The organism is Stenotrophomonas maltophilia (assembly GCF_013464485.1).
Classification (GTDB): Bacteria; Pseudomonadota; Gammaproteobacteria; order Xanthomonadales; family Xanthomonadaceae; genus Stenotrophomonas; species Stenotrophomonas maltophilia_AW.
Map to the genome: position 1 here is coordinate 111,612 of NZ_RAUX01000016.1, position 43,547 is coordinate 155,158.

At 65.8% G+C, this 43,547-nt stretch carries 40 protein-coding genes and 1 tRNA gene (1 of these 41 only partly in view); 25 read left to right on the forward strand and 16 right to left on the reverse strand.

The features are described from left to right. On the reverse strand, positions 1 to 464 hold the beginning of the coding sequence (locus D7Y61_RS08070) for a glycosyltransferase family 4 protein (protein ID WP_180865839.1). Its footprint begins 658 nt before the window's first position; the window shows 464 of its 1,122 coding nt (coding positions 1-464); the start codon lies at positions 462 to 464; its stop codon lies beyond the left edge, outside the window. Positions 465 to 507: 43 nt separating this feature from the next. After that, positions 508 to 1,326 (reverse strand): glycosyltransferase family 2 protein, encoded by an 819-nt coding sequence (locus tag D7Y61_RS08075; RefSeq protein WP_180865840.1) that lies wholly within the window; start codon positions 1,324 to 1,326, stop codon positions 508 to 510. On the opposite strand from D7Y61_RS08075, the gene D7Y61_RS08080 reads away from it, so the two are divergent. Next, positions 1,325 to 2,383, forward strand: coding sequence for a CDP-glycerol glycerophosphotransferase family protein (locus tag D7Y61_RS08080; RefSeq protein WP_180865879.1), 1,059 nt, complete (start codon positions 1,325 to 1,327; stop codon positions 2,381 to 2,383). The two genes, D7Y61_RS08075 and D7Y61_RS08080, sit on opposite strands and share 2 nt — an antisense overlap. Before the next feature lie 95 nt (positions 2,384 to 2,478). On the opposite strand, the gene D7Y61_RS08085 is transcribed toward D7Y61_RS08080, so the two are convergent. From D7Y61_RS08085 to D7Y61_RS08100, 4 genes are all read right to left on the reverse strand, one after another. Beyond that, positions 2,479 to 4,017: a PH domain-containing protein gene (locus tag D7Y61_RS08085; RefSeq protein ID WP_180865841.1), complete on the reverse strand. Its 1,539-nt coding sequence runs from the start codon at positions 4,015 to 4,017 to the stop codon at positions 2,479 to 2,481. Continuing rightward, positions 4,014 to 4,514 carry a PH domain-containing protein gene (locus tag D7Y61_RS08090; protein WP_180865842.1) on the reverse strand — a complete coding sequence of 167 codons (501 nt, stop codon included), beginning with the start codon at positions 4,512 to 4,514 and terminating at the stop codon, positions 4,014 to 4,016. The genes D7Y61_RS08085 and D7Y61_RS08090 overlap by 4 nt, the downstream gene beginning before the upstream one ends. Positions 4,515 to 4,589: 75 nt before the next feature. Continuing rightward, a complete protein-coding gene (gene ribA, locus D7Y61_RS08095; RefSeq protein WP_180865843.1) occupies positions 4,590 to 5,723 on the reverse strand; it encodes a GTP cyclohydrolase II RibA in 1,134 nt (377 codons plus the stop codon). Positions 5,724 to 5,808: 85 nt separating this feature from the next. Further along, complete coding sequence (locus D7Y61_RS08100) at positions 5,809 to 6,729, reverse strand: lauroyl acyltransferase (protein ID WP_180865844.1); 921 nt, start codon at positions 6,727 to 6,729, stop codon at positions 5,809 to 5,811. Positions 6,730 to 6,789: 60 nt separating this feature from the next. On the opposite strand from D7Y61_RS08100, the gene dtd reads away from it, so the two are divergent. From dtd to D7Y61_RS08130, 6 genes are all read left to right on the forward strand, one after another. Then, complete coding sequence (gene dtd / locus D7Y61_RS08105; RefSeq protein WP_180865845.1) at positions 6,790 to 7,230, forward strand: D-aminoacyl-tRNA deacylase; 441 nt, start codon at positions 6,790 to 6,792, stop codon at positions 7,228 to 7,230. A 90-nt stretch (positions 7,231 to 7,320) separates the two neighbouring features. Continuing rightward, a complete protein-coding gene (rpoD, locus tag D7Y61_RS08110) occupies positions 7,321 to 9,174 on the forward strand; it encodes an RNA polymerase sigma factor RpoD (protein WP_180865846.1) in 1,854 nt (617 codons plus the stop codon). Between the two features lie 265 nt (positions 9,175 to 9,439). Then, on the forward strand, positions 9,440 to 9,751 hold the full coding sequence (locus D7Y61_RS08115) for a hypothetical protein (RefSeq protein WP_180865847.1): 312 nt from the start codon (positions 9,440 to 9,442) through the stop codon (positions 9,749 to 9,751). 40 nt (positions 9,752 to 9,791) lie between these two features. Next, a tRNA-Ile gene (locus tag D7Y61_RS08120) sits at positions 9,792 to 9,867 on the forward strand. 85 nt (positions 9,868 to 9,952) lie between these two features. Then, complete coding sequence (locus D7Y61_RS08125) at positions 9,953 to 10,597, forward strand: hypothetical protein (RefSeq protein ID WP_180865848.1); 645 nt, start codon at positions 9,953 to 9,955, stop codon at positions 10,595 to 10,597. Positions 10,598 to 10,661: 64 nt separating this feature from the next. Then, entirely contained in the window at positions 10,662 to 11,348 is a 687-nt protein-coding gene (locus D7Y61_RS08130; protein ID WP_180865849.1) for a hypothetical protein, read from the forward strand. Between the two features lie 24 nt (positions 11,349 to 11,372). Here D7Y61_RS08130 and D7Y61_RS08135 read toward each other — a convergent pair whose 3' ends face one another. Continuing rightward, a complete protein-coding gene (locus tag D7Y61_RS08135; protein ID WP_180865850.1) occupies positions 11,373 to 11,765 on the reverse strand; it encodes a DoxX family membrane protein in 393 nt (130 codons plus the stop codon). Positions 11,766 to 11,883: 118 nt separating this feature from the next. Between D7Y61_RS08135 and D7Y61_RS08140 the strand changes: the two genes are divergently transcribed. The 3 genes from D7Y61_RS08140 to D7Y61_RS08150 all read left to right on the forward strand — a co-directional run bounded on the left by D7Y61_RS08140 (position 11,884) and on the right by D7Y61_RS08150 (position 13,435). Then, on the forward strand, positions 11,884 to 12,303 hold the full coding sequence (locus tag D7Y61_RS08140; RefSeq protein WP_180865851.1) for an H-NS family nucleoid-associated regulatory protein: 420 nt from the start codon (positions 11,884 to 11,886) through the stop codon (positions 12,301 to 12,303). 49 nt (positions 12,304 to 12,352) lie between these two features. Continuing rightward, complete coding sequence (locus tag D7Y61_RS08145) at positions 12,353 to 12,760, forward strand: hypothetical protein (RefSeq protein ID WP_180865852.1); 408 nt, start codon at positions 12,353 to 12,355, stop codon at positions 12,758 to 12,760. A gap of 102 nt (positions 12,761 to 12,862) precedes the next feature. Next, positions 12,863 to 13,435, forward strand: coding sequence for a hypothetical protein (locus D7Y61_RS08150; RefSeq protein ID WP_180865853.1), 573 nt, complete (start codon positions 12,863 to 12,865; stop codon positions 13,433 to 13,435). 287 nt (positions 13,436 to 13,722) lie between these two features. Here D7Y61_RS08150 and D7Y61_RS08155 read toward each other — a convergent pair whose 3' ends face one another. Beyond that, positions 13,723 to 14,364 carry a glutathione S-transferase family protein gene (locus D7Y61_RS08155; RefSeq protein ID WP_180865854.1) on the reverse strand — a complete coding sequence of 214 codons (642 nt, stop codon included), beginning with the start codon at positions 14,362 to 14,364 and terminating at the stop codon, positions 13,723 to 13,725. Between the two features lie 127 nt (positions 14,365 to 14,491). Here D7Y61_RS08155 and D7Y61_RS08160 point away from each other — a divergent pair, with 127 nt between their 5' ends. Then, entirely contained in the window at positions 14,492 to 14,908 is a 417-nt protein-coding gene (locus D7Y61_RS08160; protein ID WP_180865855.1) for a hypothetical protein, read from the forward strand. A gap of 7 nt (positions 14,909 to 14,915) precedes the next feature. Here the strand turns inward: D7Y61_RS08160 and D7Y61_RS08165 are convergent, their stop codons facing one another. Beyond that, positions 14,916 to 15,719 carry an AraC family transcriptional regulator gene (locus tag D7Y61_RS08165; protein WP_180865856.1) on the reverse strand — a complete coding sequence of 268 codons (804 nt, stop codon included), beginning with the start codon at positions 15,717 to 15,719 and terminating at the stop codon, positions 14,916 to 14,918. A gap of 7 nt (positions 15,720 to 15,726) precedes the next feature. Between D7Y61_RS08165 and D7Y61_RS08170 the strand changes: the two genes are divergently transcribed. Then, on the forward strand, positions 15,727 to 16,677 hold the full coding sequence (locus D7Y61_RS08170) for a DMT family transporter (protein ID WP_180865857.1): 951 nt from the start codon (positions 15,727 to 15,729) through the stop codon (positions 16,675 to 16,677). Between the two features lie 8 nt (positions 16,678 to 16,685). On the opposite strand, the gene D7Y61_RS08175 is transcribed toward D7Y61_RS08170, so the two are convergent. Then, on the reverse strand, positions 16,686 to 17,714 hold the full coding sequence (locus D7Y61_RS08175) for a hypothetical protein (RefSeq protein ID WP_180865858.1): 1,029 nt from the start codon (positions 17,712 to 17,714) through the stop codon (positions 16,686 to 16,688). 257 nt (positions 17,715 to 17,971) lie between these two features. Continuing rightward, positions 17,972 to 20,806, reverse strand: coding sequence for a TonB-dependent receptor plug domain-containing protein (locus D7Y61_RS08180; RefSeq protein ID WP_180865859.1), 2,835 nt, complete (start codon positions 20,804 to 20,806; stop codon positions 17,972 to 17,974). Between the two features lie 557 nt (positions 20,807 to 21,363). Between D7Y61_RS08180 and D7Y61_RS08185 the strand changes: the two genes are divergently transcribed. Then, positions 21,364 to 21,816, forward strand: a complete 453-nt coding sequence (locus D7Y61_RS08185) for a PA2169 family four-helix-bundle protein (RefSeq protein ID WP_180865860.1) — start codon at positions 21,364 to 21,366, stop codon at positions 21,814 to 21,816. Between the two features lie 284 nt (positions 21,817 to 22,100). Further along, positions 22,101 to 23,288, forward strand: a complete 1,188-nt coding sequence (cml, locus tag D7Y61_RS08190; protein WP_180865861.1) for a CmlA/FloR family chloramphenicol efflux MFS transporter — start codon at positions 22,101 to 22,103, stop codon at positions 23,286 to 23,288. A 73-nt stretch (positions 23,289 to 23,361) separates the two neighbouring features. Here cml and D7Y61_RS08195 read toward each other — a convergent pair whose 3' ends face one another. Beyond that, on the reverse strand, positions 23,362 to 26,718 hold the full coding sequence (locus tag D7Y61_RS08195; protein ID WP_180865862.1) for an autotransporter domain-containing protein: 3,357 nt from the start codon (positions 26,716 to 26,718) through the stop codon (positions 23,362 to 23,364). 189 nt (positions 26,719 to 26,907) lie between these two features. Here D7Y61_RS08195 and D7Y61_RS08200 point away from each other — a divergent pair, with 189 nt between their 5' ends. Beyond that, positions 26,908 to 27,108: a hypothetical protein gene (locus D7Y61_RS08200; RefSeq protein WP_180865880.1), complete on the forward strand. Its 201-nt coding sequence runs from the start codon at positions 26,908 to 26,910 to the stop codon at positions 27,106 to 27,108. Positions 27,109 to 27,225: 117 nt separating this feature from the next. After that, positions 27,226 to 27,576, forward strand: coding sequence for a VOC family protein (locus tag D7Y61_RS08205; RefSeq protein WP_180865863.1), 351 nt, complete (start codon positions 27,226 to 27,228; stop codon positions 27,574 to 27,576). A 15-nt stretch (positions 27,577 to 27,591) separates the two neighbouring features. Here D7Y61_RS08205 and D7Y61_RS08210 read toward each other — a convergent pair whose 3' ends face one another. Further along, positions 27,592 to 28,221, reverse strand: a complete 630-nt coding sequence (locus D7Y61_RS08210; RefSeq protein ID WP_180865864.1) for a TetR/AcrR family transcriptional regulator — start codon at positions 28,219 to 28,221, stop codon at positions 27,592 to 27,594. Positions 28,222 to 28,346: 125 nt separating this feature from the next. Between D7Y61_RS08210 and D7Y61_RS08215 the strand changes: the two genes are divergently transcribed. Next, positions 28,347 to 29,819 (forward strand): MFS transporter, encoded by a 1,473-nt coding sequence (locus D7Y61_RS08215; RefSeq protein ID WP_180865865.1) that lies wholly within the window; start codon positions 28,347 to 28,349, stop codon positions 29,817 to 29,819. A gap of 11 nt (positions 29,820 to 29,830) precedes the next feature. On the opposite strand, the gene D7Y61_RS08220 is transcribed toward D7Y61_RS08215, so the two are convergent. Beyond that, positions 29,831 to 30,127: a KGG domain-containing protein gene (locus D7Y61_RS08220; protein ID WP_180865866.1), complete on the reverse strand. Its 297-nt coding sequence runs from the start codon at positions 30,125 to 30,127 to the stop codon at positions 29,831 to 29,833. A gap of 316 nt (positions 30,128 to 30,443) precedes the next feature. Between D7Y61_RS08220 and D7Y61_RS08225 the strand changes: the two genes are divergently transcribed. Further along, positions 30,444 to 31,337: an NAD-dependent epimerase/dehydratase family protein gene (locus D7Y61_RS08225; RefSeq protein WP_180865867.1), complete on the forward strand. Its 894-nt coding sequence runs from the start codon at positions 30,444 to 30,446 to the stop codon at positions 31,335 to 31,337. A 211-nt stretch (positions 31,338 to 31,548) separates the two neighbouring features. Next, positions 31,549 to 34,080, forward strand: coding sequence for a methyl-accepting chemotaxis protein (locus D7Y61_RS22695; protein WP_180865868.1), 2,532 nt, complete (start codon positions 31,549 to 31,551; stop codon positions 34,078 to 34,080). A gap of 79 nt (positions 34,081 to 34,159) precedes the next feature. Here the strand turns inward: D7Y61_RS22695 and D7Y61_RS08235 are convergent, their stop codons facing one another. After that, positions 34,160 to 34,546: a DUF2628 domain-containing protein gene (locus D7Y61_RS08235; protein WP_180865869.1), complete on the reverse strand. Its 387-nt coding sequence runs from the start codon at positions 34,544 to 34,546 to the stop codon at positions 34,160 to 34,162. Between the two features lie 213 nt (positions 34,547 to 34,759). Here D7Y61_RS08235 and D7Y61_RS08240 point away from each other — a divergent pair, with 213 nt between their 5' ends. Continuing rightward, entirely contained in the window at positions 34,760 to 34,930 is a 171-nt protein-coding gene (locus tag D7Y61_RS08240) for a hypothetical protein (protein ID WP_180865870.1), read from the forward strand. A gap of 79 nt (positions 34,931 to 35,009) precedes the next feature. Here D7Y61_RS08240 and D7Y61_RS08245 read toward each other — a convergent pair whose 3' ends face one another. After that, positions 35,010 to 37,055 (reverse strand): TonB-dependent receptor domain-containing protein, encoded by a 2,046-nt coding sequence (locus D7Y61_RS08245; RefSeq protein WP_180865871.1) that lies wholly within the window; start codon positions 37,053 to 37,055, stop codon positions 35,010 to 35,012. 493 nt (positions 37,056 to 37,548) lie between these two features. Here D7Y61_RS08245 and mdoH point away from each other — a divergent pair, with 493 nt between their 5' ends. From mdoH to hemC, 5 genes are all read left to right on the forward strand, one after another. Next, complete coding sequence (gene mdoH, locus D7Y61_RS08250) at positions 37,549 to 39,474, forward strand: glucans biosynthesis glucosyltransferase MdoH (RefSeq protein WP_180865872.1); 1,926 nt, start codon at positions 37,549 to 37,551, stop codon at positions 39,472 to 39,474. Positions 39,475 to 39,524: 50 nt separating this feature from the next. Continuing rightward, positions 39,525 to 40,184, forward strand: a complete 660-nt coding sequence (locus D7Y61_RS08255) for an alpha/beta hydrolase (protein ID WP_180865873.1) — start codon at positions 39,525 to 39,527, stop codon at positions 40,182 to 40,184. A gap of 3 nt (positions 40,185 to 40,187) precedes the next feature. Beyond that, positions 40,188 to 41,231 carry a sensor histidine kinase gene (locus D7Y61_RS08260; protein ID WP_180865874.1) on the forward strand — a complete coding sequence of 348 codons (1,044 nt, stop codon included), beginning with the start codon at positions 40,188 to 40,190 and terminating at the stop codon, positions 41,229 to 41,231. Between the two features lie 10 nt (positions 41,232 to 41,241). Continuing rightward, a complete protein-coding gene (locus D7Y61_RS08265; RefSeq protein ID WP_180865875.1) occupies positions 41,242 to 41,973 on the forward strand; it encodes a response regulator in 732 nt (243 codons plus the stop codon). 638 nt (positions 41,974 to 42,611) lie between these two features. After that, positions 42,612 to 43,523, forward strand: coding sequence for a hydroxymethylbilane synthase (gene hemC / locus D7Y61_RS08270; protein ID WP_180865876.1), 912 nt, complete (start codon positions 42,612 to 42,614; stop codon positions 43,521 to 43,523). Positions 43,524 to 43,547: the final 24 nt, after the last annotated feature.

Here is a 43,547-nt window from a genome sequence, read left to right on the forward strand (position 1 = left end):
CGGTACGGGCCCTGCTCCAGCAGCCGCTTGGTGTCCGCCGAGACCGCGATCAGGCGGTCGGTGGCCCAGCGCGCACGGATCACATTGCCGAGCGTGCTGGTGGGCTTGCTGTTGTGCTTGGTCAGCACGATCGGGGGACGACGTCCGCCGAGCAGACCCTGCATGACGAAGCGATGGTCACGTGCGCCATTGACGTGGATCAGGTCGATGCCCTCGTCGCGGACGAATCTGCGCAGCGCACGCTGTTCAGCCAGTTGTTGAGGAAGGGACGGCAGACCGCTGCCGAAATCCATCGGCAGCGGGCGAGCGATGCCCTCGTCGGCCACGGTTCGCAGCAGCCGGCTGTCGGCCGGCGCAGCGACGTGGAGCACGTGCTGGTCATGCAGAGCGCGGGCCAGGGACACGATGTACGTGGTGTGGCCGCCACCGTCGCCGTAGTGGAAGTTGGTGTACAGGATTTTCATGGGGGATCTTCAGGCAACGCGCAGCCAGTGTGACACAGGCGGCTCAGAGCCGTTCCGCAGATGGCGTGGGATCGGCCACCGCCTGTCCGTTGCCCAGCATCCACAGCATGATGGTTTTCTGCCGCACGTAGTTCGCGCGCACATAGGCATAGACCAGGCCGTGCCAGCCATCGCGGAAGCCGCCGCGGAACAGAAAGCCGCGCCAGAACCGCCAGGCCGGGGCCAGTACCAGCTTGCCCAGCGTGGCCCGCTTGCCGCGCGCGAACTCGTGCTCGGCCATCATCCGCGCGTACTTCTCGGTCTTGGCCAGCTGCTGCTGCAGGGACCGGTACGGGTAGTGGATCAGATCGCCACGCAGCGTGCCGACGCTGCCGTCCACGCTGGCAGCTTCATGGATCTCGCGCTTGCCACGCCAGCCCCCCAGCCGGCGGTCGAACAGGCGCATCACCCGGTCCGGATATGCATTGCCATGCCGCAGGAACCTGCCAAAGTACTCCGACAGGCGGGCGAAACGGTAGCCGGCATGGCCGTTGAAGCCGCCGTCGCGAGCTTGCTCGATGGCCGCGCGCAGCTCCGGGCTGATGCGTTCATCGGCGTCCAGGCACAGCACCCAGTCATGGCGGGCCTGTTCGACGCAGAATGCCTTCTGGCTGCGGAAACCCTCGAACGGCCGCTGCAGCACGCGGGCGCCGGCGGCCTCGGCGATGGCCACGGTGGCATCGGTGGAATACGAGTCCACCACCACGATCTCGTCGCAGAAGGCCAGCGAGGCCAGGCAGTCGCCGATGCGCCCGGCCTCGTTGAACGCGATAATGCACGCCGAGATGCGAGGCCGTTCGATGGGAGCGGTCGTGGAGGACATGATGGCCGGGTACCTGTTGTTTGCGACGGAGCGCTATGCGCTGCCTATTCTCGCCCCGTTGGTGCAGGCCTTGCACGCATCCGGGCAGGAGGTGGCCGCCTGGTTCGAAGACGGCGCGACTGGCAGCAGCCTGCCGGGGGTGCCCAATGTCGACCTGAAACAGGCCCTGGCAATGCGTCCGCGGGCGGTGTTCAGCGCGGCCAATTGGGTACCGACCTTCCTTTCGGGAGCCAAGGTGCAGCTGTTCCATGGCTTCAACGTGGAGAAGCGCGACAGTGCGCGCGGCCACTTCCGGGTACGCGGCATGTTCGACCTGTACTGCACGCAGGGGCCGGCCACCACCGCGCCGTTCCGTCAGATCGCCGAGCAACAGGGGCATTTCGCGGTGGCCGAAACCGGTTGGCCGAAGCTGGACCCGCTGTTCCGCGATGACGGTGGCGAGAGCGCCGCACTGCGCGCGCCCGCCGGCGACCGCCCGGTGATCCTGTTCGGCTCGACCTTCACCGAGCGGTTGAGCGCGGCCCCGCACCTGCTGGAGCCGATCGCTGCCGACATCGCGGCCGGTGAGCGTTACTGGCTGCTGACCCTTCACCCCAAGTGCCCGCCGGAACTGTTCGAACGCTACCGCGCGCTGGCCGGTGCCAATGCGCGCTTCATCGAGCCGGAACAGGTAATGGCCGCGCAGCGTGCCGCCGACGTGCTGGTCTCGGATACCTCATCGATCGTTTCGGAGTTCATCGTCCAGCACAAGTCGGTGGTGACCTTCCGCAACCGCGTGCCGAAGCCACACATGATCGATTTCGACGAAGCGACGCAGCTGCCAGCGATGCTGCAGCGTGCGCTGCACCCTGATGCCGCGCTGCAGGCGGAAATCGTGCGTTATGCCGATACCATCCACCCGTACCGCGATGGCCTGTCCAGCGAGCGCGTGATCGCCGCCACCGAGGATTTCCTGTCCGGCGAGATGGGCACGCTGCGCCGGAAGCCATTCGGCAGCTGGGTGCGCGACCTGCAGATCCGGAAGGATCTCGGCTATTGGGGCCCGTCGCAGCGTTGATCGGGGGGATGTAGAGCCGAGCCCACGCTCGGCTGTGGCAAGCCGAGCATGGGCTCGGCTCTACAGTAGATCCACGCCATGCGTGGATGCCCGCATCACCAGCGCAGTTTGCGCCGCGCCAGCCCTGCGGCCAGCTGCTCCATCACTTGCTGCGCCTGCGCCTCTGGCAGGTAGTTCAGCGCCAGTGCCACATCGCCATGCGCGCCGGCGGTGTCCAGCTGCAGGCTGGCGGTCCCCAGCAGCCTGTCCAGCGGCGAGCGCTGCAGGCGCAGGCCCTGCACCTTGTCCAGTTCCGCCCAGCGCCACCAGCGCTTCCACCAGCCACCGCGCACGGCCACGAACTGGCCATCCAGGTGCCAGCCCATGCGTGCCATCTGCCGGTGCGCGACCAGCAGTGCCACGGGCAGCCAGGCCAGCACCAGCAGCCCCCACGAACCCCAGCGCCAGTACGCGCCGGCGGCCAGCAGCGGCACCATCAGCAGGCTGCCCAGGCACAGCCGCCACCAGCCACGCTGCGGCAGCATCTGCCATTGTGCGGGCGGCCAGCGCAGCTGCGGCAGCAGGTGCCGCACCAGTCCATCGCAGGTGCTGGCCGCAGCCAGCGGCGCCAGTTCCCGCAGGGCGCGATCCTCATCGCGCGAGGGGCCACCGGCGGCGCTGTCGATGCGCAGCTGGCGCAGCCCGAACCAGCGCTGCAGGGTCCCTTCGCGCAGCGTCCAGGCCTGGATGCGGCGGCGCGCCACGCTGCTGCGGGTGCGGCTGAGCAGGCCGGCCGACACGGTCAATCGGCGTTCCTGTTCGCTGAGGGTGAAGCCGTGGTAGCGCAGCAGGGTCAGCACCACCGACAGCACGCGCAGCCCCACCCAGCCCAGCAGCAGCGCGCCGGCCAGCAGCGCGAAGGCGCCGGCGATCCCAGGGTGCAGGTGGCTGGCATAGCCGAACGCCTCGCGACTGCCGCGCTGCAGGGCATCGTCCATCAGCGAACGCGGCACGAACTGGAACAGCACGCCGATGGCGGCCACGACCAGGGTCCAGCCGCGGTTGGAAAGCAGGCCCATGCGCACCACATCCCGGCTCGACAAGCGCAGCAGTACCTGCTCGTTGCCCGCGTCGGCGATGTGGCCTGCGGTGGGGGTGTTGGTGGTGTGTGGCGCCTGCCCGCGCTGCCGGACCAATCGTTCCAGTGCCAGCGCTTGGTCTAGCTTCAGGACCCGCATTTCCGCTTCCGGACGCACGCCGCCGGCCGACTCCAGGCGTAGTTCGGCTACGCCGAACACGCGGTGCAGCGGGTTCTGCCGTACTTCCACGTTGTGGATGCGGGCGAACGGGATTTCGCGCCGGTTGCGAGCCAGCAAACCGCTGCGCACGGTGATTGCATCGCTACCGATGCGGTAGCGGTAGCTCAGGTATTGCAGCACCGATACCAGGACCAGCACGGCAATGGCCGAGAGTGGAATCAGCTGTGCCCACATCGGGTCGCGGTCGCCGCGCTGGCCGAACACCAGCAGCGCCACCAGCGGCAGGAAGTAATGGCGCAGCTGCATCAGCAGCACGAACAGCCACGACCATGGGTGCAGGCGATGTTCCTCGCCACCGGCGGGCAGCGATGCGGGCAGGGGCGGTGGCAGGCTCACAGAGCGTCGGCGTCCTGGTCGAGCTGGTGTGCCAGGGTGTCGCGCAGGCGCTCGGCATCGGCTTCATCCAGACCGCTTATGGTCACCGCGCTCATGCGGGTGCCAGCGGTGTGCACGATCAGGGTGGCGAGGCCGGCACGGCGTTCCAATGGGCCCCGGCGCAGGTCCAGGTGCTGCACGCGGGAAACGGGAATGCGCGTTTCCAGCTGCCACATGAGGTCGCGGCGCAGGCCCAGTCCGTGGGCGTCCAGCCGCCAGCGGGTGCGGGTCTGGCGGCGATGGCCCAGCCATGCGCCAGATGCAGCACCCACCAGCAGCCCCAGCGGCGCGGCCCACAGGCCGCCGGGTAGATCGAAGAACCACCACGCCGCCGCCAGGGGCAAACCAGGAACGAACAGGCCACCGAAGGCGCCTCCCAGTGCGGCCAGGCGAGCGGCGCGTCGTGGCAGCGGCTGCCAGGCTTCGGTGGGTGGGGCGGTAAGCAGGTCTTCGGTCACGCGGGCTCCGTCAGGCGGCAGGGCGGGCGGTGGCGGCCGTGGCCGCACCGCGCAGACGGTAGCAGGTCGGCTGCGCTACTGGGCAGCCTGGATCAGCGCGTCCACATCCAGCAGGTGGCCGGCACGATCGGCCTTGGTACGCAGGTAGTGCTCGTTCTCGGCAGTGATCTCGCCGGTGACCGGAATGCAGTCCAGCACTTCGATGCCGGCATTGCGCAGGCGCTGCGCCTTGGTCGGGTTGTTGCTGAGCAGGGCCACGCGCGAGATGCCCAGGCCCTGCAGCATCGCCACCGCGCTGCCATAGCGGCGCTCGTCGGCGCCAAAGCCGAGCTGTGCATCGGCGTCGATGGTGTCCAGGCCGTCGTGCTGGTAGCCGTAGGCGCGCATCTTGGCGGCGATGCCGGTGCCGCGGCCTTCCTGGTCCAGGTACAGCAGCACGCCGCCGCCCAGTTCTTTCAGCTTGCGCAGGCCGCGCCGCAGCTGGTCGCCACAGTCGCACTTGAGTGAACCGAACAGGTCGCCGGTCAGGCATGAGGAGTGCACGCGCACCGGCACCACCGCCGACAGGTCCGGTTCGCCAACGATGATCGCCACCTGATCGCGCTGCGCCACGCCGCCGCGGAACACCGCGAAGGTGGTCATGCCGACGTCGCGCAGCGGCACTGGCGAACGAGCCACCAGATCGTAGTCGTGGGCGGCGTGTGCCGCACCCTCGGCCAGGTCGCACAACGCCACTTCGGCGGCACCTTCGAACGTGCTGTCACCTGCGTCCAGACCTACGGCCACCATCGCCGGCAACAGCAGGCCCAGGCGGGCCAGCTCCACCGCCCCGGCATCGAAGGCGTCGCCGGCACTCCAACCTTCCGGCATCGGGCCCGGTTCGCGCAGGTAGCCCAGCGAGGGCAGGGCATCGAAGACAACACCGGCCAGCGGCAGGCGTGCACCCTGCGGGGCCTCGACGCCAAGCACGCGGGCGCGGGTGGCGGTCAGGAACAGATAGTGGCGCTCGCGGGCGGCAGTGGCGAAAGCGGCGAAGCTGCTGGCCGTGGCGCTGTCCAGCGCGATCACCGCCAGGCGCTGGCCCTGGCCATCGTGGAGCAGTACCGGGCGACCGGCACGCAGTTCGGAAACCGCGCGCTCGCAGCGGATCGCGGCCGGATCGCCGAACAGGGAAGAAGCAGACATGGCAGGACCGGGGGAGGCGGACATCGCAGTCTCTATGGGGGCGCCGGCGTCGTATTCAACGTGGTGCGGCCGCCGGTCGCAGGGGCCGGTGGTCTGAGTGGAGCGACCGTCAGTGGGGGTGATCTTCGGTCGCGTACGGATCTTCCTCGCCGCTGCCCGGTGGCCGCAGCGTATAGCGCTTGTAGGTCCACTGGTACTGCGCCGGGTCGCGGCGGGCGATGCGCTCGATACCGGCGTTGAGCGCGGTGGCGGCCACCTGCGGGTCCGGATCGGCCACGGCCGGGTCGGTTGGCTCGATGTGCAGGGCGAACTCCATGCCCGGACCGATGCGCTCGCACCAGCCATACAGCACGGTGGCACCGGTGCGCTCGGCCAACCGGTTGACCAGGGTCATGGTCAGCGCCTGCACGCCGAAGAACGGCACGAACACGCCATCGCCGGCCTTGGGCTGCTGGTCGGGCAGGATGCCGGTGGCACCTCCGTCCTTGAGCACCTTGAACAGCTGGCGCACGGCCGGGCCTTCGGCACGCACCTGCTGCACGTTCTGGCCGCCCCGCACCAGTTGCAGGAAGGCATCGCTGGCCTCGTCCTCCGGCGGCTTGTAGACGATGGCAATCTGCCCGCGCGAGGCCAGCCACTGGTTCAGCAGTTCCCAGTTGCCGAAGTGCGGCGCGGCCACGATCACGCCCTTGCCGCTGGCCAGGGCCGCGTCGTACAGGGCCTCGCCATGGCGCTCCTTCAGGTGCAGGCGCAGGTTGTCGGCCGGTGCCTGGCTCCACAGGCGAAGGGTCTCGATGGCCTGCAGCGCGGTGGAGCGCAGCAGTTCACGGTGCAGGCGGTCGCGTGCAACGGCGCCCAGCTGCGGGTAGGCCAGTTCCAGATTGCGGCGGGTCACCCGGCTCTCACGGGCGTTGAGACTGATCCAGGTCCACGACAGGGCGCGGGCGACTCCCCGCAGCAGCGGCCAGGGCAGGCGGGCGAACAGGGTGGTGGCGCGGTAGACCAGCCGGGCTTTGCGTTGCGGATTCATCGGCGCCAGTTTAGCCAAGGGCGCTGCTATCGTGGCCGGCCCTGTTCATTGGAGCCCACGATGCTCGTCCTGATCCAGCGTGTCAGCCAGGCCGCTGTCCACGTCGAAGATGAAGCGGTTGGCAGGATCGGTCCTGGCCTGTTGGCGCTGGTGGGCATGGAACCGGGGGACACCGAGGCCCAGCTGCGGCGGATGGCCGAACGCCTGCTGGGCTATAGGGTCTTCTCCGATGACGCAGGAAAGATGAACCGCTCGTTGCGTGACACCGGCGGCGGCCTGCTGCTGGTCAGTCAGTTCACCCTGGCCGCCGACACCCGTTCGGGCATGCGGCCGAGTTTCACCAGCGCCGCGCCGCCGGACGAGGCTGAACGCGGGTTCAATCGTTTTGTCGAGATCTGTCGTGAAAATCACGCGCCAGGGGTGGAAACGGGTCGATTTGGTGCCCATATGGTCGTCAGCCTGGTCAATGACGGTCCCGTGACCTTCCTTCTCCGGCCCTGAGCCTGCGGGACCACCGCCCGGCAGGCGGGGCCCCGGGCTGGTATAATGCTACGTTCCCTATTTCTCCCTAGCCGGTGGCGCGAGCACTACATGGCCAACGAACGTCCTGCCCAATCCGAAATCAAGCAACTGATCAGCAAGGGCCTGGAACAGGGCTACCTGACCTACGCCGAAGTCAATGACCATCTGCCGGACGACATGGTCGACCCGGAACAGATCGAAGACATCATCGGCATGATCAACGGCATGGGCATCGATGTCCATGAAGTTGCGCCGGATGTGGAAACCCTGCTTCTCAACGATGGCAACACCGGCAACCGCGAAGTCGATGACACCGCGGCCGAAGAAGCTGCCGCCGCACTGAGCGCGCTCGACACCGAAGGTGGCCGCACCACCGACCCGGTGCGCATGTACATGCGCGAAATGGGTACCGTCGAGCTGCTGACCCGCGAAGGCGAAATCGCCATCGCCAAGCGTATCGAGGAAGGCCTTTCGCAGGTCCAGGCCGCCCTGGGCCAGTTCCCGGTCTCGGTCGAGTCGCTGCTGAACGACTACGAAGCCCACAAGGAAGGCAAGAAGCGCCTGGCCGAAGTGATCGTCGGCTTCAACGACCTGGCTGACGAAGAGCCGGCACCGCCGGCGGCCGCTGCCGATGACAGCAGCGATGCCGACGCCGAAGGCGACGAGGACGAGGACGATGATGTCGACGGTGGCGAGGAAGAAGCCGCACCGACCGGTCCGGATCCGGAGGAAGTCGCAGCGCGCATGCAGGCGCTGAGCGATGCCTTCAACGCCTTCAAGAAGGCCGCGACCAAGGGCGACAAGAAGAACCTGCCGCGCCTGCGCGAAGAAATGTCTGCGGTGTTCGTCACCCTGAAACTGCCGCTGCCGCTGACCGACGTGCTGACCAAGCAGCTGCGCGACACCATGGCCGACATCAAGTCGCATGAGCGCCGCGTGCTGAACCTGGCCACCGTCACTGCGCGCATGCCGCGCAAGGACTTCATCCGCTCCTGGGAAGGCAACCAGACCAACCTGGAATGGGTGGAAGACGCACTGAAGCGCAAGCAGAAGTGGTCCTCGGCGCTGCGCGAAGTGAAGGACCAGATCATTGCCGAACAGCAGGCGACGATCGACATCGAGACGCTGACCCAGCTGGACCTGGAAGAGCTGAAGGAAATCAGCCGTGCCATGGCCTACGGCGAAGCCAAAGCGCGCAAGGCCAAGAAGGAAATGGTCGAGGCCAACCTGCGCCTGGTGATCTCGATCGCCAAGAAGTACACCAACCGTGGCCTGCAGTTCCTCGACCTGATCCAGGAAGGCAACATCGGCCTGATGAAGGCCGTGGACAAGTTCGAATACCGCCGCGGTTACAAGTTCTCGACCTACGCCACCTGGTGGATCCGCCAGGCGATCACCCGCTCGATTGCCGACCAGGCGCGCACCATCCGTATCCCGGTGCACATGATCGAGACGATCAACAAGTTGAACCGCATTTCCCGCCAGATGCTCCAGCAGTACGGCCGCGAGGCTACGCCGGAGGAGCTGGCCAAGGAAATGGACATGCCGGAAGACAAGATCCGCAAGGTGATGAAGATCGCCAAGGAGCCGATCTCGATGGAAACCCCGATCGGCGACGACGAGGATTCCCATCTGGGCGACTTCATCGAGGACACCAACGTGGAGTCCCCGATCGAGAACACCACCAACATCAACTTGTCTGAAACCGTGCGCGACGTGCTGGCCGGCCTCACCCCGAGGGAAGCCAAGGTGCTGCGCATGCGTTTCGGCATCGACATGAACACCGACCACACGCTGGAAGAGGTCGGCAAGCAGTTCGACGTGACCCGCGAGCGCATCCGCCAGATCGAAGCGAAGGCCCTGCGCAAGCTGCGCCACCCGAGCCGTTCGGAACAGCTGCGCAGCTTCCTGGATATCGACTGATTTCCAGCGGCTGTTGAAGCGTCGAGAGAAACCCCGCCTGGTGCGGGGTTTTTCTTTGGTAACTCCCGTCCATGCCGATCGGATTCCATCGATGTCGTATCTGCCATTTGATTACTTTCGGCGATGGCCGCACGTTGACCGTGCAGATGCTCAACACATCGCGTAGGCAGGCCGGTCTTCATCGGCGCTGATGCAAGCGCGCAGCAGGTCACGTACATCACATACGGCCTGCTGCACTGATTCGTCATGCATCTGGAGTAACGCCATGAATGATGTGGAGCACGATCTGTCTGATTTCCTGCAGACTGATTTTCCGTCGTTGCTTGATTGGGATGAGGTGATGCAGGAAGAGCGTGACGATCGGTTGGGATTTGCCCGCCGCACGACGTATGCGCTGCTGACGCTGTCTGGTACGGAACTGGTTGAGTGCCTTGGCGGCAGCGATCAGAGGGCGCTGGAAGAGGCCAGGAGGACGGTGGCGCTGCTCCAGGCACACCTGCGGCGGCAATTGTGGTTCGCAGCAGCAGCGGAACGGCGGTTGGGGCATGTTGCTGAGGCTCTTGCTGCTGCCGGGTAGCCGATCATGCGTGGCCTCCACTACACTGTGACGCTGCGCCGGGCCTATAGCTCAACGGTTAGAGCAGGGGACTCATAATCCCTTGGTTCCAGGTTCGAATCCTGGTGGGCCCACCAATCGACCTCGCAGGACCGACTGCGGATTGCCTGCCTGCGCATTCCGCTGCTCCGGCTATAGCTGATCCGCAGACAAGGATCGAACATGCCTGACACCAACGCAGCGGTGGAAGACTTCACCACCGAGATCGAAGACAGCCGGCATCTGTTCGCCTGGTGTCTGATGCACTACGGTCAGATTGCCGAAGAACTGGCAATCGAGCGGGCACGCCAACGCTATCCCGACCAGGCCCCCGGCTGCGAGTACGAGCACGCACTGATCTTCCACGACGAGCCCTGGCATTGGGCGATGCTGCACGTGTTGGGTGAAGGGTACTGGCACCAGAACCCGGAACTGGCGTGGCCGTCGCTGGAGTACGACACCGAGTCGGATGCATTGTGCCTGGCCCGCGGTGAGTCGGTTCCCTTGCTGGATGAGGCTGAGTATCTCGGGGCGCTTGCCCATGCCCGCCATATGCATGCGTGGACGCTGATCCATCAGGCAGGCATTGCCGAAGAGCAGGCGCAGCAGCAGGCACTCGAACACTACGCCTACTTTCCGCCGCATCATCGTTGGCGCATGCGCGTCCACGATGCGCGCGCTGCATGGTGTGGCGTGATGGGCGCGCTGCACCTCGATGACTACTGGTCACGGCCGGAGCTGCAGAGGCCGCCGGAGGCGTACTGGCACGCGTCACGTGCATTCACCCAGGCGCAAGGGATCCAGCTGCCGAAAGGTCCGCCTCCATGATGAGCGGGGCGCGGCAAAAGTGGCATCATGCGGCTTCCGCCGTTCCGCACGACCAGGAGGCCACATGATGCGTAGTGCCCGTATGTTCGTTGCCTTGGCTGCTGTCGCTGCGCTGCCTGCGGCTGCAGAGCCTTCTGATCCACCCAAGCACCCATCGGTTGAAACACTGCAGCGCTTGATTGTCGACAAAGCACCGCAGACACGCGTGGAAACGCCGGATCACGAGCACATCACCGCACGCCGCATCGATATCGTCGATGACACGGGCGTTATCCGCATGACGCTGTCCGGCAGGACTCCGGCGCCGATCATCGATGGCCTGCAGTACAAGCGCGCCTTCAACGTTGCCGGCATGGTGCTGTACGACGACAAGGGCAGCGAGCGCGGTGGCTTCGGCACCGCCGATGTCGACGGCGGCATGGCGGTGCTTGCGCTGGACCATCCGGCGATGGATGCGATCGGCTGGCGGGTATCACCCGATGGTGCGGTGAGCTTTTCGATCAACCAGGCGCCGAAACTGATCCGCGAACCTGCATTGGGCAACAAGCTGATTCCCGGGGTGCAGGCACCGACCCGCATCGGCCTGGTGGTCGGTGCTGATGGCACGCCTGCCATCGCCTTGAACGACAAGGCAGACCGCCCCCGACTGAGGCTGACCGTTACTGCGGAAGGCTACGGCGCAATCGAGTTCCTCGATGCGCAGGGCAAGGTGATCCACACATTGGCGCCGGAGGCCGACCTTCGCCGCTAGCGCGTGCAGATCACGTATCGGCGCCTACCCGCGCCGCCCGTGCCCATCAATGCTGTACCGTCCGGCCCCGGTGCAGGCCAGCAGCAGGAACCCACCGGCCAACCCCAGATTCTTCAGGAACATGATCTGCTGGGTCTGATCGGTGAAGTTGTGGTGGAAGATGAAAGCGGTGACCAGGCTGAAACCTGCCAGCACGACCGACACCAGCCGGGTCTGGAAGCCCAGCAGGATGCACAGCCCGCTGCCGATCTCGAAGGCGATGGTGGGCCACAGCAGGATGCCGGGTACCCCCATGGCTTCCATGTAGCCCTGGGTACCGTTGAGGTCGCCGAGCTTGCCGATGCCGGATACCAGGAACAGCGCCATCAGCAGGATGCGCGCAAGCAGGTAGGCGAGCGAATGCGATGAGTGGCTCACGTTGGTGTCCTCGGAGATGGCCGGCGAAGGCGATCGGAGCCCACCGGCGGTGAAGCCCGTGTCTACGTACCGGGCAAAGCGCCTTGACAGCTGGCCGCCCGCAGGAGACCTTTTCACCATGACGATCGATATTGAATCGCTCAGCCTTCGGGAACTGGGCGCCTTGGTGGTTGCCGCTGAACAGCGGAAGCAGCTGATTTCCCGCCGCCGCCCGGCCAGTGTGGTGCGGCGGATGTTGAAGGCCGCCGCGGCCGAAGCTGGTTACACGCTCGAAGAACTCTTCGGTGGCGAAGCCTCGGAAACACCTGCGTCCGCCCGCAAACCCGCCCGCCGTAAATCCGGCAAAGTCGCGCCCAAGTATCGCGACCCGGAATACAAGCGCCTGACCTGGACCGGTCGCGGGCGCATGCCACGCTGGTTGGCGTCCAAGGTGTCGATGGGCCACAAGGCCACCGATTTCCTGATTCCTGGCTTGGCCAGGCCGACCGCTGGCAAGACCAGCACCATCGGCAAGCGGACCGTCATCAAGAAGGGATGAGGCTGCGGCACTGCTACCCTGCCCAGGTCTTTCAACCAAGGAGTACGGGATGGCACACGAGGGTGGCATGACGATCGCGCCCAGGATCCTGTACGCCGCTGCAGCCGCAGCCGTGCTGGTCAGCCTGCTGGCCTGGGCGGTGGAATGGAGCGGAATGGCCTATGTCTGCCCGTACTGCCGCGTGCAACGCACGGTGATCGGCGTGCTGGGCGTGCTGACGTTGCTCGCGCGGCCGGGCGGCATCGTGGTGCCCTGGCTGTCGTACAGCACGGGTGCATTCGCGTTCGTGGTGGCGGCGATGCAGCACTTCAATGGTTGGAAGCGCATATCGGCGGGCGACTTCAGTTTCAACGAACAGTGGTACATCGATCCGTGGCTGCTGTCAGGCTGCGCGATGATGGTCCTGGTGGCGCAGCTGATGCTGGTGCAGGCCGCCTGCCGGCGCAGGTTGCACTGACAGTGTCGTCGCTGCGGGAGAAGTGCCGGGTATGGCAAGCGCTCTCAATCCTTCAAAGCGGTAGTGACATCGCGTGTGGCGCGCGATATGGAACCCGGCGCGATGGATTGCGAACCCTTCGTCATCATCGACGAGCTCCCGGTCGAGCAACCGGCGATCAACTATCTTCAGTTCAAGCGCATAGTCGCTCAATCGGTGATCAGCCTGTCTGAGCCCGGCTACCCGACCAATGTGTACGATGGCATCCAGAATCCGCAGAGAAGGGATGCGGTCAGCCAGCATCTGGGGCAGCGTTTCGAGACTTACATCTACCTGGCTTCCGGCGCGTACTCGCTTGGCATCGATGTCTGGGCGCCGCAGAAGATCCGCTATGCTGACGGGTCTACCGCTTCCTACAACTACAGCATGATCAACCGTCGCTGGGAGCCCAACGCCCTCCTTTACAAGGACAGGTTCGGTAACTCCATTCCGCTTAGCGTTACACAGTTGAGCGAGGGGCGAGGCGGCGTTACGCATCGCTTCGAATTCCCGAATGGGAATGCCACCGATATGGGAAGCTTCGTCAATGCGCTCAACAACATCGGTGTGCCGGTGACGGGAGCGGGCAATCAGTCTGTCACCTGCGCCAGCACGATCAGGCTGACCGAGGTCAAGGTGACCTGCAACCGGAACTGATGAGGAATAGAGCGATGCGAGTTTCACCGGGCCTGGGTTCCACGGTCATATTCGGTACTTCCTTTGTGGGAGCACTGCTATGCGGGTTCGTGTTTCCATCCATGTCGGCAGGTTCCCCGGAGCTGACCCCTTGGATGTTCAACGGCCTGCTGGCGTGCGGCGCGGTTGCGCTTTTTAGTGCTCCCTTTGGCTGGCGGGGTTACCTGAACTGGAGATCGCGTCGATTGAAGTAACGCATGGGGCCTGCGTGACTGCTGGCCCCTTGTTACAAGGGAGGAGGCGTAGCGCTAGGTGTTCTGGAAAACCGCCAGCTGTGCAGCAAACGCACGCTGGTAGGCGGGCCGCTGCGTGGCTCGGACCACATAGGCGGCGACCTGTGGATACTCGTCGAGCAGGCCGCTGCTCTTCAGGCGCAGCAGTACCGAGACCATCATCAGGTCGCCCACGCTGAACTCGCCGTCCAGCCATTCCGCCTTGGACAGCCACGTCGACAGCTGCGCCAGCCGCGTCCGGACCCGCTCATCGAGCATCGGCAGCCGTTGCGCATACCAGGGTTGCTCGCGCTCAAGCACCCAGGCCATGGAGCGCTCGACGATGGGGGGCTCCACCGTGTTCAGTGCAGCGAACACCCACATGATCGCGCGCATGCGGGCGTCCGGATCGCGCGGCAGCAGGCCAGGGTGCAGCTCGGCCAGGTGCAGGACGATGGCGCCGGATTCGAACAGCACCTGGTTGCCGTCCTGCCAGGTGGGAATCTGCCCGAAGGGGTTGCGCGCCAGGTGAATGGGCTGCTTCAGCTCGGCGAAGCTGAGCAGCTGCACGTCATAGGGCACGCCCAGTTCCTCCAGCGCCCAGCGTACGCGCATGTCACGGGCCAGGCCCTGGCCGCGGTCGGGAGAGGTGGCGAAGGCGGTGAGGATCGGGCACATCGGGGCACTCCTGCAGGTTGAAAGACCCGCCTTTCCTGTTTCGACGAACGACGGGGCGGGAAATCGACAACCTTCCCGGGGCGCCGGGCGATACACTGCCCGCCACCCATCAATCCTGTGCCTCCTCATGTGGCAGCGCCGCACCTCCCTGGCCGAACTGCAGCGGCAACGCGATGTGCTGCAGGCTGAGATGGATGCGGACGCCCAGCGACGGGTCTCACGGCTTCCGCCGGATGATCTGGTGGCAGCGCCGATGCCGCAGGCGCGCCGGCTCCAGGAGCTCAATCAGCTGATCCTGCGGGCTACACCGCCGCGTGAACTGATGAAGCGCCTGAAGGCGCTTGAGCGACAGCTGCTCGAACCCGGTGCACAGAGCGCAGGCGTGCGGAAGGAGCTGGAAGACGAACTGCGTGATCTGCACCTGTACTTCAGCAATCCGCGCCGTCGTCCATTGACGGCGAAGGTCCTGCTGATCCTGTTGGCCAGCGTTCTGGCCGCCTTGTTCCTGCCGAGACTGCTTGTGGGCCTGCTGGTCGCTCTCTAGGCCGCGCTCACCCCGCCCGATGCAGCTTCCGGTACTGATCCGGCGTGCATTGCGCGTGCCGCTTGAACATCTCGGCGAAGGCGCTGACGCCGGAATAGCCAAGCTCTTCGGCGATCCGGCTGATCGGTCGGCGTGTACACAGCGCCTCGGTGGCGCGCACGAACTTCACCCGCCCACGCCAGTCGCCCAGCGACATGCCCAGTTCGCTGCGTGCCAGGCGCTCCAGCTTGCGCACGCTCATGTGGTGCCGCCGCGCGATCTCGGCAACCGATTCGGCCGCCGACAGGTGTTTCTCCATGTACGTCATCACCTGCTTCAAGGCATCGCTGCCGGCGATCGGCAGGAAACTGGGCAGCACTGCGGCATTGACGATCTGGTCGATCACCACGGCGGCCATGCGCCGCTGGACCGGTGTCTGCGGATCGGTCACGCCCTGTCGTGCCAGTTCATGCAGCAGTTCGCGCAGCAGCGGGCTGACTTCCAGCGCACTGCAACGCGTGGGCAGCCGGCGTGAAAGCGCCGCCGACAGATAGGCCGAGCGGTAGGCCAGCTGCGAGCGGTTGCGTGAATAGTGCGCCATTCCTGGTGGAATCCAGATCGCGTAGTGCGGCGGCGACACCATCCACTCGCCGTCGATCTTCATCTCCATCACCCCCTGCGCGACGAAGTTGAACTGACCCCACGGATGGCTGTGCGTGCCCCAGTCCGTGGGCTCCATCGCGCCCTGCCGGAAGTAGATCGGGCCGGGTAGCTGGCGGAAGGTGGGGATCGGCTCCATCGATTGCCGCAAGCCGGGGTTGGTGTGGCGCATTTTCGGGATGTCCTCGATATGCGCCAAGCGTACGCTGGCCATTCCCCCACGTACACCTGCACGCGTGAACTATCTCTTCCCGATCCTCGCCTGCCTTCTGTGGGGCGCGAACACCATCGTGACCAAGCTTGCTTCGGGCTCGGTCGGTCCCATCGATATCGGCTTCTTCCGTTGGCTGGTCGCGGCGGTGGTCCTGCTTCCGTTCGCGCTGCCGCGGCTGCGCGGCAATCTGCCGGCCGTACGCGCCAACCTCGGGCGCTTCCTGGTGCTGGGCTGCCTGGGTGGGGTGATGTACCAGTGCCTGGCCTACTATGCGGCGCACTTCACCTCGGCCACCAACATGGGGGTGATCCAGGCGCTGATTCCGCTGATCGCGCTGGCGCTGTCACGCGTGTTCATGGGCCATCCGGTGCGTGGTACTTCCATTCTTGGCGCGGTGATCTCCACTGCCGGCGTAGTGGCGGTGGTATCGCAGGGCGACCTGGCACGGTTGGCGGCGCAGGGCCTGAACCGCGGAGACGCGATCATGCTGATCGGCGCATTGGCCTTCGCCGCCTACAACGTGCTGATGCAGCGCTGGAAGATTCCGCTGTCGGTGCTGGAGTCGCTGTTCCTGCAGGCCACGGCGGCCTCGCTGATCCTGCTGCCACTGCAGTTGCTGGTTGGTACCGGGGTGAGCAATCTGACCGCCGTCGGTTGCATCGGCTTCGCGGCAGTCTGTGCCTCGATCCTGGCGCCGCTGACCTGGATGACCGGACTTTCACGCCTGGGCGCTGCGCGCGTCTCTGGCTTCTTCAACCTGGTGCCGATCGTGACCGCCGCGCTGGCCGTGCTGCTGCTGGGCGAATCACTCAGTGGCTGGGTACTGGGCGGTGGCCTGCTGGCGGTGTCCGGCGTGGTGTTCGCCGAGTATGGCGCCAGGCGCGCCGCTGCAGTGCCGAGCGAGCAGCCCGCATAGGGCTTCGGTCATGCGGGGTACGTGTCCCCGCTCAGCGCCTGTTCCACCCGCTGTTCCAGCGCGTCTGCATCATGGCCGCGTTTGCCCCGCAGGCTGAGATACAGCGAAAGCGGGTCAACCACATCGCCGATGCTGGTGAATGCCGGCGGATAGGCCCAGATCTGCAGCCGTGCGCTCTGGACGCAGTCCGGGTCGGGCATGGGAAGTGCACCCAGCAACCGCCACGCATCGATGTGCAGCGCGCGGGTGCCGCCGATCGCGGGCGGTGACGTGTCAGCAAGCGCATCGAGGCCCGCCGTCGGCGCCGGGTGCCCGGCATCGCGGAGCGCCTCGGCGGTCGGGCCCCAGCAGACATCCACTTCCTTCAGCACGGGGGAGCGCAGGAACGGTTGCGCCCTGGCCCAGACTTCGTCACGGTTGCCGGCCAGTCGCAGGAAGCGCTCGCGGCCGCCAGTGGAGCGTTCGACCAGGCCGCGACCGACCAGTTCGGCAGACAGGCGCGAGGCCGTCATCGATGTGTAGCCGGCGGTGGCGCTGATCTCGCGCGGTGACCACCAGCGCGATTGGCCGGTCAGCAGGACATGGATGAGCACCGCCTGTGCCGAAGGCAGCAGCGAGATGGCCTTCTTCTCGTGATCGGGCGCATCGCGGAACTCGATGGCCAGGCTGGGAGCGAACAGCTGGGCATGCGGAACCACGAAGTCGATGTGGTTCTCGACCAGGAAACGGCGCTGGGTCGGTGTGAGATGGGGCGAGACGTACAGCACCAGAGCATTCGCTGCGGAGCGCAGGCAGCGTACGTCCTGGATGACGCGGGTGCTGGATTCGCCCGGCTCGCGGGCAACGGCGAGCATCGCCGGCGTTTCGCCGTACAGCATCAGGCCTGCAAGGAGGTAGCGCGATGCCATCGCGTGTGGGATGGCATGCGATGGAGCAAGCGGGTGCACCGCCGAGGCGAGCCCGGGAAGAATCCTGCGCAGGTACCGCTGCGCGTCAGCGACCAGGTCGGTCAGGCCGGTGCGAACTGCCGTCGTCATCTCGTACTTCCCTTGCGGCGGCACGGTCGGAACATCGGGTCCCTGCCGCATCGCCGCATTCAGTGGTGAACCTGGAGACGGACGTGCAGTTTCGGGGCGCGTGGCATTCCATGCAGTCCTGCTCCTCAGCCGTCGTGACATCAGTGTTGCCGGAAATCTTGGAGATTCCGTCGAAGAACGATGGAGATTGGGTGGAGGCGGTGTGCATCGTGGCCGGCGGACTCCCCTTCCGCCGGCCACGTGCACGGAGTTGCCCGTCAGAAGCGCTGCGAATACTTCACATACACGGTGCGACCGATATCAAAGCCACCGTAGTAGGGGAAGGAGCTGGACGGCTTGGAGAACATGATCGGGCCCTGGTGGTTGAACACGTTGTTCGAACCCAGCGCCACGGTACCGTCCCATGGCAGCTTGTAGCTGACCTGGATGTCATGGAAGGCATTGGAGCCCACCTTGCGCAGGGCATCCGGTTCTCCGTAGGCGTAGCGATCGGGCAGCGAGCATGGACGGTTCGGCACGCAGCTTTCGGCCATGCCGGAGTAGTAGCGCACCGTGTACTGCGTGCTGAAGTTGCCAAGCTGCCAGTTCACACCCAGGTTCGAGCGCAGGCGGAAGATGCCCGGCCGGCCGATCCGGCCCATCATGATGGTGTCGCCGGCCGAGTTCTGGTTCTCCTCGTCGTACTTGGAGACATAGCTGTTCTGCAGGTCGAGGGTGAGGCGGCCGAACGAGAACTCTGGCAGACGGTAGTGGATGCCCAGATCCCAGCCTTCTGTCTCCATCGAGCCCAGGTTGGCCAGGCCGTAGAACATGCTGGTGATGTGGCCATCGCCAGCGCGCTTGATGCTGCCACAGCGCGAGGAATTACCGAGTACATAGCAATCGCGGAGGATGCGATCGACGCTGTCCTCGATGATCATGTTGGTGATCTTGTAGCTGTACCAGTCGAGATTGATGTCCAGGCCATCGACCCAGCGGGGGCTCCACACTACGCCCACCGTCTTGCTCTTGGACTCTTCCGGTCGCAGCTTCGCGTTGGAGCCGGTGGAGAATTCGTCGGGTGTGGCACAGGGATAGCTGGCGCAGGGCTTCAGGCTTTGGTTCAGCTGCTGGTATCCCAACGGGACGCCGGCGGCGTTGCAGGCGGCGTTGCCGTTGACGCTGTTGGTGGCGCCGGTACCGCAGGGATCGACATAGGTTTCGAAGCTGGTTCCCATTCCGCCATACAGGTCGGAAATGCTGGGCGCACGGAAGCCCTCCGCGAAGGTGCCGCGGATCATCAGCTCTTCAATCGGGCGCCAGGCGAAGCTGGCCTTGGAGTTGGTGGTGCTGCCGAAATTGCTGTAGTCCGAATAGCGCGTGGCCAGGTTCACGGTCAGTTCCTTGGCGAACGGAAGGTCACGCAGCACCGGCACGTTCACTTCGGCGAAGAACTCGTTCAGATCGTACTCGCCCGAGGTGGTGGACGCGCCAAGTGCAGTACTCTGGCGCGACTGGGCAAAGGCATCAGGTACGAAGCGACCCTCTTCCTTCCGGTACTGGTAGCCCAGCGCGACGGAAAGATCACCGGCAGGCAGTTCGACCATCGGCCCGGAGATATTGGCGAAGTAGCTGCGGGTCTTGGTGATGCCGGTGTCGTTGAACGTCGGGAACAAGAAGCGCTGCAGTTCGGGGTCGGAGAGAGAGCCAGCCCCCGCGACCCCGAACGGCAGCAAGGGATTCCAGGCCAGGCAGCCCGTGACCGGCGATGCCGCCGTGCCACACCGGGCCACACCGTTGGCATCGAGGTAGGAGGGCCCCAATGCCTGCCGGGAAGCGATCAGGCTCATGTCGCCACGGCCCGTTTTTGTGACCTCATTGCGGTTGAGCAGTGCGCCTACTTCCCAGTCGTAGGTCTTTGTCCCCAGCTCGAAGTAGCCGGAAAGGCTTGGTGCGATGCGCAGTGACTTCAACTTGCTCTCGGTGGTGCGCGGCACTTCCCAAAGGCGGCGATTGAACGCGATGCTGTGGTCGAGCGGGTTGAAGACGCTGGCCGCGTCCAGGGGCGTGCCGAACTTGGTCGACTGATACGGATAGCCCGCGATCTGCTGGTCGGTGGTGCGCTCGTTGTAGCCGATGTCGGCGGCGAACTTGATCTGGTCGGTCAGCGCGTAGTCCGTGCTGAGGAACAGCGAGCGACGCTCGATGCCGGTCTGCAGATGCATCTGCTCGTTGCCGTTGGCGAACTCGGCCGGCGTGATCGGGTGGTAGTCGTTCGGATTCTTCGGGTCGCCGCCGCGGTTGAGCGTCTTGAACACCGCGTCACCGGTGTTGCACTTGTAGATCGCGGGGTCGCACCACGAACCGTTCTGGCTGATGTTGCTCCAGTCCGCGCCCGGGTAGTTCGGTCCTGCGCCGCCATGGCGTGAGAACTCGCGGTCACGGGCGAACACCGGGTCCGACTTCTGGTATTCCAGTGCAAGGGTGTAGCCACCGCGTTCGCCGCGGGCACCGGTGACCAGCGAGAACGTGCTGTCCTTGCCATCACCTTGGCTGAACTGCCCGTGCTGCATGGACACTTCCATGCCTTCGTAGTCCTTGCGGGTAATGATGTTGACCACGCCGGCGATCGCATCCGAACCGTACAGCGAGGACGCGCCATCCTTCAGTACATCGATGCGTTCCACCGCGCTCATTGGGATCTGGCTCAGGTCCTGCAGGCCGCTAGTGGTCGCGCCCAGGCGCTTGCCGTTGACCAGCACCAGCGTGCGCGTGGCGCCCAGGTTGCGGATGTCCACGTAGTAGCCGCCGACATTCTCGCCGGACGACAAAGCGCGTGCACGGGAGATCGCCGGTGCACCCGTAGAGGTCAGGTTCTGCAGAAGGTCGGCAATGGTGGTGAAACCCTGTTGCTCAATCATCGTGCGCGTGATGGCGATGATGGGTTGCTGTGTCTCGATATCCACGCTGCGGATGGCCGAGCCGGTAACCTGGATGCGATCCAGGTTTTTCGGTGACGTGTCCCCATCATCCTGCGCATGCGCGGACGGAGACCAGGTAGCGGCCAGGGCCGTGCCAACCGCGAGGGAAAGCAGGGTGTACTTGTAGTGCATTTGGCTCTCTCCAAATCCAGTTGAATGGGTTTCGTGCATCGCTGCGTGGAAACCGATCTGAAACTCCGCTGTGCGGAATCGGAAGGAACCTAACACTCCGTTTACATCTCGATTACGTTATGGACGCGTTATCTTCTCGCGATGCACACGGCACCTTTCCACGGGGCCTGCACGAATCCTCTACGCGCACGAATGCGGCCATGCATCAGCCTGCCTGTGCATCGCCCGCAGACAGAAGAGGAGACGCTTGATGAATCGCCCGGAGAAACCGAAGCCTACTTGGCGGCAGCGTCATGTTCTGCTGCTTGCACTGGCCATTGCATTGCTCGTGGCGCTGATCATCGTCATCGCGCCATGGTGAAGCGATGCGGTCATGCTCATTTTCCGTGAACGGAAGCGCGCAGGTGGATGAAAGAGTCAGGGGGCGTTGATGGTGGTGATGCATGCATCAATCCACGCTCACCCAGCCGGCACGCACGAGTCGCCACAGTGGTGTCGAAGGCAACGCAGTCGCGCTGTCATTCCCCACAGACATTCGAGCACACAGGAGCGATTCCATGAGCACCCAGTCCACCATCGAACATCGCCTCAACGACCTGATCGAGATCGCCCGCGATGGCAAGTCGTTCTACGAAGAAGCTGCAACCAAGGTGAAGGACGCGGAGTTGTCGGCCCTGTTCACCCGCATCGCCGGCGTCAAGGGACGCATCGTGGCAGCGCTGAGCGGTTCGGTGGCTGCCAGCGGCGGCAAGCCGGCCGAGCACGGCACCGTGGTCGGCTCGATGCAGCAATTCTACGGCAAGGTGCGCGCGGCTTTCGGCGATACCAACTATGGCTATGTGGCCGAGCTGGAAGAATCCGAAGACCGTCTGCTGGGCGCGTTCAGGGATGTGCTGAAGGACAATGAGCTGCCGCCGGCAGTGCGTCAGGAAGTTACCCAGCTTCTGCCCGAAGTGCAGGAGTGCCACAACGTGATGCGCGCGCGCAAGCATGCGATGAAGGCGGCTTGATCGTTATCGGCGGCTTTCTCCCCGGGGCGCCAACGGCCGGGGCAGCAGCGCTGCCCCGGTCAACTTCAGCGAAGGTGCTGGCATGAGCACTGCCCAGGCCATGCGCGACTGCTACACTTGCGCCACCCGCACCTGCAATCCATGGGCAGCATGAACAACGGGAACGGTCCGCAGACAGTTCGCTGAGCCGCAACAACGATGCAGACGTTGTTGCGGTGATCATCCCTGCGATGCACGCAAAGTGGATGGACCACCGCCGGATTCACTCTGGGCGGAGACTCCCCATGTTCAATCGACAGGCCCCGCGTTGGGCCCACCCGCTGCCATCGGCCATTGCGCTGATGGCACCGTTCGACCTCCTGGCTTCACTGGCCATGGATATCTATCTTCCCGTGGTACCTGTGATGCCCCAAGTGCTGCAGGCATCGCCGTCGCTGGTTCAACTCACTTTGAGCATCTACCTGCTGGTGCTCGGTCTGGGCCAGTTGGTGTTCGGCCCGCTGTCGGACCGCTTCGGGCGGCGGCCGGTGTTGCTGCTGGGTGCGCTGCTGTTCGCCATGGGGTCGTTCGCGCTGGCGCTGTCCAGCAGCGGCGCGTCATTCCTGGCCTGGCGCACCGTGCAGGCGATGGGCGCCTCTGCAGCGTTGGTGGCGACCTTCGCCACGGTACGTGATGTATATGCGGATACGGCCGAAGGCGCATCGTTGTACGGGCTGTTCGCTTCGATGTTGGCCTTCGTGCCTGCACTGGGGCCGATCCTCGGCGCACTGCTGGCAGGAGCGCTCGGCTGGCGCGCGATCTTCGTGCTGCTGGGCGTGCTGGGCACGATTGCCGGCATGCGTGCGGTATGGCACTGGCAGGAAACCCGGGTGAAGTATCTTGGCGCGCCGCGTCCCGCGCTGCGGCGCATTCTCGGCAGCGGCACGTTTTGGGTATACACACTGGGTTTCAGTGCGGGAATGGGGGCGTTCTTCGTGTTCTTCTCCATCGCTCCCCGGTTGCTGGTCGGGCGCATGCAGTACTCGCCGCTGTCCTTCAGTCTGGCCTTCGCCACGGTGGCACTGGTGATGATCTTCACCGCGCGGATGGCAACGGTGTTCCTTGCGCGATGGGCGATGCGCGGTACGTTCCTGCGGGGCCTGTGGGTGATGGTGGCCGCAGTGCTGCTGATGGCATTGGCGGCGGCGTGGCCACCGTCCTTCATCGGGGTGGTGGTGCCGATGTGGGGCATCGCGGTAGGTCTGGTAATGGTTGTGACGGTGGCTGCGAGTGGCGCCCTGCGTGATTTCGCCGACGTGTCAGGTACGGCGGTTGCGCTGTACTACGCCGTACAGAGTGTGATCGTGGCGGGTGTTGGTACGCTGGCCACCGAGGTGCTGCCGGGCGACACAGTGTGGCCCCTGGTGACCTACGGGTTGCTGTTGCCACTGGCCACTCTGTTGGGGGCAGCTGCACTGCGTCATCGCAGCTAGCGCTGGGCACTGGGCAAAAAAAGGGGGCGGCCGCGAGGCCGCCCCAATGCGTCAAGAGAGCAAGCCTCGGGTACTAGAAGCGGACGGACCACCGCGCATTGGCGCCATGGTCGCGGCTTTCACTGCCGAACTGGCCGCTGTAGCCCAGCTCCAGCTGCTGGCGCGGGGTCAGCCACGCCGACAGGCCGAGCTCGGCCACCACGGCGTTGTCGGCAATCGGTGCGCCCTCCACCGGGAAGGAGCTGCTGCTGTTGGCGAAGGCCAGGTTGGCTACCTGGCGGCGGTCGCCGGTAGCGCGGCGATAGCCCACCCCACCACGCAGGTGCAGCCAACTGTCCTGCTGGAACGATGCTTTCAGGCCCTTGTCGAAGCGCAGTCCAGCGGTCGCAATGGTGGTGGCGGTGTTATCCACCTTGCCGTGCAGGGCTGCCGCACCACCGCGTTCGTTGATCTGCTTCATGTCTACTTCCACTCGGGCGACCTGCAGATAGGGTTCCAGGCCGCCTTCTGCGGTGCCGAACCGGTATCCGCCTTCGATGAAGGCCTGGCGGGTATGTGCGTTGTAGCGTGCGCTCAGGCTGTCGCTGAAACCGGCAAAGGCAACATCACGCGTGCTCTTCACTTCGTTGCGGCTCCATGCCACGCCGCCGCGCAGGCCGAAGCCGCCCCAGTTGTGGCCGGCGTAGGCACCGAAGTGCGTGTTGTCGATCTTCGACCTGGCACGTCGCTCCTGCTGCTTCACATCAGTGCGGCCCGTACCGACCAGCACGCCGATCTGCCAGCCACCGAACTCGTGGTCGAGGCCGACCAGCACGCCATTGCTGTTGGCATCGGTGCGCGCGGTGTTGCTGTTGCCATCCAGCTTGCTGTTGCCGCCGAGGGCCTGGACCCAGGCGCCAGTGGCGTCACCCGCCTCGGATCCAGGCGAGGCTGCACCGGCACGGCGCGACAGTGCGGCGTCACGCACGTAGCGGCTGCCTTCCACCAGCGCCAGCGGCGTGGCGGCGTGCAGTTCGCCACTGAGGCCATCAAGCGCGCCACCTACCTGCTGTGGGAACAGCTGGGTCAGCGGCTTGGGCAGGCCCTGGTTGATCGCCAGCCGGTCGGCGGCCGAAGCGGCCGCGCGCTGGTTCGGCGTGGTGGCTGCACTGGCCAGTGAGGCGCCCCGCGCGACGTCGATGCGCGCGCCGTTGCTGGCATAGGCCAGGCTGAACTGCAGGAAGGGTGAGAACGCGCTGAAGTCGGTCCTGGCGAACTGGCCGCTGATGCCGCCGTCCGCGCGCAGGAAGCTGAACTGTTCGCCGAGGTAATACACGCCCGGCTCCGGCAGTGCGACCAGTGTGCCGCCGAGGGTGGCGGTGCCGGTGACGTGCAGCTGATCGCTGCGCCCGCCCGGCGCCAGTTCGGCGGCATAGACGCCGGTTGCACCCTGCACGTAGTTGCCATCGATGGTGAGCGTGCCGATCGAATTGCCGGGTGCGATGATGCCCTCGACGTGGGTGGTGCCCAGCGTACCGATACCCTTCAGCAGGCCGCTGGCGCCGACCGTGGTGGTGCCGCCGGTCTGCGTGCCGTTGAAGGACACCACGCCGCCGTTGACGGTCAGGTTGCTGTCCTTCAGCAGGCCACTGCTGCTGACCATGCTTACGCCTCCGGTGGTGCTCAGTGCGGTGGAGACCAGGCCGCCGTTGAGCAGGAACTGGCCACCCTGCACCTCGACCGCCGAAGTCAGCGTGCTGGTGCCATTCATTTCCAGCGTGCCCTCGCGCAGCACCGCGCCATTGAAACTGTTGTCGCCACTCAGGCGAAGCCAGCCAATGCCGGACTTGGTCAGCTTGCCGGGGCCGCCGACGTCATTGGTCCAGTCGTCCCAGGCATCGCCTTCCCACACCTTGAGGCCACCGGCCTTCTGGTTCATCACCACGTCGGTGTCCACGCGCAGCGAGCCAAAGCCTTCGATGGCCTTGCGCAGGTCGACCATGCCCCAGCCGTATATTGGATCGATGCCTGCCGCACCGAGATCGCGCGCGGTGGTCAGCAGGACGTCGCGCACCTGGGCATTGTCCAGGTAGGGGAAGCGCTCCATCAACAGGCCGAGTGCGCCGGTGATGTGGGGGGCGGCCATGGAAGTGCCGGTCTTCCGGCCGTAGTCGTACGTGGGATTCTGGCTGCCGATCAGAAGACGGACGTAGTCTGCGGTCTTCTCCAGCCGTCCCTGGATGTCACCGGAAACGATGGTGCTCAGGATTGCCGTGCCGGGTGCGGAAATGCACCAGTTGGCGGCAGCGCCGCAGATGCTCGAGCCTGCGTTGATCACGTAGTCGGTTTCGCCATTGGCTGCATTGGGTTGGCGAACGTTGGCGACGGCCAGCCAGTAAGGCTCGATCTCCGGCTTCCAGCGCGGCAACGCCGCGGTGATGCCGGCAACGGCGCCGCTGCCATTGCCTGCCGACCAGACCTGGATCAACTGCGAAGCAGGGGCGTTCGCACTGTCCTTGTAGATGCTTCCGTATACGTCGTAGTCGGCACCGATGCGTGCGTACTGGGCATCCAGTGCGGCGACGGTCATGTTCCGGGTGGAGATGCCCCAGCTGTGATTGATGGCACGCACGCCTTGTGCCTGCAGCTGCGCGTACATGTCGAGCGTGGCTGCGTCGTCGGGATCGGTGCGATCGTTCAGCTTGGAGCGGTAGAAATTGTCCGGATCCAGACGCCAGGTGTAATAGGTGTCGCCGAATACGCGCGCCGTCGTCAGGTCGGCACCGAACGCGACTCCGTGCATGCCGGTTCCGTTGCGGTTGGCACCGATGGTGCCCAGTACGTGAGTACCGTGGTCGGCGTAGTTGAAACCGTTGGCGACGCCCAGCCCAATCAGACGTCTCACTTCGGATGTACTGATTCCACTGTCGAAATCGTAGTAGTTGATTCCCGGTTGATCACCCTGTGTCTGGCTGCACGCGCCGGTACCGCCGATGGTTCCTGGTGACGCGCAGTTCGGGCCGATGGTGATGCTGGAGGTGTTGCGGCCAGCGAATTCGGGGTGAGCCAGTGCCGAGCCGGTGTCGAACAGCGCCAGGCGCACGCCCTTGCCGGTCAGGCCGCGGGCATACGCGTAGTCGGCGCCCATCGCACCCAGTCCCCAGTCGGCGTTGAATTCATCGCTGCGCCAGCTGGCTGCATCACCCGCGTTGCCGAGCAGGGCGGTGCCGGTTGCCGCTGTCGTGGTGGCCGTCGGTACTGCAGGCACGCTGGCGGCGGGCTGTGCCCAGGCTGCTTGCAGCCGGCGCTGCTGCTGCCAGGTGTCGAGCGGTTCACTGGCGATGGCGGGCAGGGCCGTGGCCAGCAACAGGGAACTGGCCACGGCCAGCGCCAGGCGGCTGTGCAGCGGGGAACGGGAGTGGGACGAACGGCCGTGCAGCGGGTGATTCATCGGACAACATTCCTTGGTTGACGGACAACAAAGCCGTTAACCCCACAGCGCGCCCATCACCCCCAGTGATGTGAAGGAATTTTTATGAACAGGTTAAGAGAGTGTGACGCAAGCATTCACCTGACCTCCCGGGTGCCTCGCTAACGTGAGCCGGCCTGGGCTCACCAGGCTTATCAAGGAGTGATGGTGATGCGTACTTTCAGGAAAATGATCGCCGGTGCCGTGTTCGCTTTGGCCTGCAGCGGTTCGGTGGCTGTGGCCGGGCCGATTCAGCCCTGCGATCTTCCCTGCTGGAAGGCTTACCAGGCCTGTATGTCTGGGGGCGGTGATGCCATGGAATGCCAGTACGAATACGACCGCTGCATCATGGATCGCTGCGGCGCCGTATAGGCCCGGCTCTGCCGGGTTGTTGTCGAGCCCCGTCACTGACGGGGCTTTTCTGTCCCAGGAAGCACAGCCTGCACCGATGAGGTAGTGTCCATCTTCCTTGGAGCGGGCAGCATCGTCATGGCCGTCAAACGCATCGTCGCCAACATCGCCACACCAGAACCGGAACGGGCTGCAGTCTTCTATGGCGATCTGCTTGGCATGCCGGTGGTGATGGACCACGGCTGGATCGTCACCCATGGCGGGCAGGGCAGTGCGCTGGCACAGGTCAGCTTTGCCAGCGAAGGAGGCTCGGGTACCGCAGTGCCGGACCTGTCGATCGAGGTGGACGACCTGCAGCAGGTGCTGGAGCGCATGCGGGCGGCCGGCATCGCGCTGGAATATGGCCCGGTAGACGAGCCCTGGGGCGTGCGCCGCTTCTTCGTCCGCGATCCGTTCGGGCGATTGTTGAACATCCTCGCTCATACCTGAGCGGGGCGGGCTGCCTCAGCGGCGCTTGCCGCCGCCCGCGGTGGCCTGTGGCACGCCGACCATGCGCAGGCAGTCGGCAACCACGGCGGCGATGAAGGCGTCGGCATCTTCTGCGGGTGCCGCGATCAGATCATCGGTGGCGCCGTGCACGCCGGCGTAGATCAACGAGGCGGTGATCCGTGGCGCAGGCAACTGCCACAAGCCGCCAGCGATGCCCGCTTCGAGGATGTCCAGCAACTGCTGCTGGATCGCGTTGCGCTCGGCATTGCCACGCTGGTGGTGATGATGGTTGGCGTACACCACGTCGTGCAGCGCATGGGTGCGCACGTAGAGCTCGATGTTGGCGCGGATCCATGCGCGCAGGCGGGCCGCGGCATCGTCGGCAGGGTGCTGTTGCACGGCCTGATCGACCTCTTCCATGAACTGCCGCGTGTAGCGCTGCGCAAGTGCCTGCAGGATCTCGGTGCGCGAGGCGAAGTAGGTATAGAAGGTACCTTTGGCCACGTCGGCGGCGGCGACGATGTCGCTGATGGTGGTGGCATCCACGCCCTGCGACAGGAACAGCGCCTGCGCGGCGTCCATCAGTTCCTCCAGGCGGGTTTCAGCGGGCTTGGTGCGAGGCTTGGGGGCAGCTGGGGTCTGCATGGTGGGCGGGTCCGGGTCTGACGGTCGCCATTCTAGCCATCCTTCGATGTTGACTGACCGTCAGTCATTGACCGACGGTCAGTCAGTGGCTACGATGCGCGCACGTCCTCTCCCGGGATCCATGCATGCAACGCTTCCAACGGCCGGCGCTGGTGCTGGCGGCCTACCTCGGCACGTTCCTCGCCTCGCTGGACATCAGCATCGTCAACGTCGCCCTGCCGACCCTGCAGCAGGCACTGCGGACCGACATGGCAGGGCTGCAGTGGGTGATCAACGCCTACGCGATTGCACTGTCGGCGCTGATGCTGTCGGCGGGCCCACTGGGGGATCGTCACGGCCATCGGCGGATGTGGCTGATCAGCGTCGCCACCTTCACCCTGGGGTCGCTGCTGTGCGCCTGCGCCGAACATCTTTCGACCCTGGTGGCAGGGCGCGCGGTGCAGGGTGTGGCCGGTGCGCTGTTGATTCCCAGTGCGATGCCGATCCTCAGTCATGCATTTCCCGATCCACGCCGGCGTGCCCGCGCGATCGGTGGGTGGTCCGCGTTCAGTGCACTTGCGCTGGTGCTCGGCCCGTTGTTGGGGGGATTGCTGGTGCAGCATGCCGGTTGGCCCAGCATCTTCCTGATCAACCTGCCATTGGGCGTGCTGGCACTCGCGCTCGGTGCCTGGGGCATTCCAGAGCGGCGGCACCCGCAGCACGCCGCGCTGGATCCGGCCGGGCAGCTCCTCAGCATCGTTGCGTTGGGTGCATTGAGCTATGGCTTGATCGCGATCGGTGAGTACGGCCTGTGGGCACCATTGACCGTGTCGGCCCTCGGCGTCGCGGGCGCCGGCCTGGTCATGTTCGGTTTCGTCGAGCGCCGGGTCGCGCGCCCACTGTTGCCGCTGGACCTGTTTGCCGATCGCCGCTTCGGCATGCTCAACCTGGCCTCCTTCGCGTTGGGCTTCACTGCCTATGCGAGCCTGTTCTTCCTGTCGTTGTTCTTCCAGCAGGCACAGGGGCACAACGCGGCACTGGCGGGGTCACAACTGGTGCCACAGTTCCTGTTGATGGGTGCCGTCTCGTTGTTGTTCGGGCGCCTGGTCACACGCGTGGGGCTGCAGGTCGCGCTGGTACTGGGCTATGCGCTGAGCGGGGTGGCGTTGTGTGCGATGGCCACGTTTGCGCCGCATACCTCCGCTGCCCATGCAAGCATGCTGCTGATGCTGCTCGGTATCGGAATGGGGCTGGCGGTACCCGCGACCGGCATGGCGGTGATGGCCTGCGTACCGGCCGAACGCGCGGGCATCGCCTCGGCCACGATGAACGCGCTGCGCCAGGCGGGCATGAGCCTTGGGATCGCGCTGCTGGGCAGCCTGATGGGCCTGCGCGCCGTGCAGCAGTTCGCGGCATCTGCGAACGCCGCAGGGCAGCAGGCGCTGGCCATGCAGGCGCGCGATCTCATCCTGCACCCGGCTTCGGCGAACCCCGCGCCGAACGCGCTGGCGTGGTACCGCAGTGCAATGGCCAGTGGTTTTGGCTGGGCAATGGCACTGGCCGGCGCGCTGGCCCTGCTCACAGCCCTCGGCCTGCAGCGGCAGCGCGGCTCTTCCTGACAGCGCAGCGTTCAGCCCTGCTGGCGGTGCGGATCCTTGGCCGCGTGCTCGATCTGCTGCTGTTGCTGGCGTGCATTGGCGTGACGTGCGTGCCCGCCCTCGCGGCCAATCGCGGCCATGTGCTGTCGATCGCGGCTGATTGCCTCGCCGCCCTTGCGGCCTGCGGCACGTGCTTCGTCGGGGCTGAATTCATGTGCGTTGCCGGATGCGTGGGCGGCGCGTCCGCCCTTGGCGGCGATGGCGCGCTGCTTGTCCTGGTCCATCGCGGCGAAGCCACGGTTGGAACTGCGCGGGGTCTGGTCAGCCATGTGAAGTCTCCTGCGGAGTGGGCGTCGCCGTCGACGACGACAGCCGCCATGCTTGGCCATCGCGCGCTAAGTCCAGGTCGCCATCGCTGCGCTGCTCTTCACGCGGCCTGCGCACGCGGTTGATGGCGCGGCTGGCTGAGCGGCATTGCCGTGGCGGCGGCCAACGCTGCTGCAGCGAGGGCGGCACTCAGTAGTACCGTTCTGCGTCGTCAGGATGAACGCACAGTTGCAGCTGGGCCCTATCGCAGACGACATGCGGCGTGCCTAGAATCGAACCATCCCGGTAGTTCCCGGGCGCTTCGAGTGAATGGACTCAATGAAGATTCTGTTGACCGGCAGTTCCGGGCGGATCGGGCGCGCGATCTTCGGTGCGTTGGCCGCTGCCCATGAAGTGGTGGGTCTGGATCGCAGCCCGTTTGCCACCACGCGCATCATTGCCGATGTCACCGATCGTCAGGCGGTTGCGCGGGCAGTACAGGGGGTTGATGCAGTCATCCATACCGCGGCATTGCATGCCCCGCATGTCGGCCTGGTGCCGGATGCGGTGTTCCAGCAGATCAACGTGGACGCCACCGGGCACCTGTTGCAGGCGGCGCGCGAGGCCGGTGCACGGCGCTTCGTGCTGACCAGCACCACCGCGCTGTACGGCCATGCGGTGGTGGCAGGAGGATGCCGCTGGATCGATGAGGATACCGAGCCGTTGCCGCGAACGATCTACCACCGCAGCAAGCTGCAGGCCGAGGCATTGACCGAAGCCGCTGTGGCACCGGGATTCAGCGTGCGCGTGCTGCGCATGGGCCGATGCTTCCCGGAGCCGCCGGAGCGCATGGCGATGTTCCGCCTGCACCGTGGTATCGATGCCCGCGATGTGGCCAGCGCCCATGCCGCGCTGCTGCATGATGAGGGCGCGGCGTTCGCCCGCTACATCGCCTGCGCCGCGACGCCGTTCCGGCGTGAGGACTGCCTGGAACTGGCGACCCAGCCGCGCAAGGTGCTGGCCCGGCGTGCCCCGCAGTTGCTGGCAGAGTTCGAGCGACGTGGCTGGCCGCTGCCAATGAGCATCGACCGCGTCTACGACAGCGCGCGCATGCGCAGCGTGCTGGGGTGGCATCCGCGCTTCGGCCCGGACGACGTACTGCAGCAGTACGCCGTGGGCAGCATCGAGGTGTTGCCACGGGCGGAGTGGATCAAGGACAGGGTGGCCGAATAGCACGGCAACGGGACGGAGTGCCGTCCCGACCCTGAGCGGATTCAGGAATGTGCAGGCCGGCCCGCCTCAACCTCGGTGGCAATTGGCCGCTAACCCGGTGCGCTTCCAGCGCCGGGCATGGCCCGGCGGCTGGTGGCATGCGCGACGGATCGCGCGCCTGCACGGTGCCCTCGCGGTACCGGTTGTCCTGAACTGCCTTGCGGATCCTTCCATGCCTTCTTCCCGTTCCGCCGCTGCCCGCCGTCCGGGCAGCATCGCCCATAAACTGATGCTGGGTACCGCCGTCATCGCGCTGCTGTGCTTCGGCCTGACCGCGTTCCTGATCTACCGCCAGGCCAGCACCAGCCTGATCGATGCCTCGCGGCAGACCATGACCAGCGAGGCCAACGCCGAAGCGCGCCAGGTCGCGGCGGACCTGGGCACCGCGTTCGCCAGCAACGATGCCATGGTCGAAGCCGTGCTGGCCCAGCGTGCACGTGGCGAGGTGCCTGACCGCGCCAGCCTGGCTGCGGTACTGGGCGAACAGCTGCGTACCCACCCGGAATGGCTGGGCAAGAGCACCATGTGGGAAGCCGATGCCTTCGATGGCAAGGATGCGGAGTTCGCCAATACCGAGATGCATGACGGCACCGGTCGGTACATGAGCTACTGGGCCTGGCACGACGGCAAGCCGCAGCAGTCGACGATGACCGATTACACCGAGGCCGCCGATGGTTCGGCCGACTGGTACGTGGTGCCCAGCCGCGACAAGCTGCCCAAGGTCAGCGAACCCTACGCCTACGACATTGCCGGGCAGCAGGTGCTGATGAGCACGTTGAGCTCGCCCATCGTCGAGAACGGTGCGTTCCTGGGTGTGTTCACCGTCGATTTTTCACTCGCGGCACTGCAGAAGCATCTGGCCACGCTGAAGCCGATGGGGGCCGGTCGTGTGGAGCTGCTTTCGCCCAACGGCGTGGTGCTGGCGTCGGCGAACGCTGCGGAGATCGGCAAGCCGCGCAACGACGCATTGACCCGCAGCATGCTGGCCGACATCGCCGCCGACCGCAGGTTCGAAGCTTTTATTCCGGATGCGGCGGGCAACGTGCGTGTGTATGTGCCGCTGCGCGTTGGCGATGCACCGCAGCGCTTTGCGTTGGGGGTGGTGATGCCGCATGCGGTGATCGTGGCCGAGGCACGCCAGTTGCTGTGGCTGACACTGCTGGTTGGTGTGGTGGCTGCCTTGACCCTGAGCGCAGGTGTCTATGTGCTGCTGCGTCGTTTGGCAATCCGCCCGCTGGCCGAAGCGGTGCGAGTGGCCGGCGACGTCGCCGCCGGCAAGCTGGACAGCACGCAGCCGGCACGCAGCAACGACGAAGTAGGCCGCTTGCTGGAGGCAATGCAGGGCATGCGCGGCCAACTGCAGGCAGTGATGGCGGCGCAGGCGGAGATGGCGCGCCGCCACGATGCAGGCGAAATCAGCTATCGCATGGATGCCAGCGCGTTCCCGGGCGAGTATGGCCGCATGGTGGCCGACAGCAACCAGCTGGTGGCCTCCAGCAACGCCGTCACCCAGCGCCTGGTCGAGGTGATGCAGCGCTATGCCGTAGGTGATCTCAGCGTGGACATGGACGCCCTGCCGGGTGAGAAGGCAGTTTTCACCGCCGCGATGGCCACGACCAAGAGCAACCTGGCCGCGATCAATGAGCAGATCCAGCAGTTGGCCGCCGCCGCCGCCGCCGGTGACTTCGCCGTGCGCGGCGATGCCCAGCGCTTCGATCACGATTTCCGTCGCATGGTGGAGACCCTCAACATCATGATGCAGGTCAGCGACAACAACCTGGCCGAACTGTCGACGTTGCTGCGCGCGATTGCCGCCGGTGACCTCAGCGCGCGCATGCAGGGCGATTTCCATGGCGTATTCGCAGTGATGCGCGATGATGCCAACAGCACCGTGCAGCAGTTGACCCAGATCGTCGGCCAGATCCAGCAGTCGGCCGCCAGCATCCGCCTGGCGGCAGGCGAGATCGCCGCCGGCAACAGCGACCTCTCGCGCCGTACCGAGCAGCAGGCCGCCAATCTGGAAGAAACGGCTGCATCGATGGAGGAACTGACCTCTACCGTTCGCCAGAACGCCGACCACGCCGTGCAGGCCAATACCCTGGCGGGTTCCGCAGCGGGCGTGGCCAGCGAAGGTGGTCAGGTTGTCAGCCAGGTGGTGCAGACCATGGAACAGATCGAAGCATCATCTCAGCGCATCGCCGAGATCATCTCGGTGATTGATGGCATCGCGTTCCAGACCAACATCCTTGCGCTGAACGCGGCAGTGGAAGCCGCGCGCGCCGGTGAGCAGGGCCGCGGCTTTGCCGTGGTCGCAAGTGAAGTCCGCGCACTGGCCCAGCGCTCGGCGGGTGCAGCAAAGGAGATCAAGGAGCTGATCGATGCCTCGGTGGCACAGGTGGGTGCGGGCGCAGAGCTGGTGCACGGTGCCGGCCGCACCATGCAGGAGATCGTCGGCCAGGTGGGCCGGGTGAACGAGATCATGGCCGAGATTTCGGCCGCGTCCCGCGAGCAGTCGGCAGGTATCGAGCAGGTGAACCATACCGTGGTGCAGATGGACGAGACCACTCAGCAGAACGCTGCGCTGGTGGAGGAGGCCAGCGCAGCAGCGCGTGCCATGGAAGAGCAGGCCGAGCAGCTGGCGGTTGCCGTATCGCGCTTCCGCCTGCAGTCGGGGCCGGTGGCGGTGGCACGCCGCGCGGCCTGAACTCCGGAAATGAAGACGCCCGGCGGGGGCCGGGCGTCGGTCGCATCCTTGCCGCGCATCCCTGCGCTGGTCTGATGGCTCAGAACATTCCTTCAAACGGGTTCCAGCTGATCCGACCCTCCGCCTTCTCCAGGTAGTAGCTGTAGTTGGTACTGGAGGCGACCAGCAGATTCATGGCGATGAACAGCACGCGCCCGACGATGTCGGGAAGGAACATGCTGACGATGGCCAGCACGACACTGATGCCGATCACCACCAGCGCCTTGCGCCACATGCCCAGGATGAGCAGGTAGATGGCACCGAAGAACAACGCGAAGAAGTTCAGGTTGATCTTCAGGCGGTCACCGAAGGACAGCGCCTTCCAGGCCTGCTTGAAGCCGGGATTCTTCGGGGCGCCGTGCTGGCGGAAGAAGTTGAACCGGAACTGCCACTTCGGGCTGAACTGGGACAGGTCAGTGGTATTCATGGGGAACATCCCTGTGAGAAAACGTTTTCATGATAGGGCATGTCCTATTCAGTATCCAAATGCCACCGTCAAAAATGTGACGCTCGCCCTGTTCCGGGCGCTGCGCCTGCATGTCGCACCGTCACCCACCCGCCTTGTTTTTAGGATAGGGTGCGCAGTTCCGCTGCCGCCCCAGCTGAATCCGTGCGGCGGCGGGATGTCCATGGAGGTTGCATGACCACACCTGCTACACCGGAAAACGCACCGGGACCGGTGCTCCTGCCGACACCTGAAGTGGTGCAGGCACAACAACTGCTCGCACGCCAGCAACTGGCGGTGGCAATGGACCGTGCACGCACGGCCGTAACGCAGAATGCGGCACCTGCCGCTCTGGAAAGCGAGTAATCCGCAACACCGCCGATAATCCGCAACACCGCCGATCGCGCTGGCGTGCTGCCAGCGCGATCGCGGCGCGCACCTCAGGTCAGAACCGTGCGGTCATGCTGAGGAAGTAACTGCGCCCGGCCACGAAGTAGTCGGTGGAACCTTCTGCATACAGCTTCTTGTCGGCCAGGTTGCTGACGCCGCCGCGCAGGGTCAGTACCTCGTTGACGTTCCAGGCCGCAGTCAGGTCATACAGGGTGTAGGCCTTGAGGAAGGTCGTCGCGGTGCCGGTCTGCTTGCCGGTGTACTGCGCCGACAGGCTGCTGGAAAACACCGTGTTGGGCGTCCAGTCCAGCGACGAATAGCCGGAGAATTCCGGGGTATCGATCAGATTCCGGCCGGTGGTCAGGTTCTTGGCTTCCTTCATCCAGGTGGCCGAGGTGCGCCAGCGCCAGTGCTCACCGAAGCGGAAGTTCAGATTGCCTTCCATGCCGCTGGTGCGCGCGCGTTGCACGTTGCTCATGCGCGTCCACCAGATGCCGTTGAACCTGCCCAGCGGCGCGTACTCGATCTTGTTCCTGAAGTCGGTATGGAAGTAGGTCAGGCCGGCATCGAACAGATCGTTGTCGAAGCTGATGCCAATCTCGCGGTTGGTGCTGGTTTCCGGATCCAGGTCCGGATTGCCGGCCATGTAGCAGCCACCACGCGTGTAGCCCAGTGGGATCAGCGAGGTGCAGCCACGGCCACCGGACTGGGTGGCGGCGGTGGCCGAATTCTCGGTCAGGCTGGGCGCGCGGAAGCCCTTGGAAACACCGCCTCGGATGGTCCACTGCTCGGCCGGGTGCCAGACCAGGTAGGCGCGCGGACTGACATGCCCGCCGAACTTTTCATGGTGGTCCAGGCGTGCGCCCAGGGTCAGCGCCAAGGTACGGTGCAGCTTCAGTTCGTCCTCGACGAACAGCGCCCAGGTATCCACTTCCAGATCGGAGCCGCTGACTGCGTTGCCGGCATAGTCGATCGGGGCACGGCCGATGGTGTCGGTGTTGGTCAGCTCCTGGCGTTTCCACTGGCCGCCCACGGCGAACTGGTGCTCGACACCCAGGGTGAATGGTGTGGTCAGGCTGCCTTCGATGATGGTATCGGTGGCCTCGGAGCGACCGGTGGCGCCGATGTCATTCTTGTACTCGGTCCAGTACGCACTGATCTTCGAGTTGCCGAAGCTCCACTTGCCATCATGGTTGAGCGCCAGCGAGCTGCGCTTGAGTTCGCTGGCCCCCCACGCACCTTCGTCCTGCTTTTCCAGCGAGGCATCGATGAAGGCCTGCTGCACGCCATGGCCGGCCTCCAGCGACAGTTCCTGCGCGTCGCTGAGCTTCCACTGCAGCAGCGCGTCGACATTGCGGTCCTTCTCGCCGGCGTACGCGTTGCCGTAGACACCGCCGTTGGAACGATCCGAGTCGCGGCGCATGCTGTTGGCGCCGATGCGCAGGCCGAAGCGCTCGCCGAGCGGGCCGGAGAACGTCGCGCCAATCTGCTGGGTATCGCCGCGCTTGCCGTCGCCCGGGCGGGTGTAGCTGTGGGTAGCACTGCCGTTCCACTCATCACCGATACGCTTGGTGATGATGTTGATCACGCCGCCCATGGCGTCCGAGCCGTACAGCGACGACATCGGGCCGCGTACCACCTCGATGCGCTCGATCTGATCGGGTGAAATCCAGTTCAGGTCCTGGCGACCCAGATCGGGGCGGTAGTTGGTCGAGGCCGAGCTGCCCATGCGCTTGCCGTCCACCAGTACCAGCGTGTAGTTGGACGGCATGCCGCGCAGCTTGATCTTGGACTGTTCGCCGACGGCGCTGAGGCCCCCGGTCACACCCGGAACGCGGCTGAGCAGGGTGGCCAGGTCGTGCACCGGCTGGCGCTCGATGTCCTCGCGGCTGATCACGCTGATGCTGGCCGGCGCATCCTTGATCCATTGCTGGTTGCCGGAGGCGGTGACCACCACGGTATCCAGGTCCTTGGTGGAGGCATCGGCGCTGGCCTCTGCGGCGGCCAGGCCGGGCAGAGTGAGCAGGCAGGCGGTGGCTAGGGCGCTGGCCAGGCGGGTGCGCGACGGGCGCGCGGAACGGGAACGGGACGGCAGGGACATGACGGCTTCCATCGGAGGAGGGGGACCCGATGGAAGCAGCGGATGCACGCGCACAGCAGGCAGCTCCCTTCCATGGGTTGTTGGGCGCGCGGTGTGAACCGGCGCAGCTGGGTGGGTCGCGGCCGTGCGGAGGACGGTGACCTGCCTGGTTAATGAAATGATAACCGTTCGCGTTTGTTACGATCCAGTACCCAGGGCGACGAAGTGACATCCGATCCGCTCCGCCAACGATCACCTGCTGTTTGCTGAATGGGGATAAATCCCGGCGTAGACCTTCGCACTCGGCTTACATCCGGCGCCCTAGACTGGGCCGCATTTTCGATTCCGCCCCGTTGGAGATCGTGTGGGTTCCGGTAGTGACAGACATCGACTGCGTGGCCTGAGGCCGACGCAGCCAGGACAAGTGCGGGCGCCGGGAAAGCGCGCCGGGAACCTTGGTGCATGCAGCCCGGCCGGGATGGCCGGCCGTGCCGACTGCGCGGGGTAGGCGGCGATGGCGGTGCAGACCATCCACGCGGAAGCGGACGCGCCCGCACGTGATGCCGGTTGGGCGCAGTTGCCGGCCGAATCACCGTTGCCCATGCCCGAACAGACCCTGCGCGAGGGTGCGCTGAAGGTCCGCCGGCATCGCACCTCGCCGCGCCTGATCGGCCTGCGCCGGTTCTATATCTTTGGCGGCACGCTGGCCATGACCGCCATCGCCACCCGCATGATGTGGCGGGTGCTGTCGGCCAATGGCATCAGCGTGCTGGAAGCCTGCCTTCTGGTGCTGTTCGTCGGCCTGTTTGCCTGGATCGCCCTGTCCTTTGCCAGCGCCCTGGCCGGTTTCCTCACCGCCGTATTCGACCGTGGCTACCGTCTCGGCATTGACCCGGACAAGCCGCTGCCGACCGTGCACAGCCGTACCGCGCTGCTGATGCCGACCTACAACGAAGACCCCCGCCGGCTGCTGGCTGGCCTGCAGGCCATCTACGAGTCGGTCGCGGCGACCGGCCAGCTGCAGCGCTTTGATTTCTTCGTGCTCAGCGACACCCGCCGCGAGGACATCGCACAGGCCGAGGAGCAGGTATTTGCCGAACTGCGCGACCGCGTGCCGGATGGCCAGGCGCGCCTGTTCTATCGCCGTCGTGGCGACAACAGCGGGCGCAAGGCCGGCAACATCGCCGACTGGGTGCGCCGCTTCGGCGGCGCCTACCCGCAGATGCTGATCCTGGACGCCGACAGCCTGATGACCGGCGACAGCATCGTGCGCCTGGTGGCCGGCATGGAGCACAACGCCGATGTTGGCCTGATCCAGACCCTGCCGTCGGTGATCGGCGGCCGCACCCTGTTCGCACGCATGCAGCAGTTCGGCGGCCGCGTGTACGGTCCGGTGATCGCCCGCGGCGTGGCCTGGTGGCATGGCGCCGAGAGCAACTACTGGGGCCACAATGCCATCATCCGCACCCGTGCCTTCGCCGACCACGCCGGACTGCCGGCGTTGCCGGGACGCAAACCTTTCGGCGGCCACGTGCTCAGCCACGATTTCGTCGAAGCGGCGCTGATGCGCCGTGGCGGCTGGGCCGCGCACATGGTGCCGTACCTGGGCGGCAGCTACGAAGAAGGCCCGCCGACACTTACCGACCTGCTGGTGCGTGACCGACGCTGGTGCCAGGGCAACCTGCAGCACGGCAAGGTGATCGGCAGCCGCGGCCTGCACTGGATCAGCCGCACGCACATGCTGATCGGCATCGGCCACTATTTCACCGCACCGATGTGGGCGATGCTGATGCTGATCGGCATCGCCATCCCCCTGTTCCAGGAAGGCATTGACTTCAATGCCCTGCTGCACCTGTCGCCCAGCGTGTACTGGCGCGCCCAGGACGAAGAACAGGTGGTGCGCCTGTTCGCTGCCACCATGGCGGTGCTGCTGCTGCCCAAGGTGCTGGGTTACCTGGCGATGCTGCTGGACCCGGTCGACCGCCGCGGCTGTGGCGGCGCGATCCGCGCGTTCGTGTCGATGCTGGTGGAAACCGTGTTGGCCGCATTGATGGCGCCAGTGGTGATGTACGTGCAATCGCGCGGCGTGGCTGAAGTGCTGTCCGGGCGCGATTCCGGCTGGGATGCGCAGCAGCGTGACGACGGTGGCATTTCCTGGCTGGCGCTGATCCGCGGCTACGGCGGCCTGGGCGTGTTCGGTGCCTTCATGGGCGTGCTGGCATGGGCGGTCTCACCATCGCTGGCGGCATGGATGGCGCCGGTGGTGATCGGCATGGTGCTGGCAGTACCGGTGGTGGCGCTGACCTCCTCGCGTGTTCCCGGTGCGTTCCTGCACCGCCTGGGCCTGCTGGACATTCCCGAAGAAAACATTCCGCCGACGGTGCTGGTGCGGGCCGCACAGCTGCGCCGGGAAGCGGCCGAGCAACCACCGCTGTACTGATGGCCCCGCGCCAGCGGCATAATGCGGCTCGAACTTGAAGGAGCCGCATCATGCTGCAAACGGTGGAACAGGAAACCGGCGCCTCGCCGCAATGGTCGGTGATCTGGCTGCACGGCCTCGGCGCCGACGGTCATGACTTCGCGCCGATCGTGCCCGAACTGGTGCGCCCGCACTGGCCGGCGCTGCGCTTCGTGTTCCCGCATGCGCCGGTGCGGCCGATCACCATCAACAACGGCGTGCCGATGCGCGGCTGGTACGACATCGTCGGCATGGACTTCCGCTCGCGCGCCGACATGGCCGGCGTGCAGGAATCGGTCGTGCAGCTGGATGCGCTGATCGCGCGCGAGATCGGGCGCGGCATCGCGCCGGAGAAGATCTTCCTGGCCGGCTTCTCGCAGGGCGGGGCGATCATCCTTACCGCCGCGCTGTCGCGCAGCGCGCCACTGGCCGGCCTGATCGCACTATCCACCTACCTGCCGGAAGCCGAGAGCGCCAAGCGCGTTGAAGGTGCGGTGCAGGTGCCGGTGTTCATGGCCCATGGCAGCAGCGACCCGGTGATTCCGCAGGCGGTGGCCGTGCACAGCGCGCAGGCGCTGCAGGCGCTGGGCCTGGACGTGGAATGGCACAGCTACCCGATGGCCCACCAGGTCTGCGCCGAAGAGATCCAGGCGCTGGGTGACTGGCTGCAGGAACGGCTGGGCGCCGCCTGAGCCATGCCCCCGGCCAGCACACCGCCGTGGATGCCGGAACTATGCCGCCTGCCGCGGTTGGCAGCCATGCTCGGCCTGGCCGAACTGGTGGTGGTGGTGCTGGCCCTGGCCCCGGATGGCAGCCGGCACTGGACCTTCGGCGAACTGCTGTCAGCCAGTGGCTTCGCGTTGTGGCTGGCGCTGGCGGTGACCGCCAGCTTGTGCCTGCTGCGGCAAGCACTGTCGAGGCTGCCACAGGTGCTGGGCGCCATCGCGGCCATCGCGCTGGCGACCTTGATCGCGGTGGTCTGTGCCGGCATCGTGCATGCGCTGTACGCGGTCCTGGGCGACAACTTCGCCAGGGGTATCAGCTTCTGGCGCTTCACTCTTGGTAGTGCCGCCACCACGGCGCTGATCACTGCGCTGGCCCTGCGCTATTTCTATGTGAGTGACCGCTGGGCCGCGCAGGTGCAGGCCAATGCCCGTGCGCAGGCCGATGCGCTGCAGGCGCGCATCCGGCCGCATTTCCTGTTCAACAGCATGAACCTGATTGCCAGCCTGCTGCATCGCGATCCGGCGGTGGCCGAACGTGCGGTGCTGGACCTGTCCGACCTGTTCCGTGCGGCCCTTGGCGCGGGTGAGGGCGACTCCACGCTGCGCGACGAATGCGAGCTGGCCGAGCGCTATCTGTCGATTGAATCGCTGCGCCTGGGCGAACGCCTGCAGGTGCGCTGGCAACGCGACGAGCCGCTGCCGTGGGACCTGCCACTGCCGAGGCTGGTACTGCAGCCACTGGTGGAAAACGCGGTGCTGCATGGCATTTCACGCCTGCCCGAGGGTGGCACCATCGAGCTGCGGTTGCAGCGCGTTGGCAATGAACTGCAGATCCAGGTGCGCAATCCCGCACCCGACCCACAGGCCCCGGGGCTGGCATTGGCGCGCGGCGCCGGCCATGCCCAGCACAGCATCGGCCATCGGTTAGCCTGGCGCTTCGGCAGCACCGCGCGGATGACGGCTGGCTGGAGCGAGGGCTACTATGCCTGTCAGGTGACGGTGCCGATCCAGTGAGGGGACGATCGTGAGGGTAGTCATCGCCGATGACGAACCGCTGGCGCGCGAGCGCCTGCGCAGTCTGCTGGCCGCGCAGGAGGGAGTGGATGTGGTGGCCGAGGCCGGCAACGGCGAACAGGCCCTGCACGCCTGCGCGGAACTGCAGCCGGACCTGGTCCTGCTGGATATCGCGATGCCCGGGCTGGACGGGTTGGAGGCGGCCCGTCATCTGGCCAGCTTCGAGCCGCGCCCGGCCGTTGTGTTCTGCACGGCCTACGACGCGCATGCGCTGTCGGCGTTCGAGGCGGCCGCCATTGATTACCTGATGAAACCGGTACGCGCCGAGCGCCTTGCTGCCGCGATCGCACGTGCACGCACGTTCCTGGCCGGCCGCGATGGCCGGCAGCAGGACCACGGCGGGCAGCAGGCGCGCAGCATGCTGTGCGCACGCCTGCGCGGCAGCCTGCGCCTGATACCGCTGGACGACATCCACTACCTGCAGGCCGAAGAAAAGTACGTGGTGGTGCACCACGCGCGCGGCGAGGACCTGATCGAGGAGTCACTGAAGTCGCTGGAGGAGGAGTTCGCCAGTCGTTTCATCCGCATCCACCGCAACTGCCTGGTGGCGCGGCACGAACTGGTGGAGCTGCGCCGCGGCACCGGCGGGCAGGTGCAGGCGGTGCTGCGGCATGGCAGGCAACCGCTGGAAGTCAGCCGCCGCTGCGTGGCGACGCTGAAGCAGGAACTGCGGCATCTGTGAGTGTTCCGCGCGGCCTGCGGCCGCGACTGCTTCGAAATCAACCGCAACCGCAACAGCAACTGCAACAGCGGGTTGTCGGCTCTGTGCTGTTGCGTGTTGGGTGAGGCGGGATGGGCGGGCGGGACACGCCGTAAACCCCCCTCCGGGGTCCGGCCCAGCCGCTGGCGGCTGGGCGTTCGGGCGCTTGCGAAGCAGTGCTTCGCAAGCAAAGCGCCCTCACCCATGGGGGCTCGATGGCGCCATTCATGGCGCCAACGGTCCCGCCCGCCCATCCCGCCTCACCCTCGCGAATTTCCCGGTGACGGACGGCAAAAGCATTGGTGTTATCGGCTTGGAAAGAGGGGTCAGATMCCTTTTMCTGCGGAAAAGGGATCTGACCCCGGAAGCCGCCGGCTGTTGCTTTTGCTTCTGCTCTTTTCTTTTGATCTTCCCGTGGCTGGCGCACACGGAAACTGTCAGARGCCGGGCGGGGTGGGTTCGCGGGGGTGTCCGCGGCATGGATGCCGCGGCCAAGCCTCCACGGACGGATTCACGGCGTCCCCCSCGCCCCCCCCGCCCGGCCAAGCCCAGCTGCTGCTCCAAGCCACGAGGGGCTCCGCCGTTGGCCGTATCCGCGCCGAAGGCGCGATAATGACCGGATGGAAACCGTCCGCATCGCCACCCGCAAGAGCCCGCTCGCCCTCTGGCAGAGCGAACACGTCGCCGATCGCCTGCGCCAGGCCCATCCCGGCCTGCATGTGGAACTGGTGCCGATGAGCACCCGCGGTGACGAGGTGCTCGACCGTTCGCTGGCCGCCATCGGTGGCAAGGGCCTGTTCCTGAAGGAGCTGGAGCTGGCCATGCTGCGCGGTGAGGCGGACTGCGCCGTGCATTCGCTGAAGGACGTGCCGATGGAACTGGACAAACCCTTCGCGCTGCCGGCGATGCTCACCCGCCACGATCCCGCTGACGGCTTCGTCTCCAACCTCTACGCCTCGCTGGACGCGCTGCCGATCGGTGCCCGTGTCGGTACCTCGTCGCTGCGCCGCCAGGCCCAGCTGCGCGCGCTGCGCCCGGACCTGGAACTGCTGGACCTGCGCGGCAACGTCAACACCCGCCTGGCCAAGCTCGACAACGGCGGCTACGACGCCATCGTGCTGGCCGTTGCCGGCCTGGAGCGTCTGGGCCTGGGCGAGCGCATCGTTGCGCGGCTGCAGCCGCCACAGTGGCTGCCGGCCCCGGCACAGGGTGCGGTTGCGGTGGAGTGCGATGGCGGTAATGCGCGTTTGATGGCGTTGTTCGCCGGTCTTGACGATGCGGCTACGCGTGCCTGCGTGGAAGCCGAGCGGGCGATGAATCGCGCGCTGCATGGCAGTTGCCACGTGCCGGTGGCGGCGATCGCGCAGTGGCAGGCGGATGACCTGCACCTGCAGGGGCTGGTCGGCAGTGCCAGTGATGGCCGCGCGGTGCGTGCCGAAGCAGTGGGTCCAGCCAGAGACCCGGAAGGCCTGGGCCAGCGGGTGGCGAAGCTGCTGCTGGACGATGGCGCCGGCGAACTGCTGAACGTCTGAACCACCGCCGGTAGTGCCGGCCGC

Bases quoted from the DNA above. Each gene is read 5' to 3' on its own strand.
- D7Y61_RS08080 (WP_180865879.1), top strand. From the start codon at position 1,325: ATGATGGCCGGGTACCTGTTGTTTGCGACGGAGCGCTATGCGCTGCCT.
- D7Y61_RS08075 (WP_180865840.1), bottom strand. From the start codon at position 1,326: ATGTCCTCCACGACCGCTCCCATCGAACGGCCTCGCATCTCGGCGTGC.
- ribA (WP_180865843.1), bottom strand. From the start codon at position 5,723: ATGTCCGCCTCCCCCGGTCCTGCCATGTCTGCTTCTTCCCTGTTCGGC.
- D7Y61_RS08100 (WP_180865844.1), bottom strand. From the start codon at position 6,729: ATGAATCCGCAACGCAAAGCCCGGCTGGTCTACCGCGCCACCACCCTG.
- dtd (WP_180865845.1), top strand. From the start codon at position 6,790: ATGCTCGTCCTGATCCAGCGTGTCAGCCAGGCCGCTGTCCACGTCGAA.
- rpoD (WP_180865846.1), top strand. From the start codon at position 7,321: ATGGCCAACGAACGTCCTGCCCAATCCGAAATCAAGCAACTGATCAGC.
- D7Y61_RS08115 (WP_180865847.1), top strand. From the start codon at position 9,440: ATGAATGATGTGGAGCACGATCTGTCTGATTTCCTGCAGACTGATTTT.
- D7Y61_RS08125 (WP_180865848.1), top strand. From the start codon at position 9,953: ATGCCTGACACCAACGCAGCGGTGGAAGACTTCACCACCGAGATCGAA.
- D7Y61_RS08130 (WP_180865849.1), top strand. From the start codon at position 10,662: ATGATGCGTAGTGCCCGTATGTTCGTTGCCTTGGCTGCTGTCGCTGCG.
- D7Y61_RS08140 (WP_180865851.1), top strand. From the start codon at position 11,884: ATGACGATCGATATTGAATCGCTCAGCCTTCGGGAACTGGGCGCCTTG.
- D7Y61_RS08145 (WP_180865852.1), top strand. From the start codon at position 12,353: ATGGCACACGAGGGTGGCATGACGATCGCGCCCAGGATCCTGTACGCC.
- D7Y61_RS08150 (WP_180865853.1), top strand. From the start codon at position 12,863: ATGGATTGCGAACCCTTCGTCATCATCGACGAGCTCCCGGTCGAGCAA.
- D7Y61_RS08155 (WP_180865854.1), bottom strand. From the start codon at position 14,364: ATGTGCCCGATCCTCACCGCCTTCGCCACCTCTCCCGACCGCGGCCAG.
- D7Y61_RS08160 (WP_180865855.1), top strand. From the start codon at position 14,492: ATGTGGCAGCGCCGCACCTCCCTGGCCGAACTGCAGCGGCAACGCGAT.
- D7Y61_RS08165 (WP_180865856.1), bottom strand. From the start codon at position 15,719: ATGCGCCACACCAACCCCGGCTTGCGGCAATCGATGGAGCCGATCCCC.
- D7Y61_RS08170 (WP_180865857.1), top strand. From the start codon at position 15,727: ATGTCCTCGATATGCGCCAAGCGTACGCTGGCCATTCCCCCACGTACA.
- D7Y61_RS08175 (WP_180865858.1), bottom strand. From the start codon at position 17,714: ATGACGACGGCAGTTCGCACCGGCCTGACCGACCTGGTCGCTGACGCG.
- D7Y61_RS08180 (WP_180865859.1), bottom strand. From the start codon at position 20,806: ATGCACTACAAGTACACCCTGCTTTCCCTCGCGGTTGGCACGGCCCTG.
- D7Y61_RS08185 (WP_180865860.1), top strand. From the start codon at position 21,364: ATGAGCACCCAGTCCACCATCGAACATCGCCTCAACGACCTGATCGAG.
- cml (WP_180865861.1), top strand. From the start codon at position 22,101: ATGTTCAATCGACAGGCCCCGCGTTGGGCCCACCCGCTGCCATCGGCC.
- D7Y61_RS08195 (WP_180865862.1), bottom strand. From the start codon at position 26,718: ATGAATCACCCGCTGCACGGCCGTTCGTCCCACTCCCGTTCCCCGCTG.
- D7Y61_RS08200 (WP_180865880.1), top strand. From the start codon at position 26,908: ATGCGTACTTTCAGGAAAATGATCGCCGGTGCCGTGTTCGCTTTGGCC.
- D7Y61_RS08205 (WP_180865863.1), top strand. From the start codon at position 27,226: ATGGCCGTCAAACGCATCGTCGCCAACATCGCCACACCAGAACCGGAA.
- D7Y61_RS08210 (WP_180865864.1), bottom strand. From the start codon at position 28,221: ATGCAGACCCCAGCTGCCCCCAAGCCTCGCACCAAGCCCGCTGAAACC.
- D7Y61_RS08215 (WP_180865865.1), top strand. From the start codon at position 28,347: ATGCAACGCTTCCAACGGCCGGCGCTGGTGCTGGCGGCCTACCTCGGC.
- D7Y61_RS08220 (WP_180865866.1), bottom strand. From the start codon at position 30,127: ATGGCTGACCAGACCCCGCGCAGTTCCAACCGTGGCTTCGCCGCGATG.
- D7Y61_RS08225 (WP_180865867.1), top strand. From the start codon at position 30,444: ATGAAGATTCTGTTGACCGGCAGTTCCGGGCGGATCGGGCGCGCGATC.
- D7Y61_RS22695 (WP_180865868.1), top strand. From the start codon at position 31,549: ATGCCTTCTTCCCGTTCCGCCGCTGCCCGCCGTCCGGGCAGCATCGCC.
- D7Y61_RS08235 (WP_180865869.1), bottom strand. From the start codon at position 34,546: ATGAATACCACTGACCTGTCCCAGTTCAGCCCGAAGTGGCAGTTCCGG.
- D7Y61_RS08240 (WP_180865870.1), top strand. From the start codon at position 34,760: ATGACCACACCTGCTACACCGGAAAACGCACCGGGACCGGTGCTCCTG.
- D7Y61_RS08245 (WP_180865871.1), bottom strand. From the start codon at position 37,055: ATGTCCCTGCCGTCCCGTTCCCGTTCCGCGCGCCCGTCGCGCACCCGC.
- mdoH (WP_180865872.1), top strand. From the start codon at position 37,549: ATGGCGGTGCAGACCATCCACGCGGAAGCGGACGCGCCCGCACGTGAT.
- D7Y61_RS08255 (WP_180865873.1), top strand. From the start codon at position 39,525: ATGCTGCAAACGGTGGAACAGGAAACCGGCGCCTCGCCGCAATGGTCG.
- D7Y61_RS08260 (WP_180865874.1), top strand. From the start codon at position 40,188: ATGCCCCCGGCCAGCACACCGCCGTGGATGCCGGAACTATGCCGCCTG.
- hemC (WP_180865876.1), top strand. From the start codon at position 42,612: ATGGAAACCGTCCGCATCGCCACCCGCAAGAGCCCGCTCGCCCTCTGG.